This window comes from Rhodococcus antarcticus, assembly GCF_026153295.1.
GTDB classification, from domain to species: Bacteria; Actinomycetota; Actinomycetes; order Mycobacteriales; family Mycobacteriaceae; genus Rhodococcus_D; species Rhodococcus_D antarcticus.
On the sequence record NZ_CP110615.1, the window covers coordinates 1,655,443 to 1,711,775 of the forward strand.

The 56,333-nt window shown below is 74.5% G+C and carries 56 protein-coding genes (2 of these 56 only partly in view); 28 read left to right on the top strand and 28 right to left on the bottom strand.

What is annotated here, in order from left to right; all coding sequences use genetic code 11:
* The 5 genes from tatA to RHODO2019_RS07960 form a co-directional block, all read left to right on the top strand.
* Positions 1–260 carry the 3' portion of a Sec-independent protein translocase subunit TatA gene (gene tatA / locus RHODO2019_RS07940; RefSeq protein ID WP_265384426.1) on the top strand. Its footprint begins 61 nt before the window's first position, so 260 of the gene's 321 nt are visible here — the last part of the coding sequence; the start codon falls outside the window, past its left edge; its stop codon occupies positions 258–260.
* Between the two features lie 7 nt (positions 261–267).
* On the top strand, positions 268–1,239 hold the full coding sequence (tatC, locus tag RHODO2019_RS07945) for a twin-arginine translocase subunit TatC (RefSeq protein ID WP_265384427.1): 972 nt from the start codon (positions 268–270) through the stop codon (positions 1,237–1,239).
* Between the two features lie 63 nt (positions 1,240–1,302).
* Complete coding sequence (locus RHODO2019_RS07950) at positions 1,303–4,086, top strand: DEAD/DEAH box helicase (RefSeq protein WP_265384428.1); 2,784 nt, start codon at positions 1,303–1,305, stop codon at positions 4,084–4,086.
* 151 nt (positions 4,087–4,237) lie between these two features.
* Positions 4,238–4,894, top strand: a complete 657-nt coding sequence (locus tag RHODO2019_RS07955) for a DUF4333 domain-containing protein (protein ID WP_265384429.1) — start codon at positions 4,238–4,240, stop codon at positions 4,892–4,894.
* 46 nt (positions 4,895–4,940) lie between these two features.
* A complete protein-coding gene (locus RHODO2019_RS07960; protein ID WP_265384430.1) occupies positions 4,941–6,152 on the top strand; it encodes a GNAT family N-acetyltransferase in 1,212 nt (403 codons plus the stop codon).
* A 22-nt stretch (positions 6,153–6,174) separates the two neighbouring features.
* Here the strand turns inward: RHODO2019_RS07960 and RHODO2019_RS07965 are convergent, their stop codons facing one another.
* The 5 genes from RHODO2019_RS07965 to RHODO2019_RS07985 form a co-directional block, all read right to left on the bottom strand.
* Entirely contained in the window at positions 6,175–7,098 is a 924-nt protein-coding gene (locus RHODO2019_RS07965; RefSeq protein ID WP_265384681.1) for a 5'-3' exonuclease, read from the bottom strand.
* Between the two features lie 305 nt (positions 7,099–7,403).
* Positions 7,404–7,808, bottom strand: coding sequence for a pyridoxamine 5'-phosphate oxidase family protein (locus tag RHODO2019_RS07970; protein WP_265384431.1), 405 nt, complete (start codon positions 7,806–7,808; stop codon positions 7,404–7,406).
* Positions 7,809–7,871: 63 nt separating this feature from the next.
* Entirely contained in the window at positions 7,872–8,846 is a 975-nt protein-coding gene (pip, locus tag RHODO2019_RS07975) for a prolyl aminopeptidase (RefSeq protein WP_265384432.1), read from the bottom strand.
* Between the two features lie 74 nt (positions 8,847–8,920).
* Positions 8,921–10,270: a metallopeptidase TldD-related protein gene (locus RHODO2019_RS07980; RefSeq protein ID WP_265384433.1), complete on the bottom strand. Its 1,350-nt coding sequence runs from the start codon at positions 10,268–10,270 to the stop codon at positions 8,921–8,923.
* On the bottom strand, positions 10,267–11,793 hold the full coding sequence (locus tag RHODO2019_RS07985) for a TldD/PmbA family protein (protein ID WP_435532189.1): 1,527 nt from the start codon (positions 11,791–11,793) through the stop codon (positions 10,267–10,269). The genes RHODO2019_RS07980 and RHODO2019_RS07985 overlap by 4 nt, the downstream gene beginning before the upstream one ends.
* A 155-nt stretch (positions 11,794–11,948) precedes the next feature.
* Between RHODO2019_RS07985 and RHODO2019_RS07990 the strand changes: the two genes are divergently transcribed.
* From RHODO2019_RS07990 to RHODO2019_RS08015, 6 genes are all read left to right on the top strand, one after another.
* Complete coding sequence (locus tag RHODO2019_RS07990) at positions 11,949–12,905, top strand: ATP-binding cassette domain-containing protein (RefSeq protein WP_265384435.1); 957 nt, start codon at positions 11,949–11,951, stop codon at positions 12,903–12,905.
* Positions 12,902–13,645 (top strand): ABC transporter permease subunit, encoded by a 744-nt coding sequence (locus RHODO2019_RS07995; RefSeq protein WP_265384436.1) that lies wholly within the window; start codon positions 12,902–12,904, stop codon positions 13,643–13,645. The genes RHODO2019_RS07990 and RHODO2019_RS07995 overlap by 4 nt, the downstream gene beginning before the upstream one ends.
* Positions 13,646–13,716: 71 nt before the next feature.
* Positions 13,717–14,280, top strand: a complete 564-nt coding sequence (locus RHODO2019_RS08000; RefSeq protein WP_265384437.1) for an FxsA family protein — start codon at positions 13,717–13,719, stop codon at positions 14,278–14,280.
* 16 nt (positions 14,281–14,296) lie between these two features.
* Positions 14,297–15,904: an amidohydrolase gene (locus RHODO2019_RS08005; RefSeq protein ID WP_265384438.1), complete on the top strand. Its 1,608-nt coding sequence runs from the start codon at positions 14,297–14,299 to the stop codon at positions 15,902–15,904.
* A 247-nt stretch (positions 15,905–16,151) separates the two neighbouring features.
* Positions 16,152–17,696 carry an apolipoprotein N-acyltransferase gene (gene lnt / locus RHODO2019_RS08010; protein WP_265384439.1) on the top strand — a complete coding sequence of 515 codons (1,545 nt, stop codon included), beginning with the start codon at positions 16,152–16,154 and terminating at the stop codon, positions 17,694–17,696.
* Positions 17,671–18,441, top strand: a complete 771-nt coding sequence (locus RHODO2019_RS08015) for a polyprenol monophosphomannose synthase (protein WP_265384440.1) — start codon at positions 17,671–17,673, stop codon at positions 18,439–18,441. The genes lnt and RHODO2019_RS08015 overlap by 26 nt, the downstream gene beginning before the upstream one ends.
* Before the next feature lie 87 nt (positions 18,442–18,528).
* Here RHODO2019_RS08015 and RHODO2019_RS08020 read toward each other — a convergent pair whose 3' ends face one another.
* The 3 genes from RHODO2019_RS08020 to RHODO2019_RS08030 all read right to left on the bottom strand — a co-directional run bounded on the left by RHODO2019_RS08020 (position 18,529) and on the right by RHODO2019_RS08030 (position 20,664).
* Positions 18,529–18,870 carry an RNA polymerase-binding protein RbpA gene (locus tag RHODO2019_RS08020; RefSeq protein WP_265384441.1) on the bottom strand — a complete coding sequence of 114 codons (342 nt, stop codon included), beginning with the start codon at positions 18,868–18,870 and terminating at the stop codon, positions 18,529–18,531.
* Between the two features lie 139 nt (positions 18,871–19,009).
* Positions 19,010–19,726, bottom strand: coding sequence for a thymidine kinase (locus RHODO2019_RS08025; RefSeq protein WP_265384442.1), 717 nt, complete (start codon positions 19,724–19,726; stop codon positions 19,010–19,012).
* Positions 19,727–19,878: 152 nt separating this feature from the next.
* Complete coding sequence (locus RHODO2019_RS08030) at positions 19,879–20,664, bottom strand: glycerophosphodiester phosphodiesterase family protein (protein WP_265384443.1); 786 nt, start codon at positions 20,662–20,664, stop codon at positions 19,879–19,881.
* 109 nt (positions 20,665–20,773) lie between these two features.
* On the opposite strand from RHODO2019_RS08030, the gene RHODO2019_RS08035 reads away from it, so the two are divergent.
* Together RHODO2019_RS08035 and RHODO2019_RS19210 are read left to right on the top strand one after the other, a co-directional pair.
* A complete protein-coding gene (locus RHODO2019_RS08035) occupies positions 20,774–21,040 on the top strand; it encodes a hypothetical protein (RefSeq protein WP_265384682.1) in 267 nt (88 codons plus the stop codon).
* Positions 21,041–21,247: 207 nt separating this feature from the next.
* Complete coding sequence (locus RHODO2019_RS19210; RefSeq protein WP_290428897.1) at positions 21,248–21,952, top strand: transglycosylase family protein; 705 nt, start codon at positions 21,248–21,250, stop codon at positions 21,950–21,952.
* Here the strand turns inward: RHODO2019_RS19210 and RHODO2019_RS08050 are convergent.
* The gene (locus RHODO2019_RS08050; RefSeq protein WP_265384444.1) at positions 21,928–22,563 is read right to left on the bottom strand and encodes a DedA family protein; all 636 of its coding nucleotides are present in this window, start codon (positions 22,561–22,563) and stop codon (positions 21,928–21,930) included. The two genes, RHODO2019_RS19210 and RHODO2019_RS08050, sit on opposite strands and share 25 nt — an antisense overlap.
* The gene (locus RHODO2019_RS08055) at positions 22,560–23,351 is read right to left on the bottom strand and encodes an MBL fold metallo-hydrolase (protein ID WP_265384445.1); all 792 of its coding nucleotides are present in this window, start codon (positions 23,349–23,351) and stop codon (positions 22,560–22,562) included. Before RHODO2019_RS08055 ends, RHODO2019_RS08050 begins: the two co-directional genes overlap by 4 nt.
* 36 nt (positions 23,352–23,387) lie before the next feature.
* Between RHODO2019_RS08055 and RHODO2019_RS08060 the strand changes: the two genes are divergently transcribed.
* Both RHODO2019_RS08060 and RHODO2019_RS08065 read left to right on the top strand, forming a co-directional pair.
* Positions 23,388–25,460: a phage holin family protein gene (locus tag RHODO2019_RS08060; RefSeq protein ID WP_265384446.1), complete on the top strand. Its 2,073-nt coding sequence runs from the start codon at positions 23,388–23,390 to the stop codon at positions 25,458–25,460.
* A gap of 33 nt (positions 25,461–25,493) precedes the next feature.
* Complete coding sequence (locus tag RHODO2019_RS08065; RefSeq protein ID WP_265384447.1) at positions 25,494–26,345, top strand: alpha/beta fold hydrolase; 852 nt, start codon at positions 25,494–25,496, stop codon at positions 26,343–26,345.
* A 230-nt stretch (positions 26,346–26,575) separates the two neighbouring features.
* Here RHODO2019_RS08065 and RHODO2019_RS08070 read toward each other — a convergent pair whose 3' ends face one another.
* Positions 26,576–28,273 carry a chloride channel protein gene (locus RHODO2019_RS08070; protein WP_265384448.1) on the bottom strand — a complete coding sequence of 566 codons (1,698 nt, stop codon included), beginning with the start codon at positions 28,271–28,273 and terminating at the stop codon, positions 26,576–26,578.
* Positions 28,274–28,335: 62 nt separating this feature from the next.
* On the opposite strand from RHODO2019_RS08070, the gene RHODO2019_RS08075 reads away from it, so the two are divergent.
* The gene (locus RHODO2019_RS08075; protein ID WP_265384449.1) at positions 28,336–28,806 is read left to right on the top strand and encodes a MarR family winged helix-turn-helix transcriptional regulator; all 471 of its coding nucleotides are present in this window, start codon (positions 28,336–28,338) and stop codon (positions 28,804–28,806) included.
* Positions 28,807–29,150: 344 nt separating this feature from the next.
* On the opposite strand, the gene RHODO2019_RS08080 is transcribed toward RHODO2019_RS08075, so the two are convergent.
* The gene (locus RHODO2019_RS08080; RefSeq protein ID WP_265384450.1) at positions 29,151–29,570 is read right to left on the bottom strand and encodes a hypothetical protein; all 420 of its coding nucleotides are present in this window, start codon (positions 29,568–29,570) and stop codon (positions 29,151–29,153) included.
* A gap of 56 nt (positions 29,571–29,626) precedes the next feature.
* Complete coding sequence (locus tag RHODO2019_RS08085) at positions 29,627–30,109, bottom strand: glutathione peroxidase (protein WP_265384451.1); 483 nt, start codon at positions 30,107–30,109, stop codon at positions 29,627–29,629.
* A 78-nt stretch (positions 30,110–30,187) separates the two neighbouring features.
* Between RHODO2019_RS08085 and RHODO2019_RS08090 the strand changes: the two genes are divergently transcribed.
* Entirely contained in the window at positions 30,188–30,916 is a 729-nt protein-coding gene (locus RHODO2019_RS08090; RefSeq protein WP_265384452.1) for a TVP38/TMEM64 family protein, read from the top strand.
* Here the strand turns inward: RHODO2019_RS08090 and RHODO2019_RS08095 are convergent.
* Together RHODO2019_RS08095 and RHODO2019_RS08100 are read right to left on the bottom strand one after the other, a co-directional pair.
* A complete protein-coding gene (locus tag RHODO2019_RS08095) occupies positions 30,891–31,847 on the bottom strand; it encodes an SDR family NAD(P)-dependent oxidoreductase (protein ID WP_265384453.1) in 957 nt (318 codons plus the stop codon). The genes RHODO2019_RS08090 and RHODO2019_RS08095 overlap by 26 nt on opposite strands.
* 105 nt (positions 31,848–31,952) lie before the next feature.
* Complete coding sequence (locus RHODO2019_RS08100; protein WP_265384454.1) at positions 31,953–32,564, bottom strand: TetR family transcriptional regulator; 612 nt, start codon at positions 32,562–32,564, stop codon at positions 31,953–31,955.
* Between the two features lie 61 nt (positions 32,565–32,625).
* Between RHODO2019_RS08100 and RHODO2019_RS08105 the strand changes: the two genes are divergently transcribed.
* Positions 32,626–32,844 (top strand): hypervirulence associated TUDOR domain-containing protein, encoded by a 219-nt coding sequence (locus RHODO2019_RS08105; protein ID WP_265384455.1) that lies wholly within the window; start codon positions 32,626–32,628, stop codon positions 32,842–32,844.
* Here the strand turns inward: RHODO2019_RS08105 and RHODO2019_RS08110 are convergent, their stop codons facing one another.
* Genes RHODO2019_RS08110 through RHODO2019_RS08135 form a run of 6 tightly spaced genes read right to left on the bottom strand, consistent with a single transcriptional unit; the run spans position 32,845 to position 37,792 of the window.
* A complete protein-coding gene (locus tag RHODO2019_RS08110) occupies positions 32,845–34,425 on the bottom strand; it encodes a phytoene desaturase family protein (RefSeq protein WP_265384456.1) in 1,581 nt (526 codons plus the stop codon).
* A complete protein-coding gene (locus RHODO2019_RS08115) occupies positions 34,422–35,027 on the bottom strand; it encodes a class I SAM-dependent methyltransferase (protein ID WP_265384457.1) in 606 nt (201 codons plus the stop codon). The genes RHODO2019_RS08110 and RHODO2019_RS08115 overlap by 4 nt, the downstream gene beginning before the upstream one ends.
* Positions 35,024–35,755, bottom strand: coding sequence for a PIG-L deacetylase family protein (locus RHODO2019_RS08120; protein WP_265384458.1), 732 nt, complete (start codon positions 35,753–35,755; stop codon positions 35,024–35,026). Before RHODO2019_RS08120 ends, RHODO2019_RS08115 begins: the two co-directional genes overlap by 4 nt.
* Positions 35,746–36,696: an acyl-CoA dehydrogenase family protein gene (locus RHODO2019_RS08125; protein WP_435532190.1), complete on the bottom strand. Its 951-nt coding sequence runs from the start codon at positions 36,694–36,696 to the stop codon at positions 35,746–35,748. Before RHODO2019_RS08125 ends, RHODO2019_RS08120 begins: the two co-directional genes overlap by 10 nt.
* Entirely contained in the window at positions 36,693–37,358 is a 666-nt protein-coding gene (locus RHODO2019_RS08130) for a glycosyltransferase family 2 protein (RefSeq protein ID WP_265384459.1), read from the bottom strand. The genes RHODO2019_RS08125 and RHODO2019_RS08130 overlap by 4 nt, the downstream gene beginning before the upstream one ends.
* Positions 37,355–37,792 carry an SRPBCC family protein gene (locus RHODO2019_RS08135; protein ID WP_265384460.1) on the bottom strand — a complete coding sequence of 146 codons (438 nt, stop codon included), beginning with the start codon at positions 37,790–37,792 and terminating at the stop codon, positions 37,355–37,357. The genes RHODO2019_RS08130 and RHODO2019_RS08135 overlap by 4 nt, the downstream gene beginning before the upstream one ends.
* Before the next feature lie 198 nt (positions 37,793–37,990).
* On the opposite strand from RHODO2019_RS08135, the gene RHODO2019_RS08140 reads away from it, so the two are divergent.
* From RHODO2019_RS08140 to ligD (RHODO2019_RS08180), 9 genes are all read left to right on the top strand, one after another.
* Entirely contained in the window at positions 37,991–38,902 is a 912-nt protein-coding gene (locus RHODO2019_RS08140; RefSeq protein ID WP_265384461.1) for an SDR family NAD(P)-dependent oxidoreductase, read from the top strand.
* A 94-nt stretch (positions 38,903–38,996) separates the two neighbouring features.
* Positions 38,997–39,995 carry a glycosyltransferase gene (locus RHODO2019_RS08145; RefSeq protein WP_265384462.1) on the top strand — a complete coding sequence of 333 codons (999 nt, stop codon included), beginning with the start codon at positions 38,997–38,999 and terminating at the stop codon, positions 39,993–39,995.
* Entirely contained in the window at positions 39,992–41,017 is a 1,026-nt protein-coding gene (locus RHODO2019_RS08150; RefSeq protein WP_265384463.1) for a glycosyltransferase family protein, read from the top strand. Before RHODO2019_RS08145 ends, RHODO2019_RS08150 begins: the two co-directional genes overlap by 4 nt.
* Positions 41,014–42,279, top strand: a complete 1,266-nt coding sequence (locus RHODO2019_RS08155; protein WP_265384464.1) for a glycosyltransferase — start codon at positions 41,014–41,016, stop codon at positions 42,277–42,279. The genes RHODO2019_RS08150 and RHODO2019_RS08155 overlap by 4 nt, the downstream gene beginning before the upstream one ends.
* A 171-nt stretch (positions 42,280–42,450) precedes the next feature.
* Positions 42,451–43,530 (top strand): glycosyltransferase, encoded by a 1,080-nt coding sequence (locus RHODO2019_RS08160; RefSeq protein WP_265384465.1) that lies wholly within the window; start codon positions 42,451–42,453, stop codon positions 43,528–43,530.
* On the top strand, positions 43,527–44,498 hold the full coding sequence (locus RHODO2019_RS08165; RefSeq protein WP_265384466.1) for a glycosyltransferase family 28 protein: 972 nt from the start codon (positions 43,527–43,529) through the stop codon (positions 44,496–44,498). Before RHODO2019_RS08160 ends, RHODO2019_RS08165 begins: the two co-directional genes overlap by 4 nt.
* A complete protein-coding gene (locus RHODO2019_RS08170) occupies positions 44,483–45,322 on the top strand; it encodes a glycosyltransferase family 2 protein (RefSeq protein WP_265384467.1) in 840 nt (279 codons plus the stop codon). Before RHODO2019_RS08165 ends, RHODO2019_RS08170 begins: the two co-directional genes overlap by 16 nt.
* Before the next feature lie 13 nt (positions 45,323–45,335).
* On the top strand, positions 45,336–46,730 hold the full coding sequence (gene ligD, locus RHODO2019_RS08175; RefSeq protein ID WP_265384468.1) for a non-homologous end-joining DNA ligase: 1,395 nt from the start codon (positions 45,336–45,338) through the stop codon (positions 46,728–46,730).
* Positions 46,723–47,622, top strand: a complete 900-nt coding sequence (ligD, locus tag RHODO2019_RS08180; protein WP_265384469.1) for a non-homologous end-joining DNA ligase — start codon at positions 46,723–46,725, stop codon at positions 47,620–47,622. The genes ligD (RHODO2019_RS08175) and ligD (RHODO2019_RS08180) overlap by 8 nt, the downstream gene beginning before the upstream one ends.
* Before the next feature lie 38 nt (positions 47,623–47,660).
* On the opposite strand, the gene RHODO2019_RS08185 is transcribed toward ligD (RHODO2019_RS08180), so the two are convergent.
* Complete coding sequence (locus tag RHODO2019_RS08185; RefSeq protein WP_265384470.1) at positions 47,661–48,098, bottom strand: hypothetical protein; 438 nt, start codon at positions 48,096–48,098, stop codon at positions 47,661–47,663.
* 101 nt (positions 48,099–48,199) lie between these two features.
* Positions 48,200–49,027: a bacteriorhodopsin-like gene (locus RHODO2019_RS08190; protein ID WP_265384471.1), complete on the bottom strand. Its 828-nt coding sequence runs from the start codon at positions 49,025–49,027 to the stop codon at positions 48,200–48,202.
* Between the two features lie 235 nt (positions 49,028–49,262).
* Between RHODO2019_RS08190 and RHODO2019_RS08195 the strand changes: the two genes are divergently transcribed.
* A complete protein-coding gene (locus RHODO2019_RS08195; protein WP_265384472.1) occupies positions 49,263–50,252 on the top strand; it encodes a beta-carotene 15,15'-dioxygenase, Brp/Blh family in 990 nt (329 codons plus the stop codon).
* Between the two features lie 60 nt (positions 50,253–50,312).
* On the opposite strand, the gene RHODO2019_RS08200 is transcribed toward RHODO2019_RS08195, so the two are convergent.
* From RHODO2019_RS08200 to RHODO2019_RS08220, 5 genes are all read right to left on the bottom strand, one after another.
* Entirely contained in the window at positions 50,313–51,668 is a 1,356-nt protein-coding gene (locus RHODO2019_RS08200; RefSeq protein WP_265384473.1) for a C1 family peptidase, read from the bottom strand.
* A 182-nt stretch (positions 51,669–51,850) separates the two neighbouring features.
* Positions 51,851–52,240 (bottom strand): PaaI family thioesterase, encoded by a 390-nt coding sequence (locus tag RHODO2019_RS08205; RefSeq protein ID WP_265384685.1) that lies wholly within the window; start codon positions 52,238–52,240, stop codon positions 51,851–51,853.
* Between the two features lie 35 nt (positions 52,241–52,275).
* Positions 52,276–52,803 carry an OsmC family protein gene (locus RHODO2019_RS08210; protein WP_265384474.1) on the bottom strand — a complete coding sequence of 176 codons (528 nt, stop codon included), beginning with the start codon at positions 52,801–52,803 and terminating at the stop codon, positions 52,276–52,278.
* 65 nt (positions 52,804–52,868) lie between these two features.
* The gene (locus tag RHODO2019_RS08215) at positions 52,869–55,376 is read right to left on the bottom strand and encodes a bifunctional lysylphosphatidylglycerol flippase/synthetase MprF (RefSeq protein WP_265384475.1); all 2,508 of its coding nucleotides are present in this window, start codon (positions 55,374–55,376) and stop codon (positions 52,869–52,871) included.
* Positions 55,373–56,333 carry the 3' portion of an alpha/beta hydrolase gene (locus RHODO2019_RS08220; RefSeq protein ID WP_265384476.1) on the bottom strand. 338 nt of this gene lie beyond the right edge of the window, so 961 of the gene's 1,299 nt are visible here — the last part of the coding sequence; the start codon falls outside the window, past its right edge — the gene reads right to left on this strand; its stop codon occupies positions 55,373–55,375. The genes RHODO2019_RS08215 and RHODO2019_RS08220 overlap by 4 nt, the downstream gene beginning before the upstream one ends.

A 56,333-nucleotide genomic window follows, 5' to 3' on the forward strand; every position in this document is an offset into this window, starting at 1 on the left:
TCAAGCGCCTCCCCGACGCGTCCCGCTCGATCGGTCGGTCGCTGCGCATCTTCAAGGCGGAGACCAAGGGTCTGCGCGAGGACGACGTGAAGGCCCCCGCGGCCACCGCCGACTACACGCAGACCCCGGACAACGAGCCCTCCCCGCTGCCTGCCCAGACGAAGACCGTCGAGGAGCAGCGCCTGGAGGCGCAGCGGTTCCTCGACGCCACCGCGTCGCCCGCTCCCGCGCCGTCGGTGCCGCCCACCCAGCCGCGCTGAGCGAGGGGTGTTCAACCCGATCGCTGCGCTCAAGGGGCCACCCCTGGCGAGCGCGGACGGCTCCATGTCGCTCATGGAGCACCTGTTCGAGCTGCGTCGCCGCCTCACCATCGCCGCGCTCGCGCTCGTCGTCGGCGCATCGCTGGGGTTCGTGTGGTTCAACCACGACCCTTTCGGCCTGCCCAGCCTCGGCAAGATCCTCACCAACCCGTACTGCAGCCTGCCCGACAGCGCCCGGGCGAACCTGACCAACACCCCCGGCAGCTGCTCGCTGCTCGCCACCGGCGTGTTCGACGCGTTCCTGCTGCAGCTCAAGGTCGGTGTCAGCGCCGGGGTCATCCTGTCCAGCCCGGTGTGGCTCGCGCAGCTGTGGGGCTTCATCACCCCGGGGCTGTACGCCAAGGAGCGCAAGTTCGCGTACATCTTCGTCTCGGCCGCGGCCGTTCTCTTCACCGCCGGTGCGGTGCTCGCCTACTACGTCGTCGCCCAGGCCCTGCAGGTGCTTCTCGGGTTCTCCGCCGACGTCGTCACCGTCGCCCTGTCGCCCAACGACTACTTCGGCTTCATGCTGGCGCTGCTCGTCATCTTCGGCGTGAGCTTCGAGCTCCCGCTGCTGGTGGTGATGCTCAACCAGGTGGGGATCCTGCCCGCGGCCAACCTCAAGAAGTGGCGCCGCGGGATCATCATGGCGCTGTTCGTCTTCGCCGCCGTCGCCACGCCTGGCACCGACCCCATCTCCATGCTGGTCCTGGCCATCGCGCTGACGCTGCTGTTCGAGCTGGCCCGGGTCATCGCGACCTTCCACGACAAGCGCAAGGCGACCTCGACCGACGCGCAGGACTTCTCGGAGCTCGACGACGACGCGGTGTCCCCGCTGGACCCGGGGGGCGGCACCGCGGACGTGACGACCTCACCGACCCCGGTGGCCTCGACCGTGCGCGCGGTGCAGGACCCGGACCGCTACACCGACGCGACCTGACCGCGGCCGGACCCACGCCGCCGCAGCCGACGGCCCGCCGGGTGCTGTGGCAACCTGGCGGTCGTGGCTGACACATCCCCGGCCGAGGTCTCGCACGCGGAGGCGTTCGCCGCCGCCAGGCGCCGCACCGCGCACCCCGAGCTCACCGCGTTCACCGCCGGGCTCCCCTTCGCCCTCGACCCGTTCCAGCACGAGGCCTGCACGGCGCTGGAGGACGGCCACGGGGTGCTCGTCTGCGCACCCACCGGGGCCGGCAAGACCGTCGTCGGCGAGTTCGCGGTGCACCTGGCCCTCGCGGCCGGCAACAAGTGCTTCTACACCACGCCGATCAAGGCGCTGAGCAACCAGAAGCACGCCGACCTCGTCGCCCGGCACGGCCGGGAGAACGTCGGGCTGCTCACCGGGGACACCTCGATCAACGCCGACGCCCCGGTCGTCGTCATGACCACCGAGGTGCTGCGCAACATGCTCTACGCGGGCTCGCACGCCCTGCACGGGCTCAGCCACGTGGTGATGGACGAGGTGCACTACCTGGCCGACCGCTTCCGCGGGGCGGTGTGGGAAGAGGTGATCCTGCACCTGCCGCAGGACGTCCGGCTGGTCAGCCTCTCGGCGACGGTCAGCAACGCCGAGGAGTTCGGCGAGTGGATCTCCACCGTGCGCGGTGACACCACGGTGGTCGTCGACGAGCACCGCCCGATCCCGCTGTGGCAGCACATCCTGGTCGGCGGGCGGCTGTTCGACCTGTTCAGCGAGCGGGACAACTCCGCGGGGCGCCGCCTGGTCGTCGACCCCGAGCTCGTGCGCCACGTGCAGCAGCGCACCCGCCGCGAGGACAGCTGGCAGCCCCGGCACTCCCGGCGCGGACGGGGTGCACCGGCGGCCCTCTCGGGCCCGTCGCACTCCGGCTACCGGCCCCTGCCGCGCCCGGACGTCATCGAGCGCCTCGAGCGTGAGCAGCTGCTGCCCGCCATCACCTTCGTGTTCAGCCGCGCCGGCTGCGAGGCCGCCGTGACCCAGTGCGTCCGCGCGGGAACCCGGCTCACCACCGACGCCCAGCAGGCCGAGATCATGGAGGTCGTGGGCCGCCACACCGGGGACCTGCCCGAGGGCGACCTGGTGGTGCTCGGCTTCTGGGAGTGGCGCGAGGCGCTGCTGCGCGGGGTGGCCGCGCACCACGCCGGGATGCTGCCCGCGTTCAAGACGTGCGTGGAGGAGCTGTTCCTGCGGGGGCTCGTGCGCGCGGTCTTCGCCACCGAGACCCTGGCCCTGGGCATCAACATGCCGGCCCGCACCGTGGTGCTGGAGCGGCTGGTGAAGTACAACGGCGAGGCGCACGTGGACCTGACGCCGGGGGAGTACACCCAGCTCACCGGACGGGCGGGTCGCCGGGGCATCGACGTCGAGGGCCACGCCGTGGTGCTGTGGCAGCCGGGGGTCGAGCCGGAGGCCGTCGCCGGGCTCGCATCCACCCGCACCTACCCGCTGCGCAGCTCGTTCAAGCCCGCGTACAACATGACGGTGAACCTGGTCGACGCGCTGGGCCCGGACGCGGCGCGTGCGCTGCTGGAGCGCTCGTTCGCCCAGTTCCAGGCCGACCGCTCCGTGGTCGGGCACTCCCGCACGCTGGACCGGAACACCGAGGCGCTGGCCGGGTACGCCGAGTCCATGACCTGCCACCTGGGCGACTTCGCGGACTACGCCGCGCTGCGACGGCAGATCGGGGAGCGCGAGCGGGCGCTGAGCCGGCAGGGCAGCGCCACCCGTCGCGCCGAGGCGGGGGAGTCCCTGGCGGCCCTGAGGCGCGGGGACGTCATCGCCGTGCCGGGCGGCAAGCGGGCCGGTCTGGCCGTGGTGCTGGACACCGGGGGCGACGAGGACCAGCCCCGGCCGCTCGTGCTCACCGAGGACCACTGGGCGGGCCGGCTCTCGGTCAGCGACTTCCCGACCGCGGCCACCGTGCTCGGCCACCTCGCCCTGCCCAAGCGGGTGGACCACCGGGTGCCGCGGATCCGGCGCGAGGTGGCCTCCTCGCTGCGCGCCAGCGGGATCGTCGCCCCCGGGCGGCCCAGCCGGCAGCGTGCCTCCGCCGCGGACGACGCCGAGCTCGCCGCGCTGCGCCGGGCCCTGCGCACCCACCCCTGCCACGGCTGCGAGCACCGCGAGGACCACGCCCGCTGGGCCGAGCGTCACGACAGGCTGCAGCGCGAGACCGAGTCGCTGCGCCAGCGGGTCGCCTCCACCACGCACTCGCTGGCACGCTCCTTCGACCGCATCCGGGCGCTGCTCACCGAGCGCGGCTACCTCACGGGCACCGGGTCGGAGCAGCAGGTCAGCACGGACGGGCGCCGGCTCGAGCGCATCTACTCCGAGTCCGACCTGCTCGTCGCCGAGTGCCTGCGCCGTGGCACCTGGGAGGGGCTCACCGCGGCCGAGCTGGCGTCGGTCGTCTCGGCGGTGGTCTTCGAGAGCCGCCGCGAGGCCGAGACCCTGCCCCGGGTCCCCGCAGGGTCCGTGAGCACGGCCCTCGCGGACACGGTGCGGCTGTGGGCCGAGCTCACCGACGACGAGCGGCGCCACAAGATCGCCCCCACCCGCGAGCCGGACCTGGGTTTCGCCTGGCCGGTGCACCGCTGGGCGCGGGGCGAGTCGCTGGCCACCGTGCTCGCCGCGGCCGGTGAGAACGGGCAGCAGCTCTCGGCGGGGGACTTCGTTCGCTGGTGCCGGCAGGTGGTGGACCTGCTCGACCAGGTTCGGGTCGCCTCGGGGTCGGACCCCCTCGGCCGGGTGGCGGCGGATGCCGTCCGCGCGGTGCGGCGCGGCGTGGTCGCGCTCGGCACCGCCTAGGAAGCCGTGCGCGCGGGTTCCGCCGAGGGCGATCCGCCGGCGACGCGCTGTGGTTGGATCGCGCTGCGAGATCGCAGCGGCGGCTCGGGGGGCGGTACCACCAGGTCGGAGTCCCCGTTGCGCACCGGCCGGCCGACTTCCGGAGGAATCCATGAGCACCCCGTACAACCCGAACGAGCCGCAGCAGGGCGGGGGCTCACCGCAGCCGTACCAGGGTTCCTACGGTGCGCCGGAGCAGGGTTCGGACCCGCAGCAGCCCCAGCGGGGCGGCTACGGCCAGCAGGGTGACCAGCCCCAGCAGCCGTGGGGCCAGCAGCCCCAGCAGCCGTGGGGCCAGCAGCCCCAGCAGGGCGGCTACGGCCAGCAGCCCCAGCAGCCGTGGGGCCAGCAGGGCGGCTACGGCCAGCAGCCCCAGCAGCCGTGGGGCCAGCAGGGCGGCTACGGCCAGCAACAGCCCTACGGCCAGAGCCCGTTCGGTGGCGCGCCCGCGAAGAGCGGGAGCAAGCTGCCGCTGATCATCGGCGGGGTGGTGGCTCTGGTGGTCGTCATCGTGCTCGTTCTCGGGTTCACCGGTCCGGCGTTCTTCACGGGCGGCAAGACGTTCGACCAGACGGCGCTGCAGAGCGGGGTGCAGGGGATCCTCACCAGCAGCTACGGGCAGAAGGTCGACTCCGTCACCTGCCCGGCCGCCCAGAAGGTCGAGACGGGCAGCACGTTCACCTGCCGGGCCAGCATCGGCGGCAAGGACACGCCCGTGACCGTGACGGTGAAGGACAGCGGCGGCACCTACGAGGTGGCCCGCCCCTGACGGTGCGGGTGCCGGCGGGCCGGATCCGGATGGGATGATCGGGGTCGTGCCTGCCGTCCCCGTCGTCCTGTCCGCCGAGCGCCACCGGGAGGCCGCGGAGGTCTTCGGCGGCGCGTACCTCGTCGGTCCGGTCACCGACCGCATGTGGTCCCGCTCGGCAGCCACGTACAAGGGCAGCACGGTGCACGCCGTGCTCGAGGACGACGACAGCATCGGCGCCGTGGCCCGTGCGTTCGACGTGACGCTCGCCGTTCCCGGCGGTTGCGTCCCCGCCGCCGGGGTGAGCAGCGTCGGGGTCCGCGCTGATCGTCGTCGGCGCGGCCACCTGCGCTCGCTGATGACCGCACAGCTGGAGCACCTGCGCGCAGCAGGTGCGGTCGCCGCGACCCTGCGGGCCACCGAGGCCACGATCTACGAGCGCTTCGGCTACGGGGTGGCCAGCTCCTACGGCACGCTGACCGTCGACCGGGCCCGGGCTCGGCTGCGGGCGGGGGCGGCGCCGGAGCGCGCGCTGCGCCTGGTGAACCCCACCGCTGCGCTGCAGCTGCTGCCGCAGGTCCACGACCGGTTGGTGAGGTCCCGGCCGGGCGCCATCAGCCGTCCCACGTGGTGGTGGACCAACCAGGTGGCGCGGATGCTCGACAAGGACGAGCCGCTGTGGGTGCTGTGCACCGAGGACGGCGACGGCGAGGTGGACGGGTGGGTGGTCTACACCGCCACCCACACCGACACCGCGAGCGGGGAGCACCGCGCTCAGGTCAGCGTGATCGACCTGGTGGGCGCAACCCCCGAGGTGGAGCTCGCGCTCTGGCAGGCGGCCATGGCCATCGACCTCGCCGAGACGGTGGTCGCCCAGGGACGGCCCCTCGACGACGGCCTCCCGCTGGCGCTCGTCGACCCCCGCGCGGCACGCCTGTCGGCGGTGGAGGACGAGACGTGGCTGCGGCTGCTCGACGTGCCCACCGCACTGTCCGCGCGGACCTACGGGTCCGCGGACGCCGTGGTGCTCGGGGTCGACGACCAGCTGGTGCCGGGGAACTCCGGTCGCTACCGGGTGGGTCCGGACGGTGCCGAGCGGACCGAGGCGGCCGTGGAGGTCGAGATCGGGGTGTCCGAGCTGGCGTCGGTGTACCTGGGCGGCACCCGGTTCGCGGCGCTGGCCACGGCCGGACGGGTCCGTGGCGACGCCCCCGCGCTGCGCCGGGCCGACCTGCTGTTCGCCGCTGATCGGGCACCCTGGTCGGGCACCTACTTCTAGCGGCCCAGCGGGTCCCGGATTCTCAGCGACGCTCGGCCATGGCGTCCACGAGGCGCTTCAGCGAGCTCGACAGGCCCCACCGCTGCGCCAGGGCCACGAGCGCGGCAGGGTCGACGGGGGTGTCGGGGAGGACGTCGCTGCCGGAGAGCTGCACGGGCGCGTCGGTGACCACCCGCACCACGGGCAGCGCCGCGTCGAGGTAGTCCCGGGCGTCGGCCAGCCGGGCGCGCGGACCTCTGGCCAGCGACGAGCCGGGGTCGTCCACGGCGGTCCGGATCGCGGCCAGCGACCCGTGCTCCAGCAGCAGCCGCGAGGCCGTCTTCTCGCCGATTCCGGTCACCCCGGGCAGGCCGTCGGAGGGGTCACCGCGCAGCAGCGCGAGCTCCACGTACGCCGTCCCGGCCCGCCCTGCGGGCACCCCGTAGCGCTGCGCCACCTCGGCGGGGCCGAACATCTCGGCCTTGGCCAGACCGCGGCCCACGTAGAGCACCCGCACCGGCACCGGGTCGTCGGCGACCACCTGCAGCAGGTCCCGGTCCCCGCTCACCACCACGACCGGGTCGGTGCGCTCCCGCGCGGCCAGGGTGCCGAGCACGTCGTCGGCCTCCATGTCGGCCGCCCCGGCCGTGGCGATCCCGGCGGCCGCGAGCACCTCGAGGATCACCGGTACCTGGTGTGCGAGCTCGTCGGGGGCGTCCTCGGTGTGGTCGGTGCCCGCCACCGCGCGGTGAGCCTTGTAGGAGGGCACCAGGTCCACCCGCCACCGGGGCCGCCAGTCCAGGTCCAGGCAGACCACGAGCCGCCCCGGGTGCTCGCGGCGCACCAGCGAGGCGACCATGTCGGTGAACCCGCGGACGGCGTTGACCGGGCGCCCGTCGGGACCGGTGAGCGAGGTGGGGAGCCCGTGGAAGGCCCTGAACCACAGGCTGGCGCCGTCCAGCAGCATCAGGGGAGGTGTCACCCGGTCGATCCTGCTGGTCGGCGACGAGCGGGTCCAGCAGCCCGGCGATGCGGGTGCAGCCGGCGGTGGTGGGGTGGAGCGCCGCGGCGGTCCCGTTCGGCCCGACGAGCCGGTTCTGCCCCTCGCTGCTGGGGTCCGCGCCCCCGGTGGACGCCTCGTGCCCGGCCATCGAGGTGGAGAGGTTCTCGGCGCTCGTCCGCACCGCCGTCGAGAGCGCCGGGACGGCCGAGGTGCGCAGCCAGACCAGGGTCTGGTGGCCGGGCCGGCGGCACGGATCAAGGTGCAGGACCCTAGGGGGCGAGCAGGGAGGCTGAGCCGAGGACGCGGGTCACGGCCACCTCGACCACCACGCGGGCGGGGTTCACCCGCGGCTGGCGGTAGCGGGCGGCGTACCGGGCGACGGCGTCGGCAACTGCGGCGGGGTCGTCGGAGACCGAGCTGGTGCCCTCCAGGGTCAACCACCGTGCGCCGTCGACCTGGCAGATCGCGACCCGGCCACCGCGCGCCGCGAGCCGCGCCTTCACGCTGGTCCCGCTGGTGATGACGCGGGCGAGGCGGCGCTCGGGGTCCCAGGTGAAGCCGACCGGCACCACGTGCGGGCTGCCGTCGCTGCGCAGCGTCGTCAGGGTGGCGAGGTGGCGCACGGTGAGGAGCTCGAGCGCGTCGGCGTTCAGGTCGGCGGGGGAGTGGGTCACCGGCTCATCCTGCTCGTCCCCACCCGCGGTCGTGCGTGCTGGTGGGGTCCCCGTCCCCGGTCCTCACGCACGGGTCGCGAAGCGACTCATCGCCTCCTGCATGATCACCCGCTTCTCCGGGTGGCCCTTGTGTCCGGCTCCCTCGACCACGTGCAGCTCCGCGCCCGGCCACGCCCGGGCCAGCTCCCAGGCGGTGTCCGCGGGGCCGCTGAGGTCGAGGCGACCGTGCACCAGCACCCCGGGGATACCGGCGAGCCTGCCGGCGGCGCGGACCAGCGCGCCCTCCTCCAGCCAGGCCCCGTGCCCGTAGTAGTGCGCGCAGATCCGGGCGAGGGCGACCAGGGCGTCGTCGGGCCGGTCTCCGTACAGGTTCGGTGTGCCGGTGGTCTCGGTGGAGAGCACCGCGTCCTCCCAGGTGGCCCAGCGGACCGCGGCGCGCTGGCGCACCCGCGGGTCGGGATCGGCGAGCAGGCGTCCGTACGCCGCGAGCAGGTGCGGGGTGTCCCCGTCACGATCGGGCTCGTCCACCCCGTCGCGGAAGGCCTCCCACTGCTCGGGGAAGAAGCGGCCCGCCCCCCGGTAGAGCCAGTCCACCTCGCTGCGGCGGGTGGTGGTGATGGCCGACAGCACGATCTCGGTGACCCGCTCCGGGTGGCGCTGCGCGTAGGCCAGCGCCAGGGTCGAGCCCCAGGAGCCGCCGGTGAGCATCCACCGCTCGATGCCCAGGTGACCGCGGAGGCGCTCCAGGTCGGCCACCAGGTGCTCGGTGGTGTTCACCGACAGGTCGGTGGCCGGATCGCTGGCGTGCGGGGTGCTCAGCCCGCAGCCGCGCTGGTCGAGCAGCACCATCCGGTAGGCGGGGTGCAGGGCCCGTGCCATGGCGGTGGTGCACCCGGAGCCGGGCCCACCGTGCACCATGACCACGGGCTTGCCGTCCGGGTCACCGTGCTGGGAGTAGTGCACCCGGTTGCCATCGCCGACGTCGAGCATCCCCTCGTCGAAGGGGACCTCGTGGTTCTCCAGCTCGTCGCCGCTCACGCCCGTGACGCTATCGCCGCCCCGACTGTGAAGGATTTCTCGCGTCCTGGGTCCAGAAAGCACGCACGGGTCGGCTACCGAGCTCGCGAGGTGGACGACATGTGGAAGTCCGGGATCCGCATCGGCCCGACGGCGGTGCGGGTGAACCAGTCCTTCCACTCCCGCGCCAGGGTGCGCTCGGTGGCACCGACCTCGGTGACCCGCCGCAGCAGGTCCAGCGGGCTCTCGTTGAACCGGAAGTTGTTCACCTCGCCGATGACCTTGCCGTCCTCCACGAGGTACACCCCGTCCCGGGTGAGCCCGGTGACGAGCAGCGTGGCCGGGTCGACCTCGCGGATGTACCACAGGCACGTCAGCAGCAGCCCGCGCTCGGTGCTCGCGACCATGTCCCCGATGGTCGCACCGGACCCGCCGGTGAGCAGCAGGTTGTCCCCGGGGACGGCCACCGGCGCGCCGAACTCGGTGGCCGCGGCCCGCGGGTAGGTCAGGGCGTTGACCACCCCGTCGCGGACCAGCTCCACCCGCTCGGCCGCCAGTCCGTTGTCGAACACCGAGGTGGAGTCGTCGGAGTGGGTGGTGGCCACGAACGGCGCGTACTCCAGGCCCGGGGCGTGCGGGTCGAAGGCCAGGGTGAGCGGCAGATCGGTGAGCTTCTCCCCGATGCGGGTGCCGCCGGCCCGGGAGAGGGCGGTGTGGCCCTCCTGGGCACCACGGCCCTCCATGGACCACGCCAGGTAGATCATCAGGTCCGCGGCGGCCGACGGCGGCAGCAGCGTCTCGTAGCGCCCGGCGGGCAGCTCCACCTGCGTGCGACCCCAGCCGAGGCGGGTGGAGAGGTCGGCGAGGATGCTGGGCAGGTCCACGTCGGTGAAGTCCCTGGTGCTCACCCCGCCCCAGGCGCTGGAGCCGTCCCGCTTCGCGTTGACCTCCACCGAGCCCGTGGGCTGGGTGAAGCGGCGGCGCAGCCCGGTGGAGCTGCCCAGCCACGTGGTGTGCAGCTGGTGCTCGGCGAAGCCGTACAGCACGTCCTGGCCCCGGAACCCGGCGGCGAGCTCGGTGGCCAGGGTGTCGAAGACCGTGACGTCGGTCTGCGCGGCCGCACCGTCCCAGCCGGCCTCCTCCGCACCCCCGGTGACCAGGGGGGCGGCGTCACGTGCGGGTCCGGCCGCCCGGGCCGCCTCCTCGCTGGCGCGGACCACGGCGGTGACCTCGGCCGGGTCGACGCTGGTGGAGGTGACGACGCCGACGCTCGTGCCGAGCACGCTCACCACGGCCCAGGAGCGCGAGGTGCTCACGCCGTTCGTGGTCATGGTGGAGTTCGCCCACCGCAGCGAGGCCTCGGAGGCGTCGGTGACCAGCACCACGCACCCGTCGGCGGAGGACTGCGAGAGGGCGGACTCGACGAGGTCCTGTGCGGGGATCATGCGCCTGCCTCGTTCCGGGTGTTGAGGACGTTGATGCCGCGGAACAGGGCGGACGGGCAGCCGTGGCTGACCGCGGCGACCTGGCCGGGCTGGGCCTTGCCGCAGTTGAAGGCACCGCCCAGGCGCCACGTGGACGGCCCGCCCACCGCCTCCATCGAGCCCCAGAACTCGGTGGTCGTCGCCTGGTAGGCGACGTCGCGGAGCTGGCCGGAGAGCACGCCGTCGGTGATCTTGTAGAACCGCTGGCCGGTGAACTGGAAGTTGTAGCGCTGCATGTCGATCGACCACGACTTGTCGCCGACGACGTACACGCCGTCCTGCACGCGCGAGATCAGCTCCTCGGTGGTGGTGTCGGTGACGGGGTCCGGCTGCAGGCTCACGTTCGCCATCCGCTGGATGGGCACGTGGTGCGGGGAGTCGGCGTAGGAGCAGCCGTTGGAGCGCTCCAGCCCGAGTCGCGGGGCGAACACCCGGTCCAGCTGGTACCCCACCAGCACCCCGTCGCGGACGAGGTCCCAGTCCTGGCCGGACACCCCGTCGTCGTCCCAGCCGACGGAGGACAACCCGTGCGGCGTGGTGCGGTCGGCCGTGACGTGCATGACGTCGGTGCCGTAGCGCAGGGTCCCGAGCAGGTCGGGGGTGGCGAACGAGGTGCCCGCGTAGGCCGCCTCGTAGCCGATCGCCCGGTCGTACTCGGTGGCGTGGCCGATGGACTCGTGGATGGTCAGCCACAGGTTCGAGGGATCGATGACGAGGTCCGTCGGGCCCCCGACCACGCTGGGCGCCTTCACCTTCTCGGCCAGCAGCTCGGGGATCTGCGCGAGCTCGGCGTCCCAGTCCCAGGTGCCGCCGCCCAGGTACTCCCAGCCGCGCCCCACCGGCGGAGCGAGGGTGCGCATCGTCTCGAAGGCACCGGCCGACCTGTCGACGGTGGTGGCCTCCACCTCCGGGTGCAGCCGCACGCGCTGCTGCACGGTGCAGGTGCCCGCGAGGTCGGCGTAGAACGTCTGCTCCTTGACCTGCAGGCAGGACGCGCTGACGTGGTCCACGCCGTCCGAGGCGAGCAACCGCCCGCAGTACTCGCCCAGCAGCGCCACCTTGTCCGCGGTGGGCACGGTGAACGGGTCCACCTCGTACGGCGAGACGTAGGTGGACGGGGCGTCCAGCGAGCCGTGCACGACCTCCGCGGCGAGCACCACCGGGTCGGCGTTGAGCGCGCGGAGCGCCCGGGCCACCTGGACGGCGCGCTCCGCCGTGGCGACCGCGACAGCGGGGCTGAGCTCGGCGTGGCTGGCGAAGCCCCAGGTGCCGTCCACCACCACACGGACCGCGAACCCGACGCTGGACGAGTCGATCGCCGACTGGACGGCCCCGTCGCGCAGGCTGAGGTCCTGGGTCAGCAGCCGGTGCACGCGGACGTCGGCGTGGGTGGCGCCCAGCTCGCGGGCCCGGCCCAGCCCCGCGTCGGCCACCGCTCGCAGCGGCAGGGCCAGGAACTCGGGGTTGACCGCGCGGGGGCTCACCGTCGGCACGCTAGTGCTCGACCGCGGGACGACTGGGGACCGGGCCTCCACGGCCCCCCCACGGCTCCGCACGGCCCGGTGGCGCTCCACGGTTCCGGAGCCGAGAAACCCCGAGCTGCCGCGCGGGTGGTGCCGGGCACGGCAGGGTGGTGCCCATGATCACCGTCGAGCACCTGACCAAGTCGTACGGGGCGACTCGCGCCGTCGACGACCTCACGTTCACGATCAGACCTGGCGCGGTCACCGGGTTCCTCGGACCCAACGGCGCCGGCAAGTCCACCACCATGCGGATGATCCTGGGCCTCGACCGCCCCACCGCCGGCACCGCGCTCATCGGGGGCAAGCGCTACGCCGAGCTCAAGCAGCCGCTGCGCGAGGTGGGCGCCCTCCTCGACGCGAAGTGGGTGCACCCCAACCGCTCCGCACGCGCGCACCTGCGCTGGATGGCCGCCTCCAACCGCATCCCGCGCAGCCGGGTGGACGAGGTGCTCGCGCTCGTCGGGCTCAGCGACGTGGCCGGGAAGCGCGCGGGCGGGTTCTCCCTGGGCATGTCCCAGCGCCTGGGCATCGCCGGCGCCCTGCTCGGGGACCCGGGCGTGCTCCTGTTCGACGAGCCCGTCAACGGCCTCGACCCCGAGGGCATCGTCTGGATCCGCACGTTCATGCAGCGCCTGGCCGCCGAGGGCCGCACCGTGCTGGTCTCGAGCCACCTGCTCACGGAGATGGCACTGACGGCCGAGCACCTCGTGGTCATCGGCCGCGGGCGGCTCATCTCGGAGTCGACCACGCAGCACTTCGTGGAGAGCGCCAGCGAGAACACCGTCCGGGTGCGCAGCCCCCAGCTGGCGGCGCTGCGGGCCGGACTCGTCCAGCACGGGCTCACCGTGCGCGACGACGGACCGGACGCCGTGGTCGTCAGCAGCTCCAGCACCGAGCAGGTCGGCGACCTGGCGGCCGCCCAGGGCGCGGTGCTGCACGAGCTCAGCGCCCAGCGCGGCTCGCTGGAGGAGGCCTTCATGCAGCTGACCAGCGGTGACGTCCAGTACTCGACCACCCCTCCGCCCCCCGGGCCGCCCGTGGCGGCCCCCACCACCCAGGAGGTCACCCGATGAGCGTCCTCGCCGCCGAGCGGATCAAGCTCCTCACCACCCGCAGCCCCTGGTGGTGCACGGCCATCGCGCTCGTGCTGTCCGTCGGGCTCGCCTCGCTCATCGCCTACGGCTCCAACCAGACCGGACCCGAGGGGCAGACCTTCGAGCTCACCGTCTCCGGCACGCAGGCCGGCGGCGTCCTGCTGGGGCTGTCGGTCATCATGATCATGGCCACGCTGGCCGTGACCACCGAGTACCGCTTCGGGGTCATCCGCACCACGTTCCAGGCCACCCCGGGCCGCTCGACGGTCCTGCTGACCAAGGCGCTGCTGCTCGGCGTGGTCGCCGCGGTCATCGGCGAGGTCATCGCGTTCGGCTCGCTGCTGGTCGCCCGCCTGGTCCGTGGCGGTGGCCTCCCGCTCGCCACGAGCGCGGACTGGCGGGCCACGGCCGGGCTCGGGCTCGTCTACGGCCTCGCCGCCGTTCTCGCCGTGGCGGTCGGAGCCCTGCTGCGGCAGTCCGCGGGCGCCGTGGCCCTGCTGCTGCTGTTCCCCCTGGCCGTGGAGAACCTCGTCCAGCTCATCCCCAGGATCGGCGACGACCTCCACACCTGGATGCCCTTCGTCAACGCGAACCGCTTCCTGGACCAGGCGCCGGTCGGGGACACGCTCGGCCCGTGGGGCAGCCTCGGCTACTTCGCGGTGGTCGTGGCGGTCGTGCTGGGTCTCGCCCTCGTGGTGGTCAACCGGCGCGACGCATGACCCCGAGCACGGACCCGGCCGGGAGAGAACGGGCGGTCCCGTGCGTTGTCCGGGGGAGACCACTGGAGGAGATGAGCCGGATGCCCCTGATCGTGCTGCTGGTGCTGTTCGTCGTGGAGGTGGCCGCGCTCGTCGCGGTGGGCACCTGGATCGGCGTGGGCTGGACCGTCCTGCTGTTCGTCGGCACGTCGGTGCTCGGTGGGTTCCTGCTGCGCAACCAGGGGCGTCGGACGCTGGCCGAGCTGCGCGAGGCGCAGGCCGCGCACCGGACGGGTGGCAAGGAGCTGGCCGACGGGGCGCTGGGCGGGATCGGGGCGCTGCTGATGGTGCTTCCCGGGCTCCTCACCGACGTCGTGGGACTGCTGCTGGTGCTGCCACCCACCCGGACGCTGGTGCGTCCGCTGCTCGGCGCGGCGGTCGCTCGCACGGTGCTCGTCGTGCCGCAGCGGTTCTCCGCGGCCGGCGGCGGCCGGTTCGGAGCAGGTCGGGTGGTCGAGGGTGAGGTCGTCGAGGGTGAGGTCGTCGAGGGTGAGGTCGTCGAGGGTGAGGTCGTCGAGGGTGAGGTCGTCGACACCGACGACCCGGCGGGACGCGGGCGGGGTCGCACCCCTCTGCAGCGGCCGACCGAGCCCTGATCCACACTCAGCCCCCATGAGCACCCGACTGCTGGTGGGCGGAGCGGTCTACACCCCCGCCGCCCCCGACGCGACAGCCATGGCCGTGACGGACGGGGTGGTGTCCTGGGTGGGGGAGGACGCGGTCGGCCGCGCCCTGCACCCCGGGGCCGAGGTGGTGGACCTGGGCGGTCGGTTCGTGGCCCCGGCCTTCGTCGACACCCACGTGCACGCCACGTCCGCCGGTCTCGCCCTGCTGGGGCTCGACCTCTCGGGCGCGGGCAGCCTGCGGGAGTGCCTGGACCTGGTGCGCGCTCGCGCCGCGGAGGACCCCCGGGGGATTCTCTGGGGTCACGGCTGGGACGACTCCCGGTGGCCGGAGAACCGGCCACCCACCCGGGCCGAGATCGACGAGTGCGCCCCGGGCCGCGCGGTGTACCTCAGCCGGATCGACGTGCACTCCGCGCTGGTCTCCACCGCGCTGGTGCACCGCGCGGCCGGCGTGACCGACGCGCCCGGCTGGTCGAGCGAGGGCCCGTTGAGCCAACAGGCCCACCACGTGGCCCGCGAGGCCGCCCGGGCCGCCCTGGCCCCCGACCAGCGGGGTCTCGCCCAGCGCGCCCTGCTCGACCACGCCGCCGCCCACGGGGTGGCGTGCGTCCACGAGTGCGGTGGAGCGGAGATCGCCGGGGTCGAGGACTTCCGCGAGCTCCTGGCCGGCGCGCACGCGGTCCAGGTCCGTGGCTACTGGGGCGAGGCCGTGACGACGGCGGAACAGGCCCGCGCCGTCCTGGCGGAGACAGGAGCGCACGGCCTCGGCGGGGACCTGTTCGTGGACGGCTCCCTGGGCTCACGCACCGCGTGGCTGACCGAGCCCTTCGCCGATGACCCGCACAGCGACCACAACACCGGTGCCCGCTACCTCGAGGTCGACGCCATCGCCGCCCACCTGCGGGCCTGCACCCAGGCCGGGGTGCAGGGCGGGTTCCACGTCATCGGCGACGGCGGGGTGGCGGCGGTGGTCGAGGCGTTCGGCCGCGTGGTCGCCGAGCTCGGTGGCCCCGCCGTGGCCAGCCGCGGGCACCGCCTGGAGCACCTGGAGATGGTCGACGCCGCGCAGGCCGCGCTGCTCGGGGGATGGGGGGTGCTCGCGAGCCTGCAGCCGGTGTTCGACGAGCTGTGGGGGGGCACCGACGGGGTGTACGCGCAACGCCTCGGACCCGTGCGCGGACCGTTGCTCAACCCGCTGGCCACCCTCGCCGCCGCCGGGGTGGGCCTCGCCATCGGCTCCGACGTCCCGGTGACCCCGCTGGATCCCTGGGCCGCGGTGCGGGCCGCGACGGCGCACCGCACACCGGGGCAGAGCATCTCCCCGCGCGCTGCGTTCACCGCGGCCACCCGCGGGGCCTGGCGGGCCGGCGGCGAGCGGGACGGCGTGGCGGGCACCCTCGTCCCCGGCGCCCCGGCCACGTACGCCGTGTGGGAGGTCGAGCACCTCGTGGTGAGCGCGCCGAGCGACTCCGTGCAGCGGTGGTCCCTCGATCCTCGCTCGGGGGTGCCCGCGCTGCCGGACCTCGCCCCGGGGGCCGTCCTGCCGCGCTGCGTGGAGACCGTGCGCGACGGGGCGTCGATCTTCACGGCCTGAGCTGTCCGTCCCCCGTGGTGGTCGCCATGACCGACCTCCCCGGCCTGCGGCCGTGGCGGATCCCCCTGCGGGTGCGGGACTCCGGCAAGACGCACCGCACCATCCCGCCCCCGGGCTCGGGCGGCGGCGTGCTCACGACGACGACCGTAGGCTCGGGGACGTCCCACCGTCACGTCCCCGGGAAGAGGTCTGCGTGCTGCTCGTCCGCTCCTGGGGGCGTCCGTCCTGGTCGACCGTGCTCCGATGCGTGTCCGCGGTCGTCGGTGGGCTTTTGCTGTGGGCGAGCTTCCCGCCCCGCCCGCTGTGGTTCCTGGCCCCGATCGGGATCGCCGTCATCGTCCTGGCCCTGCGCGGGCGGGGCCTGCGGGCCGGGTTCGGCTACGGGTACCTGGCCGGTCTCGGCTTCCTGGTGCCGTTGCTGCCGTGGGTGGGGGTGTACGTCGGGGCCGTGCCCTGGCTGGCGCTGGCCGCGGCGGAGTCGGTGGCCGTCGGGCTGTTCGGGATGGCCGTCACGCAGCTGTGGCGGGTGCCCGGGGCGCCCCTGTGGATGGCGGGCGCGTGGGTGGCCACCGAGGGACTGCGCTCCCGGGTCCCGTTCCACGGCTTCCCCTGGGGCCGCCTCGCCTTCGGCCAGTCCGACGGCGCGCTGCTGCCGCTGGCGAGCGTGGCGGGCTCCCCGGGGCTCACCTTCGCGGTGGCGGTCACCGGCACCTGCCTGGCTGCGCTGGTGGTCCACGCCCGGGCCCGCCGCCGGGTGCTGGCCGGTGCCGCCGTCGTCGGGGTGGTGGCCCCCCTCCTGCTCGGCCTCGCACTCGCCCCCGGTGTGCGGGCGACCAGCTCCAGCGCCACCACGGCCACCGTCGCCCTCATCCAGGGCAACGTCCCCCGTCTGGGCCTGGACTTCGCGGCCCAGCGGGAGGCGGTGCTGACCAACCACGTCAACCGCACGCTGCAGCTGGCCGACGACGTGGCCGCCGGGCGCGAGGCGAAGCCGGACCTGGTGATCTGGCCGGAGAACGCCTCGGACGTCGACCCGCTGCGCACCCCGGACGCCGCGGCCGCCATCACCCGTGCGGCGCGGGCCGTCGGGGTGCCGATCCTGGTGGGCGCGGTGCTGCGCAACGACGACGGGACCACGAGCAACACCGTCATCGTCTGGGACCCGGTCACCGGACCCGGTCAGCAGGCCGTGAAGCGGGTGCTCGTGCCCTTCGGCGAGTACCTGCCCTACCGCGACTTCTTCCGGCACTTCTCCTCCTACGCCGACCTGGCGGGCAACTTCGTCCCCGGCGACGGCAACGGCGTCGTCACCCTCAACGGCGTGCCGGTCGCCGTGGCCACCTGCTACGAGGTGGCCTTCGACTCCCTCGTCAACGAATCGGTGCGCGACGGGGCGCAGCTCATCACCGTGCCGACGAACAACGCCACCTTCGGACGCACGGAGATGACCTACCAGCAGCTCGCGATGTCGCAGGTCAGGGCGGTGGAGCACGGTCGGGCCGTCGTCGTCGCCGCCACCAGCGGGGTCAGCGCGATCGTGGCGCCGGACGGCACCGTCGAGCAGCAGACGCAGATCTTCACCCCGGCCGCGCTCGTCGGTCGGGTTCCGCTGCGCACCTCCACTACGCTGGCGACCCGGCTCGGAGCGGGCCCCGAGATCGCGCTGAGCGGCCTCGCCGTGGCGGCGCTCGGGGCCGGTCTGCTGCGCACTCGCAGCAGTCGGGAGACGACGGAGTCGGCGGAGGCCGCTGACGAGGAGGAGATCCATGACGGAGCAGGCGTCCGGGGCTGACGGCTCGCAGGAGCAGCGCAGCGTGCTCGTCATCATCCCCACGTTCAACGAGCGCGAGAACCTGCCGCTCATCGTGGCCCGCCTCCGGGCGGCCGTTCCCGACGCGCACGCCCTGGTGGTCGACGACGGAAGCCCGGACGGCACGGGCGCGATCGCGGACTCGCTCGCCGAGGCCGACGAGCGGGTGCACGTGCTGCACCGCACGGAGAAGGCCGGCCTGGGCGCGGCCTACATCGCCGGGTTCCGCTGGGCCCTGGAGCGCGGGTACGGCGTGGTGGTCGAGATGGACGCCGACGGCAGCCACGCCCCGGAGCAGCTCCCGCGGCTGCTCGGCCGCATCGAGGCCGGCGCGGACCTGGTGCTCGGCTCGCGCTACGTGCCCGGTGGGAGCGTCGTGAACTGGCCCAAGCGCCGGGAGGTGCTCTCGCGCGGGGGCAACATCTACTCCCGCCTGGCCCTGGGCGTGAAGCTCAACGACATCACCGGCGGCTACCGGGCCTACCGCCGGGAGGTGCTCGAGGCGCTGCCCCTGGACGCCGTGGCGTCGCAGGGCTACTGCTTCCAGGTGGACCTGGCCTGGCGCTCCGTCCAGCAGGGTTTCACGGTGGTCGAGGTGCCGATCACCTTCACCGAGCGCGAGATCGGCGAGTCGAAGATGAGCGGCGGCATCGTCCGCGAGGCGCTGCTGCTGGTCACCAAGTGGGGCGTGCGCAACCGGGTCAACGCCCTCCGCGGCCGCCGTTGAGCCCTCTCGCACCGGTAGCGGGCCGCCTGCGCTCCGCGACGGGCGGGAGCAGCAGGCAGCCCGCTGTTCGCAGGGGTCGAGAGGGTTTCAGGAGGCCTTGCGGCGTGCCTTGAGCAGCTCGAGGCGCTCGTTGAGAAGCTCCTCCAGCTCGTCGGTGGAGCGACGCTCGAGAAGCATGTCCCAGTGCGTCCGCGCCGGCTTCACCTTCTTGGCCTCGGGTGCGACGCCGTCGAGCAGCGCGGACTCACGGCCGTGCAGGCGGCACTCCCAGGTGCCGGGGAACTCGGCGTCGTCGGCGAACGGCACCTCGAAGGTGTGACCCTTCGGGCACTCGTACCGCGCCGCCTGGCGCGGGGCCAGGTCGTGGTCGCGGTCGGTCTCGTAGCTCACCGCTCCGAGCCGGCTGCCCCGCAGGACTCGATCGGCCATGGTGGTGTCCTCTCCTGAAGTCGAGCTCGTGCACCCACGACGTGTGCGCGGGTGCGCATTCGTTCCTGTGCTGGTCAACGACGCGACCGGGCTGGACGTTCCCCCGTCACCCGGTGTTCGGCTGCGCGGGTGAGCAGGTTCACCCCAGGGGTAACTGGTCCTGCTCCTCGACGACGGGGCCCAGGTCGCCGAGACGGTGGTGACGGCGACAGAGCACCTGGTAGCGGACCTCGGGAGCTGATCCCGCCGCCTCCACGCGGGCCGTGTCCGCCACCACCACCGTGTCACCGCTGCGCGCAACCCGCCCGTCGACCACCCGGGCGTTGAACCTCCCCTCGAGGCCGCACCAGCAGAGCACCTGCACCTGGACGGGCACCACCTCGTCGGCCAGCTCCACCAGCCGCTGCGCCCCGGGGAAGAGCTGGCCGCGGAAGTCGGTGGCGATGCCGAAGCAGAACACGTCCACCTGGGAGTCGTCCGCGAGCTCGGCGAGCTGCTCCACCTGGGCGGGGGAGAGGAACTGGGCCTCGTCGACCACGAGGTAGTCCACCCGGCACCCGCTGGACCAGCGGTCCCGCACGAGGGTGCGCAGGTCCGCGGCGGCGTCGACCTCCACGGCGTCCCGGACGATGCCGATGCGGCTGGAGATCTGCGGGGCGCCGGAGCGGTCGTGCCGGGTCAGCAGCATCCCTCGGCGGCCCTGCCGGGTCTGGTTGTGGTCGATCTGCAGCGCGAGGGTGGACTTGCCGCAGTCCATCGGCCCGTGGAAGAAGCGCACGTGCCCGGCGACGGGGCGGGCCCGCCGGGAACCCGCGGCCGGCACCGAGGACAGCGCGTCGGTCGGGTCGGTGCTCACCCGCCCATCCTGGCGCAGGCGCCCGGAGCACCCAAACGACGCGACCTGGGGACGCCGGGCGCGCGAGGCCCCCAGGGTGGACGCGCCGCGACGTCGGGGTGCACGACCCGCGGGCAGCGGGCTCGACGCGGGGTGTTGGTCACGGAGCTTCGCTAGGCGCCGTGACGTCGCTCCCCGCGGACCTCGAGCACCTCCTGCAGCACGTCCGGGGCGTCGGTGATGATCCCGTCCACACCCAGGTCGAGCAGCCGGACCATGCTCGTGCGGTCGTCGACGGTCCACACGTGCACCTCCCGGCCGCCGCGGTGGGCCTCGTGCACCAGGCGCCGGTCGACCAGCCGCACCCCGGGGACGCCGACGGGTACCTGGACGACGTCGCCGCGCGGCAGGCCCGTGGCGGGCAGCGCCACCGGCAGCACCGATCGCGCCCGGAGCGCCGCCACCGAGCGCGGCCCCAGCGCGGTGAGCAGCCGTCGCCCGGCCAGCCGGCGCACCCGTTCCAGGCGGGACTCCGAGAACGAGGCCAGGCAGACGCGGTGCCAGGCGTCGGTGGCCTCCAGGACGGCCAGCACGGGCAGCACGGCGGCGTCGGTCTTGAGGTCGAGGTTCAGCCGCACCCCCGGCAGGGCGGTGAGCACCTCCCGCAGGGTGGGCACCGGCTCCCGCCCGCCGACGAGAACCTCACCGACCTCGCGCAGCGTCAACCGGCCCACCGCGCCCTCGGACGTGGTGGTGCGGCCGAGGGTGAGGTCGTGGTGCAGCACCACGTGGCCGTCGGCGGTGGCCTGCGCGTCGGTCTCCACGTAGGCGTAGCCCTCGGCCACGGCACGGGTGAACGCCACCAGGGTGTTCTCCAGCCCGGCCGTCCCGCCGGTGTGCCAGCCGCGGTGGGCCATGGCGCGCGGGTGCGGCCCGGCGAGGAAGGGGTGCTGGGCCACGAGCCGTAGTCTGCCGCCCGTGGCCGGGCAGGGTGGTTCAGGGGCAGCAGCGCGCACGAGGCGGCCGGTCGCGTGCGCCTGGTGCGGGCGCGAGGTGTTGGACACCCCGATGGGCCGTCGGCGCCGCTACTGCAAGCAGTCGTGCCGCCAGCGCGCCTACGAGCAGCGGCAGTCGCTCGTCGGGACGGCCGTGCCCACCGACGCCCTGGTGCTGACCCCGGAGGAGGCGAGCGCGCTGGCCGACCGTGCGTTCGCCCTGCGCTGCGCAGCGGAGGACGTGGCGACCGCCGTGGCGGACGGGGCGGACGCCGACGAGCTCGGTCCGCTGTGCGCGGAGCTGGTGGCACTGGCCCGGGCGGCCGAGCGCGTCCGCTGAGCCCGGGTCGGCCCCGCCTCACGCGGGCGCTCCAGGCACGTCTGCGGGCACCTTCCGCGGGCGGGCCGAGCGGCACGTTCCGCGGGCACGACGTCATCGGGCGAGGCGCATCGGCGTGTCGCGCTCTGGTGCACGTGTGACAGGCGCACACTGAAGGTTTGGCTGAGCCTCTTGTGGCAGGTGGGGCTCGTGTGCCACGGTGCCCGGGTGAACCGCACCCTCCCTCGCCGTGTCGCCGCTGGCCTGCTTACCCTCGGAACAGTCGTCGGGGTCTCGGTGGGGGTGGGGACGCCTGCCGCGTCTGCCGACCCGTCCTCCGCCCAGTGGGCGCAGGTGCGCCAGTGCGAGTCCAGCGGGATCTACTCCATCAACACCGGCAACGGGTACTACGGCGCCTACCAGTTCAACCAGGCCACCTGGAGCAGCGTCGGCGGCAGCGGCCGACCCGACCAGGCCTCCCCGGCCGAGCAGGACTACCGGGCCCTCTACCTGTACCGCATGCGCGGGTGGCAGCCGTGGACCTGCGCCCAGGGCCTCACCAGCGACGGCGACGCCCGCAGCGGCCGGGTGCCGACCTACGCCGAGGCGGCCTACATCGGGGGTGGCGGAGGCGTTCCGGCACCGACCCCGCCGCCGGCACCGACCCCGCCGCCGGCACCGACCCCGCCGCCGGCCTCGAGCATCCCGGCGTGGCCTGGGAGCACCTACACCTACGGTGACTGCGCGCCGGCCCTGCGCACCTGGCAGCTGCAGATGAACCGCTACGGCTACGGCTTCCAGGGCACCGGGTGCTACTACGACAAGACACGTGCGGCCGTGCTCGACCTTCAGCGCGCCAACGGCATCAGGGACTCGGGGATCCTCGGACCCAAGACGTGGGCAGCGGCCTACTCGGGTGTCGCGCCGCGCTGATCGGTCGGGCTGGCGGCAGGCCGGTCGGCGCGCCACCGGCTCCACAGCCCCGGCGCCACCGCGATGAGGACCACGACGACGACGCCCGCGACCACGCCCTGCCACACGTGCGGGAAGATCGCCCCACCCGCGATCCCGATCCCGCCGTAGAGCGCGGCCCACGCCGACGCGGCCACCACGTCGGCGGCGGCGAACACCGGCAGCGAGACGTGCAGGCCGATGCACGCCACCATGACCGGGATCCGTCCACCGGGGATGAGCCGCGACAGGGTCAGCACCGCCTTGCCGTGGTCCTCGATCTGGCTCTGTGCCCGGGCCAGGCGCTCCTCGCTGACGGGCAGGCGCAGCCGCTCCAGCAGCTGCTCGCCACCCCAGCTGGCGAGCTTGTACAGCGCGAGGTCACCCACCATCGCCGCGACCGCGGCGACCACGAGCACGGCGATGGTCGCGGGCACGCCCTCCCGCACGGCGAGCACCGCGGCCGCGCTCACGGCCGCCCCCGTGGGCAGGACGGGCAGCAGCGAGCCCAGGGCCACGATGCTGAACAGCCCGGGCAGCGTCGACGAGCTCGGCAGGCTCAGCGAGGACAGCTCGACGGCCAGCGGGCTCATCCCAGGACCTCGTCGAGGACCAGGGAGCCACCGGGGACGAGCTCCACCGCGCGCACCCCGCGCTCGGTCGCGCACCGGACGAACTCCGCCCCGGGCGGGGCGAACATCTCCGGGTGCAGCCGGTCGCAGCCCAGCGGCCACAGCGTGCCGAAGTGCACGGGCACGGCGAGGCGGGGCCGGAGCAGCTCCGCGGCCTCGGCGGCGCGGGCGGAGTCCATGTGTCCCGGTCCCAGGCTCGGGCCCCAGCCCCCCACCGGCAGCAGGGCCAGGTCGCAGTCCGGGGCCCAGCCGGCCATGTCGTCGGTCAGCGCGGTGTCGCCGGCGAAGTAGGTGCGGCGGCGCCCCTGGACGACGAACCCCAGGGCGGGGCAGTCCTGCCGTCCGCGGGGCAGCCTCCGTCCGTCGTGCACCGCAGGGACCACGTGCACGGTCAGCGCCCCCAGGGTCACCTCGTCACCGGGGGAGACCTCGATCAGGTGGTGGCCGGTGCGGGCGAGCCCGCGCACCCGCCGGGTCGCACCCCGCGGCAGGACCACCGGCACGTCGAACGGGATCCGCCGCAGCGAACCGACGTGCAGGTGGTCGGAGTGCAGGTGGGAGACGAGGACCCCGTCCACCCGCGCCGCCGACGCGGGCGGGGCGCTGCCGCGCCGCCGGTGCAGGTGCGCCACCCGGTCGGTGAGCACCGGATCGGTCAGCACGGTGGTGCCGGAGTCGGTGAGGGCGACGGTGCCGTGGCCCCACCACGTGACCCTGGCGGGCCCGGGGACAGCAGGGTTGTCGGACACGCCCCCTACTGTTCCAGGTGAGCGCGGGGAGGTGCGGTGCGGAGGTTCCGCGAGGGTGTGCGGGGGGTCGGGGAGTTCTGCGTGCTCTGGTTCAGCGCCGCACTCACCCTGGCCCTGCTGGCGGCCGCGCTACCGGGCTTCCAGCTGCAGAGCTCGGACGAGACGGGCATCTCCGAGCTTCTCGGCCGGGCCGTCCTGCTGGCCTGGGCGTTCGGGATCCTGAACGCGCTGCTGTGGCCGCTGCTGGTGCAGGCGCTGCTCCGGGTGTCGGCCCTGCTCGTGCTGGTGGCGCTGTTCGTGGTCAACGGTTCGCTGATGCTGCTGGCCCTGCGCGTCGTGCCCGAGGCCCGGGTGACCTACCTGCCGGACGCGCTGCTCATCTCGCTGGTCCTCTCCACGGTGACCTCGCTGGTGTCCGGGGCGATGGCCGCCCGCACCGACGACTCCTACCAGCTCATGCTCGTCCGCCGGTCCCGTCGGCGGATCCGCCGCAGCGGTGCGACCGTCGAGCACTCCACACCCGGACTGCTGTGCCTGCAGCTCGACGGGCTGGGTCACGAGGTGCTCCGGCGGGCCGTCGTCCGCGGCGACGTGCCGAACCTGGCCCGGCTGCTGCGCTGCGGCTCGCACCGCCTCCAGTGCTGGCACACCGACTGGAGCAGCCAGACCGGGGCGAGCCAGCTCGGCATCCTGCACGGTGACAACACCGAGGTACCGGCATTCCGGTGGTACGAGAAGGACACCGGCCGGGTGCTCGTCATGAGCAGCCCGTCGGACACCCACGAGGTGGAGGAGCGGATGGCGCAGCGGCACGGGCTGCTCGCCGACGACGGTGCGAGCCACGGCAACCTGTTCACCGGCGGCGCCGAGCACTCGACGCTGGTGGTGAGCACCTTCCGGCACTCGCGCGGGGTGCGGGGCAGAGCGGGGTACGGCTCGTACTTCGTGGATCCCTCCAACACGGTCCGCACGAGCCTGCGGCTGGTGGCCGAGGTGGTCCGCGAGGTGGTGCAGGGACTGCGCCAGCGCCGCCTGGACATCCGGCCCCGGGTGCGGCGCGGCGGGACGTACCCGTTCGTCCGTGCGTTCGCCACGGTGGTGGAGACCGACGTGGTGGTCGCGGCCGTGGCCGGTGCGCTGCTGGAGGGTCGCAGCATCATCTATGCCGACCTGGTCGGCTACGACGAGGTGGCGCACCACTCGGGGGTCGAGCGCCCGGAGACCATGGCCGTCCTGCGTCGCCTCGATGCCGAGATCGGCCTGCTGGTGAAGGTGGCCGCGCGCGCCGCACGGCGCTACGAGCTGGTGGTGCTCTCCGACCACGGGCAGAGCCAGGGCAAGCCGTTCCGTGCCCGCTACGGATCGTCGCTGGAGGACCTGGTGCGCCGGGGCTGCGCGCTGGACGGGTCCGGGCGCCCCACGCGCCGACCTCGCACCGAGGGCCGTGGCGCCGAGGCACGCGCTGCCTCCACGCGGGCGGTTCGGCCGCCGGCGCCACCCGTGGTGGCAGAGCACGAGCCCGTCGTGCTCTGCTCCGGCAACCTGGGCCTGGTCAGCTTCCCGGACCTCCCGGGCCGCGCGACGCTGGAGGCCATCGACGCGCTGCACCCCGGGCTCGTGGAGGACCTGCTGGCCCACGAGGGCATCGGGTTCGTCCTCGTCGCGCGCGAGCACGGTGGCAGCGTCGTCATCGGGCGCTCCGGCAGCGTGGTGCTGGCCACGGGCGCCGTGCACGGGACCGATCCGCTCGCCCCGTTCGGGCCCGGAGCGCTGGAGGTGGTGCGGCGGACCGACGCCTTCCCGCACGTCGCCGACCTCATGGTGAACAGCGCCTACTTCCCGGACACCGACGAGGTGAGCGCGTTCGAGGAGCAGGTGGGATCGCACGGCGGGCTCGGCGGACAGCAGAGCGTCGCGTTCCTGCTGCACCCCGCGCACCTGCCCCCGCCCGCGGCGCACCTGCAGGGCGCGGTGGCCGTGCACGACGTGCTGCGGGGGTGGCAGGACCACCTGCAGCACCCTGCTCCCGACAGCGTTCCCGCGCCGGAGAGCACAGCGGCCGCGGTGGCCCCCGCTGCGTCACGGCCCACCGCCGATCAGCCGGGCTGAGCTGCGCCGGACGCTGCTGCCAGACTCCCGGGCATGGCTTCCGTGCGATCCGGGTCCGTCGTCGTGGCGGGCCTGTGCTCGCCCCTGCTCAGCGCGGGCGACGACAGCGCCACCACCGCCGCGGTCATGGTGCACGGCAACCCCGGCTCGTCCCACGACTGGCGCGGGGTGCTGGCCGCGGTGGGGGAGCACACCCGGGCCCTCGCGATGGACATGCCGGGGTTCGGCCAGGCCGACAAGCCCCGCAGCTTCGACCACACCGTCGAGGGTTACGCCGCGCACCTCGAGGCGGCGCGGATCGAGCTCGGCGTGCAGCAGGTGCACCTGGTGCTGCACGACTTCGGCGGGCCCTGGGGCCTGGCCTGGGCCGCCGGGCACCCCGAGCTGGTGGCCAGCGTGACGCTGGTCAACACCGGCGTGCTGCAGGCCTACCGCTGGCACTGGCTCGCCCGGCTGTGGCAGACCCCGCGGCTCGGCGAGGCGTTCATGGCGCAGCAACCTCCTCGCTGGCTGTTCAGGGCCCTGCTCGACCACGGCTACGCCCGGAGGCCCCGGCCGCCCAGGCTGCCGCGGGCGTTCCTCGACCACATGGGCCACGACTTCGACGCCGACACCCGGCACGCCGTCCTGCGGCTGTACCGGGCCTCGGAGCACCTCACCGACCGCGCGCCGGAGCTGGTGGCCGCACTGAGCCGGATCGACTGCCCCGCCCTGGTCCTCTGGGGTGCCCGCGACCACTACATCGGAGCCGAGCAGGCGCTGCGCCAGCGCGCGGCGTTCCCCCGCGCGGAGGTCGTCGTGCTGCCGGGCTCCGGCCACTGGCCCATGGTCGACGACCCCGACGTGTGCGCCGGGCTCGTGAGCGACTTCGTCGCCGGTGCGTGAAGGTCGGGGACAGGTGCCCCCCTGCCACCGACGACCTCCACCGCCCCCGCGAGGGCCGGCGGGCGGCTGATCAGCCCGGTCGACGACGTGGCCGTGTGGACGATCCCCTGCGTGGTGGTCCGCGGCGGGTGCCGCAGGCAGCGCGTGGTGGCCCACCTGCTGGCGGGCGCCGTGGAGTGGGTCCGGTCCCGGCGGGTGCCGGCCGTCGAGGCGCACCCGTCGACACCGGCTCAGACGGGTGTCTCGGCGACCACGCCGAGCAGCTCCCGGTGCCGCACCCACCCGACCAGCACACCGGAGTCGTCGGCGATGCCGATGGCCACCTCACCGTCGTCGAGGCGACGCCACGCAGCGCCGACGTCGTCGGCGGGACCCATCGCCGACGACGCGAGGGTGATCGCCGCCAGGTCGACGGGTTCCTCGTCGGCCACGGCGTGCAGGAGGTCGTGGGCGGTCAGCATCCCGGCGTAGGCACCGTTCTCGTCGACCACCGGCAGGACTGCCTCACCGCTGGTGCGGAAGGCCCGCGCCACGTCGGAGACGGGCGAGGCGAGCGAGATCGCCGCCGGCGGCTCGGCCATCAGCTGCCCGACGGGACGGCGGCGCAGGGCAGCCACGGCCGGCTCGTCGATGTCGATCCCGCGCCGCAGCAGCTTGCGGGTGTAGACCGTGTCCGCCGACAGCAGGTGGCTGACCCCGGTGGCGAGGCTGATCGCGAGCATGAGCGGCAGGATGATCGCGTACTCCCCGGTCAGCTCGAACAGGATGATCACCGCCGTGATCGGCGCCCGGGCGGCCCCGGCGAACACCGCACCCATGCCGACCAGGGCGTAGGCGCCGACCGTCCCGATCGAACCGGGGGACACGCCCTGCACCGCCTCGCCGAACAGGGCACCGAGGGCGGCGCCGCAGAACAGGCTCGGCGCGAACACCCCGCCGGAACCGCCGATGCCGATGGTCAGGCTGCAGGCGACGATCTTGCCCACGAAGAGCACGGCGAGGAAGGCGATGGCGTAGCGCCCTCCCACGGCGTTGTCGAGCACGGGGTAGCCGACCCCGTACATCTCGGGCAGCGCGAGCAGCAGGCCACCGAGGAGCAGGCCACCGGCGGCCGGGCGCAGCCACTCCGGTCCGCGCCAGGCCCAGTCGCAGGCGTCCTCGATGGCGTAGAGCACGCGCGAGAACACGACGCCCGCCGCGCCGCCCAGGAGACCGAGGACGGCGAACAGGGGGTACTCGACGAAGTGCTCGACACGGAAGTCCGGGAGCACGAGGAACGCCGCGTCACCCAGGAGCGATCGGCTGATGACGCTGGCCACGACGGACGAGAGCACGACCATCCCGAACGCCTCGGCCGACCAGGCCCGCAGGATGAGCTCCATCGCGAAGAACACCCCGGCCAGGGGAGCGTTGAAGGTCGCCGCGATGCCGCCCGCCGCCCCGCACGCCACGAGCAGCCGCAGCCGTCGCTCGTCGAAGTGCAGCAGCTGCCCGACCGACGAGCCGAGCGCGGACCCGATCTGGACGATGGGCCCCTCCCGGCCGACCGAGCCGCCGCTGCCGATGCACAGCGCCGAGGCGAGGCTCTTGACCAGGGCGACCTGCGGCCTGATCCGGCCGTGGTTGCGGGCCACCGCCACCATCACCTCGGGAACACCGTGGCCCCGCGCCTCCGGGGCGAAGCGCTGCACCAGCGGCCCGTAGACGAGTCCGGCGACGACCGGCGTGAGCAGGACGAAGCCGGCGCCGAGCCAGGGCAGGTGCGGGTTGCCGACCCGCCCGAGACCGGCGTAGTCCGCGTGTCCGGAGAACAGGCGGGTGAGACCCACGATCAGCTCGCGGAAGACCACCGCGCCCAGTCCCGCCCCGGCTCCGATGAGCACCGCCACAGCGAGCAGCCCACCCTGCTGGCGGTGACCGGTGGTCATCTGGAAGCGGGGGGCACCTATCATTTGCACTGTGCAACCATAACCCTATGCACAATGAACCGGTGACACACCGACCTGCGGACGATCCCGGTGCCCTCGACGAGCTGGTCGACGCGGTGCTGGTGTCCTCCCGAGAGCTCGTCGCGGTGTCGGCCCGGTCGATCGCCGGCGTCCGGGGGGTGACGCTCCCGCAGTACCGCATGCTCGTCGTCCTGGACCGGGGCTCGTTGAACCTCAGCGGTCTCGCCAGCGAGCTCGACGTCGCCCCGTCCACGGCCATGCGCATGGTCGACCGCCTGGTCGTCCAGGGCCTGGTGGTCCGCGAGGTGCACCCGGAGGACAGGCGGCAGACCTGGTTGGTGCTGACCGCCGCCGGACGGAGCACGGTGAACAGCGTGATGGAGCGTCGTCGCCGCGACCTGCGCGCGGTGCTCGCCCGGGTGTCCGCCGACGAGCGGCAGTCGGTGCTCGACGGGATGACGGCGTTCGCGACGGCCGCCGACAGCCTCTGGTCGTCAGCGCCCGGCCCGTGAACGGCGGCCCCGCTGGGAACCGCCGTTTCGCCACAGTGACGAATAGTCACGGTGAGACTGCGACGACTGCCCAGCGTCGTGGGCGAGGTGGTCGTCGGGTTCACCCTTGACGGTCCAGCCGACTCGGCCCCGGCCGACAACGGGGCGACCGACGACGGGGTGACCGACGACAGACGGGACGAGCTGGTGGACCCGTACCGACTGGACCCGGGTGACGTTGGCAGAGCCCGACTGCGAGGTGCGGCGCGAGATCCCCACCACTCGCCAGGATCCCCTCTTCTCCTCGTGTGCCGATAAGCGACATTATGTCATTTCACGCTTCGACGGTGCGCTCGGGCCCCCGGTCAGCCCGAGGCGAGGTGCGCGAGCAGGTTCTTCGCGAACGCGACGCCCATGCCGTCCACCACCCGCTGCATCGAGGCCTCCACCGCCCGCCTCGACAGGCGCGGCAGCGGCAGCTCGACGCCGATCGTCAGGCTCGTGGCGAGGTGCACCCCGGACCGGCGCGGGGGCGGTTCGGTCAGGACGTACCAGCCCGTGACGGTCGCGCGCTCGGACCGCCCCGGTGGCGGAGCCGGAGTGATGTCGATGCGCTCCTGCGGCCGGAAGGCCATCGTCACCGTGAACGACGGGGACAGCGAGGCACCGAGCACGTCGATGCCCCCCAGCTGCCAGCGCCAGAGGTCTCCCCCGAGGTCGGTGATCGAGCGCACGAGCGGCGTGAGACCCGCGACCACGTCGGGATCGGTCAGGACGGTCCACACCTGCTCGCGCGTCGCGTCGACGACTGCGCTGGCCGTCGCCGTGCGGGTGAAGGTGCTCAGGACGCCAGCGCCGCGTCGATGTCCGCGGTGATCTTGTCGGGCTTGGTCGTCGGGGCGTAGCGGTCGATGACCTCGCCGTCACGGCCGAGGAGGTACTTGGTGAAGTTCCACTTGATCTTCGAGCCGACCAGGCCGCCCTTCTCCCCCTTGAGCCACTGGTAGAGGGGGTGCGTACCGCTGCCGTTGACCTCGATCTTGGAGAACAGCGGGAACGTCACGCCGAAGTTCTTCTCGCAGAACGCCCCGATGTCGGCGTCGCTGCCCGGCTCCTGGTGGCCGAACTGGTCGCACGGGAAGCCCAGGACCGTGAACCCCTTGTCCGCGTAGGTGTCCTGCAGCTCCTGCAGGCCCTTGTACTGGGGCGTGAAGCCGCACTGCGAGGCGGTGTTGACCACGAGCACCACCTTCCCGGCGTAGTCGGCGAGGGTGACGTCCTCGCCGGTGATCGAGGTCGCGGAGAAGTCCTTCAGGGTGGTCATGGCGTCATCGTGCCAGGATCGCCGCATGATCGAGCTGCGCACGCCGCCGGGGCGGGCCGCCGCCGTGACCGGCTGAGCGTGTCCGCTCCCCCGCCGCCGGCCGCCGCGCAGGGCCGCAGGCAGGCGATCGTGCGGCTCAGCGCCCTGGTGGCCACCCTCGTCGTCGTGGCCGTGCTGCTGCTGCTCGTCGTGCCGGTGAGCACCGGCGGCGTGACCAGCACCGTGGAGCGGTTCGGTCCGGTGGCCCCGGTCGTCTACGTGCTCATCTCGACCGTCCTCGCGCTCGGGTTCGTCCCCGGCCCGCTGCTGGCGGGGGTCAGCGGTGCGCTGTTCGGCACGGGGCTCGGGCTGGTGGTGTCCCTGGCCGGCTCCGTGCTCACGTCGGTGGTGGCGCTGCTGATCAGCCGCCGGGCGGGCGCGGGAGCGGTGCGGACGGTCTCCGGTCCCCGGGCCCTGGCCCTGGCAGAGCTCGCGCAGCGGCGCGGGCTGCTCGTGGTGGTGCTGCAGCGCTGGATCCCGGGCATCCCCGACGCACCCTTCTCCTACCTGTTCGGCAGCCTCGGGGTGTCCGTGCCCGCCATGGCCCTGGGCAGCCTCGTCGGCTCCGCCCCCCGGGCGTTCGCCTACACCGCTCTCGGTCGGGCCGCCGCCGACGGCGACGGCCGGCTCGCGGTGGTGGCCACGGTGGTCGGGGTCGGGGGTTCGCTGGTGGGGCTCGGGGTCGGCGCCGTCGTGCTGCAGCGGCACCGCAGGCGCACTCCCGGCCCGTCCGGACTGTCCGTCAGGCGAACGCATCCACCCCGGTGAGCTCGGCCGACAAGGCCCACAGCCGGGCCGCCTGCTGGGGATCGGTGGCCCACTCGCGCACCCCGTGGTCGGCCCCCTCGGTCCACGGCACCGCGATGTCCACGTCCTCGCAGAACACCCCGCCCATGCCGTCGAGCTGCGGAGAGGTCGCCGCCCACACCGCGGTGGCCGCACCTTGCTCCGGGGTCTTGAACCCCGGGTTCAGCGCGTTGCCGTCCTCGTCGATCCAGCCCAAGGCCACCTGCTCCGCCTTGGGCAGGTGCCGCTGCAGCGGGGTGAGGATGCCGCCGGGGTGCACGGAGAAGGCCCGCACCCCGGACGCCTGGCCGACGGCGTCGAGGTGCACCGCGAACAGGGCGTTGGCCGTCTTGGCCTGGCCGTAGGCGTTCCACTTGTCGTAGCCCCGGGTCATCTGGACGTCGTCCCAGCGGATCCCCGAGCGACGGTGACCGGAGGAGGACACCGAGACCACCCGCACTCCTCCCCCGGCGGTGATCGCGGGCCAGAGACGGTTCACCAGCGCGAAGTGGCCGAGGTGGTTGGTCGCGAACTGCGCCTCCCAGCCGGGGCCGACGCGGGTCTCCGGGCACGCCATGACCGCCGCGTTGTCGATCACGAGGTCCACGCTGCGACCCGAGGCGAGGAAGCGGTCGGCGAAGGACGCCACGCTGTCCAGGTCCGCGAGGTCCAGCTCGTCGACCTCCACCCGCTCCAGCCCGGCGAGCGCCTCGCGGGCGACGTCGGGGCGGCGCGCCGGGACGACGACCGTGGCTCCGGCGCCGACCAGGGCACGGGTGGTCTCCAGGCCCAGCCCGGAGTACCCGCCGGTGACGATCGCGAGCCGGCCGGCGAGGTCGATGCCCTCGAGCACCTCCGTCGCCGTCGTCCGGGCCCCGAACCCGCTGCCGATGTGCTGCTGTGCCGTCGTCATGGCACCGACGCTACGACCCGTACCACGCTGCAGGTCACGCGGGTCCCGGGGTTTCCTCCACCGCCGCGACGTGGTGTGCACCGCGCCACGGACGCGGTGACCGGGTCACGCCCCGGCGACGATCCCCCGCACCACCTGGCCGATCACCGCGGCCGAGTGCTGCGGCGTCCACCGCGGCTGCACCAGGTGGCTGAGCACCAGGCGCACGACGGTGTCCACGAGGTCGTGGCGCTGCCGCTGGTCCAGGCCGATGTCCGCCCACACCTCGTCGGCGAACCCCGAGAGCATCCGCACGGCACGCTCGAGGACGGGTTCGGGGCGGGTGGTGAGCAGGGGCAGCAGGCCTCCCCCGTCCGCGCTGTTCCCGGCGCCGACGATGGCCTGGATCAGCTCGTTGGTCTCGGCGTGCTCGAGCGCCACGACGGTGGCCGCGGTGATGCCGGCGACGACGTCCACCCCGTGCAGCAGCAGCTGCTCGGCCACCAGCGCGAGGAAGCGATCGGTCTCGCGGACCACCAGCGCCTCGGCGAGCCCGTCCTTGGTGCCGAGCTCGTTGTAGACGGTCTGCCGGCTCACCCCCACCACGGTGGCCACCCGGCCCATGGTGATGCTCGACCAGCCCTGCGTGGTGACCAGGTGGTAGGCCCCGTCGAGCAGTCGCTCCCGGGTGCTCGCGCCCTCCGCACCCCCCGCTCCCACCCCGGGATCCACCGTCATGTCGCCACCGTAACCGAGCACTCGCCCGGCGCCGCCCGCTCCGTCGACGCACCATGCAGGCATGACGCACATGTACCGCAGGGGCAGCACGGTCAGCTGGAGCTGGGGCAGCGGGACGGGCGAGGGCACCGTCCTCGAGGTGCACACCGAGAAGGTCACCCGCACCCTCAAGGGCTCCGAGATCACCCGCAACGGCAGCGACGACTGCCCCGCCTACCTGGTGGAGACCGAGGACGGCAGCCAGGTCCTCAAGCTGGAGAGCGAGCTCGAGAAGGCCTGATCAGTCCTTCACCAGCAGCTGTAGCAGGGCGCTGGTGACCTTGCGGCGCGGCCACCCGAGACGACCGTGCTCGCCGAGCGCCGCCCGTGCCGCGTTGAGCCCCGGAGCCCCGTGCACCCCTCCCCCGGGGTGCACGGCCGCACTGCCCAGGTAGAGCCCGCGCACCGGGGTCTCCGACCGGCCGAGACCCGGCACAGGGCGGAACACGAGCTGCTGCTGCAGCTGGGCCGTGCCACCGTTGACCGCGCCGCTGCCCAGGTTGGGATCAGATCCCTCCAGGTCGCCCGGCCGCTGCACCCGCCTGCCCACCACGTGGTCCATCGCGCCCGGGGCGTGCGCCTCTAGGACGGCGTCCATCCGCTCGGCGAGCTCGTCGGCCGACGCGTCGTCGGTGACCCCGCGCGGAAGGTGCGAGTACGACCAGGCGCTCTCGGTGCCCGCCGGTGAGCGGGTGGCGTCGGCGGTGGTCATCTGGCCGAACAGCAGGAAGGGGCTGGGGGGCAGTCGCCGGGTCTGCAGGTCGGCCATCCAGTGCACCAGCCCGTCGCTGTCCGCGCCGAGGTGCACGGTGCCCGCCCCCCGGGCGTGCGCCGCGGTCCACGGGATGGGGGCGTCGAGGGCGTAGTCGACCTTGACCACCGGGGTGTCCCACTCGAAGTGGGCGAGGTCGGCGTGCACGCGGGCGGGGACGGCGTTCGGGGGCAGCAGACGCTGGTAGAGGCTGAGGGCGGAGACGTCGGCGACCACGGCCCGCCGGACGGCGATCCGCTCCCCGCCCGCGGTGCGCACCGCGACGGCGCGTCCACCCCGGACCTCGATGCCCTCGACGGGCGTGCTCGTGCGGACCTGCGCCCCGGCGGCCTCCGCGCGCCGTCGCATCGCCTGCGTCAGCTCGCCCGCCCCACCCACGGGCACGGGGAAACCCACGTCCTGGGCGAGCATGGCCAGCAGGTAGCCGAAGGCACCGCTGACCGGTGCGTCCACCGGTGTGTCGCCGTGCATGGCGTTGCCCTCCAGCAGCACCCGGGCCCGCTCGGTGGTGAACAGCTCCTCGGCCATCCGGCGGGCGGGCAGCGCCGCGAACCGGGCGAAGCGCAGCGCCCCGGCGGCGCCGAGCACCCCGAGCAGCTCCCGCGGCCCGCGCAGCGGGGGGAACGGGTCGAACAGGGTGCGCAGCAGGGGCCCCTTGACGCGCTGGTACTCCTCGACCAGGTCCAGCCAGGCCTGGCCGTCCCGGTCGCCGAGCGCCGCCGCGGTGTCGCTCGCCTCGCGGTGCAGCACCGCCCCGGTCTCGTCCTCGGGCCCCAGGGGGTGGGCGAGAACGGTGGGGGCGTGCGCCCACCGCAGCCCGTGCGCGCCGAGGTCCATCCCCACGATGGCCGGGGAGGCCGCCGAGAGCGGGTAGAACGCGCTGTAGAGGTCGCTGGTGTACCCGTCGAACAGCTCGGCCGAGCGCACGGCCCCACCCACCGTGTCCTGCCCCTCGAGCACGAGCACGTCCCAGCCCGCGTCCGCCAGTGCCGCCGCGGCCACCAGCCCGTTGTGCCCTGCTCCGATGACCACGGCGTCCACGGTGCTCACGCCAGACCCTCCCTCGCTGCGACGGACCGCACGGGTGCCTGTTCGGCCACCATCACGTCCAGGACCACGTCCTCGTCGCACCAGCCTCCCAGGCGGCCGAGACCGGGGGTGGCGCGGACCGCCTCGTGCACCGCGTCGCCGGAGAGCGGGTAGTCATCCACCCGGTGGCGCCAATGCACGGCCAGCAGGGTGCCGCCGGGCTCCAGGGCACCCACGGCGTGCTCCAGCGCGACCCGGAGCGCGGGTCCGTCCAGGTAGTAGGCCACCTCGCTGAGGACCACGAGGTCGAAGGACTGCTCCGGCCACGGGTCGTCCAGCGACCACCGCCGCAGCTCCACGTTGCCGGGCACCCGGGCCGCGGCCTGCTCGAGGGCCGAGGCGGCCACGTCGGTGGCGAGCACCGTGTCGCAGCGCTGGGCGAGCAGGCTGCTGAGCACCCCCACCGAGCACCCCGGCTCCAGGGCCGACCGGTAGCGCTGCCGGGGAAGCGCGGCCATGGTCAGGGCCTGCTTGCGGCGCTCGTACCAGCGGTGGGTGAACCCCCAGGGGTCCTCCCCGCCCCGGGCGTAGAAGTCGTCGAAGTAGCGGGCGGGCAGGCTCACTCGAACACCGTCTCGGTCGGGCGGAGCAGGCGGGCCAGGACCGGGGGCGGCAGCACCGGTGCGTCGGCGGGGTGGTCGGAGAGCGGCCGCACCTGGGTGGCGAAGCAGTCCACGGCCCGCCGCTTGGCCGCCTGGACCTCCGGCGGCAGCAGCACCGAGGCCGCGCGCGACCACGGCACCCGGGCGTCGTCGGGACCCGCCCAGTGCCAGGTCCACACCGGGAACTCCACCAGCCGCGCACCGGTGCGGCCGCACGCTGCTGCGGTGGCCCGGCCGGTGGCCTCGTGGTCGGGGTGACCGTCCTGGCGCCAGGTGGTCAGCGCCCACGTGCCGGGCCCGCGCAGCACCGGCTCCAGCGCCGCGGCCAGGTCGCCCTCTCCCTGGGCGACCGCTCCGTCGGGCAGGCGCAGCCGCAGCGGCGCACGCACCACCCCGAGCTGCGCCAGGGCCGCCTCGGACTCACCGGGGCGCAGCGCGACGAGCTCGTCGGGGCTCAGCGTGGGCGAGCCGGGATGCGAGGCACCGCCGTCGGTCACGGCCACCACCTGCACCTGCACGCCGGCGGCCACGGCGAGCGCCATCGTGCCGCCCACCCCGAGGACCTCGTCGTCGGGGTGCGGCGCCACCACCACGAGCCGCCGGCACCCGGCCAACGAGAACGGCGGCCAGTCGCGCGACCACGCCTGCCACTGCGACTCCGGGGTGCCCTCGCCCTCGATCAGCTCCACAGCGGGACCCCCACCCGGCCCAGCTCGGCCAGGTCGCGCTCGGCGTGGCTCTGCCGCAGGTAGACGGTGAGGTCGGCGACGCGGGCGGCGTGCGCGGCGTCCGAGCACAGCGGGCCGGCGCCCAGGGCCCGGCCCACCCGGTCCAGCGTCAGGGTGGCCGCGGCCTCGACCACGGCACGCACGGCCATCGCGGTCGCCTGCACGTCGCGAGCCGGGTCGGCGTCGACCTCCGCGGCGGCCTGCTCGAGCGACCACCGGGCACCGGCCAGCGCGGCGCTCACCGCGCCCAGGTGCGCCAGCTGGTGCGCGTCGGCCCGTCCGGCGCGGGCGGCCAGGGCATCGGCCACCCCGCACGCTCCGCCGAACCACGCCGCGGCCACCCCGATGGCGCCGTGCCAGAAGCCGGGACGGTGCAGGTACCCGTCGTCCGGGCCCACCTGCACGGCCTCAACGGCGTCGAAGGCCACCGAGCCGGAGTCGCTGGCCGCCATGCCCACGGCGGGCCAGGTGTCCGGCACCGGCGAGACCCCAGGGTGGCCGAGGTCCACGGCGAACAACGGCCTCATCTCACCCACGCGGGCGGTGACCAGGGCGTGGGTGCTGCTCGAGGCACCGGAGCACCAGGGCTTGACCCCCTCCAGGATCCAGCCGCCGTCGCCGTCCCGGGTCGCGGTGAGCACCGGCTGCGGCGGCTCGGCGGCCCACACGCCCCACACCTGACCGGGCTCCGGCGGCGGACCGCCGAGCTCGGCGAGGATGGCCAGGGCGTCGGTGTGGGCCTCGGCCATGCGCCCCAGCACAGGGTCCACCCGGGCCACGGCCGCGAGCGCGCGCCAGCGCTGCGCGGTGCGCCCGGCGCCGGGCAGCGGCAGGTCGAGCTCCCCGTCGCGCACGGCCCGGGCGAGCTCCACGGCCACCGAGCTGGTGCCGACCGTGCTCACCGCGCCACCGCCAGGTCGGCCAGGTGCTGCGCGAACCCCCCGGGGGCGCGGCCGGCCGTGCGGGAGGACGTGTGCACCACGACGTCGCCGGTCCAGGCCACGGTGCAGCCGGACCGCAGGGCCCGGTCGACCAGGTCGACGTCCTCGTGCACGGCCAGCGGGGCGAACCCGCCGATCCGCTGGTAGGCGGACGCGGTCAGCCCGAGGTTGGCTCCGTGCACGTGGCGGTGCCCGTCCGCGTCGGTGTAGCCCGCCTCGTACCGCTGCCGCAGGCCCACGGGTTGCCCGGCCCAGTCGCTCACCCGCACCGTCCCCGCCACCACGTCGGCCCCGCGGGCGGCATGGGTCAGCTGGTCGAGCAGCCACGTGGGGGTCACGGTGGAGTCGGCGTCCGTGGTCGCGCACCAGGTGCGCTCCCCCAGGGCCACCGCGGCGAACCCCCCGGCCCGGGCCGCTCCGACGTTGCGCCGGTCCACGTGCACCGCGAGCACGTCGGGCCCGAGGACGTCGGCGCTGCCGTCGGTGCACGCGTCCAGCACGACCACGAGCTGCACCGGTACCGCGACCCGGCGGGCGGCCTCGCGGAGGGCGTCGGTGCACGCGGGCAGCAGGTCCCGCTCGTCGTGGGCGGGGACGACGACGACGATCCGGTCGGCGATCACCGCGAGCGCCCCTCGACGAGCAGCACCAGCCGACGCAGGCACTCGGCGTTGCGGGGTGCCACGGCGAGCGCCTGCAGCGGTCCCGGCACGAGCCGACCGGGTCCGTGGGTGACGACCTCGGTCATGTCCAGGCGGGTGCCACCGCCCTCGCGGCGCAGCCGGAGGGTCACCCGCGCCTCGCCGGCCGGCCACCCGCGGGCCTGCAGCACCAGCTCGCGCTCCGGCACCGCCGACACCACCGAGGTGCTGTCGTCGACCACGAGGGGCCAGGCGCCGACCGAGTGGTGCGCACGGGTGCCCGCAGCGGGCCAGCCGACGTCCACCTCTCGGATGCGGGAGGACCCGACGACCCAGCCCGCCAGGGACCACCCGTCGGCCAGGACGGCCCAGACGGCAGCAGGGGCGGCAGGGGTGGTGCGGTGGACGCTCGGCACGGGGCTCCTCGGTCGGCGGGTGCGGTCGACGGACGCAGCCGCGGACTGCTCGACGGAGGCATCGCGATCATGGCGGCACCGCAGAGGGTCCGCAGAACGACCTCGGCCCGGCCCGGCGGGCCGGACGCGGATCCTTCGTCGGGCGGGGACCCGCGGGCTGGACCACCCTCGGGGGACCGACGACGAGAGGAACCACCCGTGCGCACCCGCACCCGATCGCGCCGGCGGCCCACGCCGACGGCACCACCCACCCACCCCGTCGTCCTGGTCACCGGCGCCTCCAGCGGCATCGGCCGTGCCACGGCCGAGCTGTACGCCGGTCGCGGAGCCCGGCTGGTGCTGTGCTCGCGCTCGGCCGACGCCCTCGAGCGGGTGCGGGCGCGCTGCGCGGACCTGGGCGCCGAGGTGGAGGTGGTGGTGACCGACGTCGCCGACGCCGCGCAGGTGCAGTCCGCCGTGGACCGGGCGGTGGCCCGCTTCGGCCGCCTCGACGTGTGCGTCTCCGCGGCGGCGGTGATGTCCTACGGCCAGCACGCGGACACGCCGGCCGAGGTGTTCGACCGGGTGGTCACGGTGAACCTGCTGGGCGCGGCGAACGTGGCCCGCTCGGCGCTGGGGGTGTTCCGGGCCCAGGAGCAGGGGACGCTGGTGGTGGTGGGCTCGCTGCTCGGGCGCGCTGCCGTGCCGCTGGCCGGCTCCTACGTGGCGTCGAAGTTCGGCCTGCGCGGGCTCACCCGCACGCTCCGCCAGGAGAGCCGCGACCATCCCGGGGTGCACGTCACCTCGGTCGCCCCGGGTGCGGTGCGCACCCCCATCTACGCCCAGGCCGCCACCGTCATCGGCCGGACCGGCTCGCCGCCGCCGCCGGTGACCACGCCCGAGCGGGTGGCCGTCCAGGTGCTGCGCGCCGTCGAGCACGGCAGCCGTGAGCGGGACGCCGACGCCCTCGGCGGGCTGCTGAACAAGGGCATGAGCGTGGCGTTCACCGTGCTGCCGGGGCTCTACGACGTCCTGGTGGGACCGATGATGCGGACCCTGGGCGTGAGCCGGAAGCACCGCCCGAACACCGAGGGCAACGTCTTCGTGCCGGTGGCCGAGCTCGAGCGGTGACCGGCGACCACGTGGTCGGAGACAAGACTGCCGGAGACATGGTGGCCGGCGCGAGGGTGGTCGGAGACAGGGTGGCCGCCGCGAGGGTGGCGGCGTGAGGGTGGTCACGGTGCCCGGCACCCACGCCTACGTCGACGCGGTCCGGCCCGTGGACGTGGTCCGGGTGGACGCGCCCGTGGTGAGCCCGGACCCGTGGGCACCCAGCGAGCTGTGGGACCCCGCGGTGCTCACCGCCCTGGCCGACGGGATCGACGTCGTGCACGTGCACTTCGGCTTCGACCACCTGGAGCCGGCGCAGCTGCGCGCGTGGACTGTCCAGCTCGCCGCGCTGGGGGTGCCCCTGGTGCTCACCGTGCACGACCTGCGCAACCCCCACCACCTCGACCGGCACCGCCACGACGCCCACCTCGACGTGCTCGTGCCCGCGGCCACCGAGGTGCTCACCCTCACCCCGGGCGCCGCCGCCGAGATCGCCGAGCGCTGGGGGGTGCGGGCCACGGTGGTGCCGCACCCGGCGGTCACCACTGCCGTCGACGGCGTCCAGACGGTGCCGGGGCTCGTCGGGATCCACCTGAAGTCGCTGCGGCGCAACGTGGTCCAGCCCGCCAGGGTCGTCCGGGCGGTGCTCGACGGGGTGCGGTCCGGCGGCGGTTCCCTGCGGGTGGACGTGCACACCGACGTGGTGGAGCGCCCCGAGCTCGCCCTGGTCCGCGCCCTGGCCACGGCCGGGGAGCTCGAGCTGGAGGTGCACGGGCGCCTCGACGACCACGAGCTCGCCGCGTCGCTGCAGCGGCTGCACGTGTGCGTGCTCCCGCACCGCTTCGGCACCCACTCCGGCTGGCTCGAGGCGTGCCGCGACGTGGGCACGGCCGTGGTCGCACCGTCGTGCGGGTTCTACGCCGAGCAGTGGGTGGACGTCCGCACGGCCGTCCACGACGAGGTCCACGGGCTGCAGGAGGGCTCGCTGTCCCGTGCCGTGGCCGAGGCCCTCGCCAGCTCACCACCGCCGGCCGCCGACCCGGCGTGGCGCGCCGAGCAGCTGGACGCGGTGCGGCGCGCGCACGCCGAGGTCTACGCCCGGTGCGCCCCGTGACCGACGGTCCTGTGCGCGGCCGGCCCGTGGTCGGCCACCTGGTGCTCGGGCCCGCCCAGCACGGGGTGGTCCGCTTCGCGGAGGGCGTGCTGGCAGCGCTGGAGCACCCCGGCCCGGTGGTCCGCGCCACGTCGGTCGCCGAGCTGGGACCCGGCTGGACCGATCGGCTGGCCGGGTGCGACCTGGTGCACCTGCAGTACACCGACGCGCTCTACGCCCCGCGCTGCGAGGACGCTGCCGCCACGCTCGTGCGCCTGGTGGGCGAGCTGGGCCGACCGTGCTCGGTGACCCTGCACGACCTGCCGCAGCCCGGCGACGGTGCGGCGCTGCTCGTGCGCCGGGCCGCCTGCTACCGCGCCGTGGTGCGGGCCGCGGTCGGTGTGGTGGTCAGCAGCGAGCACGAGTCGACGCTGCTGGACGCCGTGCTGCGGGACGATCCGGGTCCCGTGCTGCGCCCCCGCGCCGTGGTCCCGCTGCCCGTCGAGCCGCACACCCCCACCCTGCCCGAACCGGGCGACGGGCAGGTGACGGTGCTGGGGTTCCTGCACCCCGGCAAGGGCCACGACGACGCCCTGGACGCCCTCGCCGCGCTGCCCGCGGGGGTCGGCCTGGTCGCGCTGGGCCGTCCTGCACCCGGTCACGAGGACCTGCCCGCGCGACTGCGGGAGCGGGCGGGTGGGCGAGCGGTGCGGGTCACCGGCTTCGTCGAGGACCTCGCGCCGCACCTGCGCAGCGCGGGCGTCCCGCTGGCCCCGCACCGGGCCGTCTCCGCGTCCGGCTCGGTGGGCACCTGGTTGTCGGCCGGGCGCCGACCGCTGGTCCCCGCGGGCCGCTACGCCGCCGAGCTGCTGGCCCGCTCCCCCGGTGCGCTGTGGACCTACGACACCGGTGGGCTGACCGCCGCCCTCGCGCTGGCCCTGGCCGAGCCCGAGCGCACCTGGCTCGCACCGGAGGTGGTGCTGGGACCGTCGGGGGTCGAGGTGGGCCAGGCCTACCGCCGGGCCTGGGCGGGCTTCGCGTGAGCGGGGCGCTGGCGCTGCCGGGCGGACGCTGGGTGCTGCCCGGCAACCGGGCCGACCTCCTCGACGACGTGCACCCGCAGGAGCCGCCGGAGGTCAGCGTGGTCGTGCCGCACTACCGGCAGCAGGCCCAGCTCGACCTCGTGCTCACCGGGCTCGCCCACCAGACCCACCCGCGCAGCCGGCTGCAGGTGCTGGTGGTCGACGACGGCTCCCCCGTCCGTCCCGCGGTGCACCCCGCGGCCGCCGGGCTCGACGTGCGGGTGCTCGCGCAGGACGACCGGGGCTTCCGGGCGGCCGCGGCGCGCAACCTGGGCGCGGCGGCGGCCGACGGCGAGGTGCTGTGCTTCCTCGACGCGGACACGGTGCCGGAGCCGGGCTACGTCGCCCGGGCGAGCCGGCTGCCCGCGCTGGCACCCGATGCGCTGGTCACCGGCCGCCGCCGGCACGCCGACCTCACCGGGTGGACACCGGCCGGGCTGCTGCGGTGGTTCGGCGACGGTCCGGGCCCCACCGAGCTCGAGGAGCCGAGCTGGCTCGCCGCGCTCTCCGCCGGGCTCGCCCACGCCGACGACGGCTCGTACCGGGCGGTGATCAGCGCGGTGATGACGTGCTCGCGCGAGCTGTTCACCGAGGTCGGCGGGTTCGACGAGACGTTCACCAGCTACGGCGGCGAGGACTGGGAGCTCGCGCACCGGATGTGGACCGCCGGAGCCGTGCTGGCCCACGAGCGCAGCGCCGTCGCCTGGCACGACGGACCGGACTGGGCGGGCCGCCCCGACGACCGCGCGACCGCGGTGGCGCAGAAGGCGGCGGAGACCCGGGCCGTGGCGCGCCGCGTGCCGGTCGCCCGCGCGGGGCCGGCCTGGTTCCCGTGGCCGGAGGTGGTGCTGCGTGCCCCCGGGTCCGACCCGGCTGCGGCGGTGCGGGTGGCCCTGGCCTCCGGGCTCGACGTCGGGGTGTGGACGGAGGTGGACCTGGGGTGGTCCGACGTGCGGGTGCACACCGGGGAGGTTCCGCAGGTGGTGCTCGAGCGCGCCCGGGTGGTGGTGGACGGGGTGCCGCCGACCCCCCTGCACGCCGCGGTCGAGCTGGTGCGGCCCGGGACGGTGGGCGCACTGAGGTGGCCGGGTGGCCAGGTGCGGGCCACGCGTGCGCTGCGACGGGCCCGGCGGCACGCCCCGGCGCTGGGGCTGGGCGAGGACGCGGCGCTCGGGGCCCTGTTCGGGGTGACCGACACCGCACCGTCGGGCGCCCGAGGCTGAGGATCGCTATCTTTCGACCACTCGTCCAGCTGCGTGGCGGGGTGTTCTCTCCCCCTCTGCCGTCGCCCTGGAGGTGTTGTGCTCGTCGACGAGACCTCGTTGCGCACCCCCGCGTCCCGACCCCCCGGGTCCCGAGCGCCCGCGTCCCTGCCGGTGCCCACCCGGCGGTCGATGCGCATCGGGATCGTCGCGCCGTCGCGCTACCCCGTCGCCGAGCCGTACGCGGGTGGGCTGGAGGCCCACACCGGGACCCTGGCCCGTGCGCTGGTCGACCGCGGCCACGAGGTGACCCTGTACGCGGCCCCCGGATCGGACCCCACCCTCGGCCTGCGCGAGCTCGACCTGGACCTCAGCGGGTTCACCGGGCCCTCCCGGCGCGACGTCTCCATGGATCCCGGCCTCGTCATGGCCGAGCACCACGCCTACCTGGGCGTGATGCTCGGCCTCGTCCACGACGATCCCCCGCTGGACCTGCTGCACAACAACTCCCTGCACCACCTGCCCGTGGCGATGGCCCCGGCCGTCGCCTGTCCCGTGGTGACCACGCTGCACACCCCGCCGTTCCCGCTGCTGGAGTCGGCCCTGCGCTCGGCCGCGGTGCTCGGCCGGGGCCGCCCCGTCACCGCGTGCGCCGTCAGCGCGCACACCGCGGCCACCTGGTCCCCCGTGCTGGGGCGGGTGCCCGTGGTGCGCAACGGCGTCGACACCTCGCGGTGGGTCCCCGGACGGGGTGGCTCGGGTGCGGTGTGGACCGGCCGCATCGTCCCGGAGAAGGGCCTGCACCACGCGGTGGCCGCGGCCCGGGCGGTCGGGCTGCCGCTGCGCATCGCCGGCCCAGTAATCGACACGGCCTACTTCGAGTCCACCGTCCGCCCCCTGCTCGGCGGGGACGTCGAGCACCTGGGCCACCTCACCCACCCGCAGCTGGTGCAGCTGGTGGGCGAGGCCGACGTCGCGCTGGTCACGCCGCTGTGGAACGAGCCCTACGGGCTGGTGGCGGCCGAGGCCCTCGCCTGCGGCACGCCCGTCGCCGCCTACCGCCGCGGTGGGGTGCCCGAGGCCCTCGGACCGGACTGCGGGCGCCTGGCCGCCCCCGGTGACACCGCCGCCCTGGCCGTGGCCGTCACGGCGGCGGTGTCGTTGTCGCGCACCGCCGCCCGCGAGCACGCGGTGGCGCACTGCTCGTTGACGGCCATGGTCGACGAGTACGAGACCCTGTACTCCGCGCTGCTGGTCGAGTCGGCGGCGTGATCGGGTGGTACGTCCACCACCACGGCCGCGGACACGCCCACCGCGCGGCCTCGGTGGCCGCGGCGCTGAGCGGCGTCGAGGTCACCGGGCTGTCGTCGGGCCCCGCCCCGGCGGGGTGGAGCGGGCCGTGGGTGGACCTGCCGACGGACACCGACCCCGGCCCGGACCCGACCGCAGGCGGGGTGCTGCACTGGGCGCCGCTGACCCCCGGCTACCGGGACCGGGCGGCCGTCCTCGCCGCGTGGGTGGCCTCCGCACGTCCCGAGATGGTCGTCGTCGACGCCTCCGTCGAGGTCACCCTGCTGCTGCGGCTGCTCGGGGTGCCCGTCGTGGTGGTGGCCGCCCCGGGCGACCGCCTCGACCGCCCGCACCGCGCCGCCCTCGACGCCGCCGGTGCCCTGCTGGCCCCGTGGCCGAGCTGGGTGCAGCCGGTGGGCTGGCCCGCGGCCTGGCGGGCGAAGACCGTGGCGGTCGGCGCGTTCTCCCGGTCCGACCACCGTGTGCGCCCCACCGTGGTGCCCCGCACGGTGACCGTCCTGCTCGGCGCCGGCGGGGACGACGTGACCCGCGAACGGCTCGACACCGCCCGCGGCGAGACCCCGGGCTGGACCTGGACGGTGCTGGGTGGGACGGGCTGGGTGGCCGACCCGTGGCCGGTGCTGGCCTCGGCGCAGGTGGTGGTGACCCACGCGGGGCAGAACGCGCTGGCCGAGGTCGCGGCCGCCCGACGCCCGGCCGTGGTGCTGCCCCAGGTGCGACCGCACGACGAGCAGGCCACCACCGGGCGCGTGCTGGCCGGCGCCGACCTCGCCGAGGTTCGGACGTCGTGGCCGAGCGACTGGCCCACCCTGCTGGAGCGCACGGCCACCCGCGACGGGGATCGGTGGGCCCGGTGGAACGACGGGCTGGGGGCGCGGCGGGCCGCGGCGCTGGTGCGGGAGGTGCTGGCCTCGTGCGCACCGCGGTGATCACCATCGTCGCCGGTCGCGAGATACACCTGGGCACGCAGCGCCGCGGGCTGGTGGGCAGCACGGTGGCACCGGACGTGCACGTGGTGGTGGTGATGGGCGGGCAGGAGGTGGTGCAGGTGCCCGGTCTGTGCACCGAGGTCGTGCACGTCGAGGTCCCCCCCTCCGGGCTCCCGCTGGCCGCTGCCCGCAACGCCGGCGCACGGCGGGCGGCGGAGCTCGGGGCGGAGCTGCTCGTGCTGCTCGACGTGGACTGCATCCCCGCGCCGGAGCTCGTGTCGCGCTACGTGGCAGCCGCGCGCACCCACCCGGGCGTGCTGCTGGCGGGTCCGGTCGCCTACCTGCCCGTGGCCCCGCCGGCGGGCTACGACCTGGCCGAGCTCGCGGCCACGGCTGCCCCGCACCCGGCGCGCCCGGTCCCCGCCGACGGCGAGGTGGTCCCGGAGCCGCGCACCGAGCTGTTCTGGTCGCTGTCCTTCGCCACCACTGCCTGCACCTGGGCCCGGGTGGGGGGCTTCCACCCCGGGTACACCGGCTACGGGGCCGAGGACACCGACTTCGCGATCGTCGCCGCGGCCGCGGGGGTGCCCCTGGCCTGGGTCGGTGGGGCGACCGCGTTCCACCAGCACCACGGACCGTCCGGGCCCACCGCGGCCAACGCGCCCTCCATCGTCCGCAACGCCCACCTGTTCCACGAGCGGCACGGCTGGTGGCCGATGAGCGGCTGGCTGACCCGGCTGCACGAGGACGGGCTCGTGCACTTCGATCCCGCGACCGGCAGGCTGGACCTCGTGCCCGCGACCGCGCCCCAGCAGCCGGCCTGATCCGGTGCCGTCCGTGCAGGAACGACTGTCCGACTACCGCGCCAGGCGGGACCCTGCGCTGACGCCCGAGCCCGCCTCGGACGACCCGCGCGGCACCGGGGTGGACGGGCGCGCCTTCGTCGTCCAGGAGCACCACGCCAGCTCCCTGCACTGGGACCTGCGCCTGGAGCACGAGGGGGTCCTCGTCTCCTGGGCCGTGCCCAAGGGCCTGCCCGCCGCGCCAGGGGTGGAGCGCCTGGCCGTGCACACCGAGGACCACCCGCTGGCCTACGCCCGCTTCGCCGGCACCATCCCCGAGGATGAGCACGGGGGCGGGTGGATGCGGATCACCGACGTCGGCCCGCTCGAGGTCGCCCGGTGGACCGCCGACGAGGTCGAGCTGACCCTGCACGGGGCGGTGCTGCAGGGCCGGCACCGGCTGCGGCGGCGCCCCGACGGGGGGCACGACCACTGGACGCTGACCCGCCTGGACCCGCCGACCGACCCCGACCACGAGGCGGTGCCCGACGCCGTGGCCCCGATGCTGGCCGAGCACGGCGACCCACCCACCGGCGACGGCTGGACCTACGAGGTGAAGTGGGACGGGCACCGGGCGCTGGCCCGCGTCGTCGGCGGGCGCCTCGCGCTGAGCAGCCGTGGCGGCCACGACGTCACCGCCTCGGTCCCCGGGATCGCCGGGCTGGGCGAGGCGCTGGCCGGGCGCGACGCCCTGCTCGACGGCGAGCTCGTGGTGCTGGGTCCGGACGGCCGGCCGGACTTCGGCCTGCTCCAGCAGCGGATGGGTGCCCCACGAGCACGCGGACCGCGGGTCACCTACCTGGTCTTCGACGTGCTGCACCTGGACGGGCGCTCCTGGCTGCACCGACCGCACGCCGAGCGCCGCGGGCAGCTGGACTCGCTCGCGCTGGCCGGGCCGGTGTGGGCCACCCCGCCGGCGCTGCCCGGCCGCGCGGAGGACGTCCTCGCCGCGGTGCGCGCCCAGGGGCTGGAGGGCGTGGTGGCCAAGCTGGGCTCGAGCGCCTACACGCCGGGCCGGCGCAGCGACGCGTGGCGCAAGCTGGTGAACCTGCACAAGGCGGACGTGGTCGTGGGGGGCTGGCAGCCCGGGGCCGGGCGTCGCGCGGGGATGGTCGGCTCGCTGCTGCTCGGGGTGCTCGAGCAGGGCGGGCTGCGGTACGTCGGCCACGTCGGCACCGGGTTCACCGATCGCGAGCTGGTCCGGCTCGGCACGCAGCTGAAGACGTTGTCGCGCACCAGCTCACCGTTCTCCGGGGCCGTGCCCGCCGCCCGCGCCCGCACCGCGCGCTGGGTGGAGCCGGAGCTGGCCGCCGAGGTGGCCATGGCGGGCTGGACGGGCGACGGGCTGCTCCGGCAGGCACGGTGGAGGGGGCTGGTGGACGGTGGCTGACCTGGTGCACGTCGACGGTCGCGAGCTCAGGGTCAGCAACCTGGCCAAGGAGCTCTACCCCGGGTTCACCAAGGCCCAGGTGATCTCCTACTACGTCGAGCTCGCCCCGGTGCTGCTGCCGCACGTGGCGGGACGGCCGGTGACCCTGCGCCGCTGGCCGGACGGGGTGGGGGCCGGCTCCTTCGTGCAGAAGCACGCCGCGCGCGACGTGCCGGACTGGCTGCGCACCGAGCTGGTGGCCGGCCGTGGGGACACCCCGGTGCGGCACGCCGTCCTCGACGAGCCCGCCGCCCTGGTGTGGGCGGCCAACCTCGCCGCCCTCGAGCTGCACGTCCCGCAGTGGCGCTTCGGTGCGCCGGGTTCGGACGAGCAGGGTTCTCCGCGGCCCCCGGACCTGCTGGTGCTCGACCTCGACCCCGGGGCACCGGCCGACGTCGTGGCGTGCTGCGCGGTGGCGCTGCGGCTGCGCGAGGTCCTCGCCGAGGACGGCCTCACGGCGCGGGCCAAGACCAGCGGCTCGGCCGGGCTGCACCTGCTGGTCCCGGTGCGGCCGGGGGAGCCGGGGGCGACGTCCACCTACGCCAAGGCCCTGGCCCGGCGCCTCGCCGCGGAGGAGCCCGAGCGGGTGGTGTGGCAGATGACGCGGGCGCTGCGGCCGGGCAGGGTGTTCGTGGACTGGAGCCAGAACAACCCGGCCAAGACCACCGTGGCGGCGTACTCCCTGCGCGGCCGGCACTCGCCCACCGTGTCGACCCCGGTGACCTGGGACGAGGTTGCGGCCTGCACCCGGGCCGACCAGCTGGTGTTCACCCCGGGCGACGTGCGCGCGCGGGTGGAGACACACGGCGACCTGCTCGCGGGGATGGACGGGGACGCGGCGGAGCTGCCGTGAGACCAGGAGGTGGTGCCGTCCTCCGGTGACGCGCCCGCTCAGCCCCGAGCGGTCGACGCGGACGTCACGCGTCGGAGCACCCGCAGGGCGACGGCGAGCGAGAGGACGGCCAGCGGCACCTCGACCAGGACCGCGAGCACCAGGGCGACCTCGCGCTGGCCGCTGCGGGAGGCCGTGACCACGTCGAACCAGGCGTCGGTGACCAGCAGTGCCGCAGTGCCGGCGGCGGGCAGCACCACCGAGGGGCTGTGCCGGACGACGAGGACGCCCGTGACGAGCAGCGACACGGCCAGGGCGGCGTCGAAACCGGCCCAGGCCAGGTCGTAGTGGGCCGAGAGCTGCCTCGAGGGAAGGACGACGGCGAGGTAGACCACCCACGGGACGAGCAGGGCCGCGGCGAGCAGGTAGAAGCGGCCGACCCGGTCGATCCTCCGCCTCCGCGCCGCGTCGAGGTCGTGCAGAGCGTCGCCGGTCACGGCTCCATGGTGCCACCGCCCCCGTGCCCCGTGCCCCCGAACGGACGCGGACGCACGGCGACCGGGGTGCGCGGAGCACCCCGGTCGCCGGAAGAACGACGTCAGCGTGCGGCGTGCACGACCTCCGTGTCCTCCTGCTCGGCGAAGGCGGGGTCCTCCACCTCGCTCTTCATCCGGGCGATCTTGAAGATGACCAGGCCGAAGGCCGCCTTGGCGAAGATGTCAGCCAGCGAGTAGCCGACCTGCCGGGCGACGAACGCGTTGGACCCGTCGAACCCGAACACCGGGAACAGGTACGCGATCGGGTACACGCCCCACAGCCCGACCAGCATGATGCGGAGCCTGCTGACCGTGCCCCGGACCTCGGGCGGCTGGCGGTCGAGGGACTTGCTCAGCTCGACGAACAGCACGTACAGCAGGTACAGGAACGGGATCGTGGAGAGGGTTCCCCATATGAGGCGGGTGGCGGTGTCGGTCGCCAGCTCGCCGGGGTAGCCGAGGGCGATCATCAGCGCGGAGGCGGGGACCAGCTTGAACAGCAGGCTCTTCTGCACCGCCTTGGCCAGGGCCAGCACGGCGATCGTCTCCACCAGGAGCAGCGGTACCGTGAGGAACCAGTCCACGTACCGGTAGGCCTCGTTGAACTCCACGTTGGTCAGCGTGAAGGTGCCCCGCCCGCCCTGGGCCGAGGTCTGGTAGCTGTCCTTGAAGTTGTTGAAGATCCGGAAGTAGTGGTAGGTCGCGATGAAGCAGACCGTGGCGCTCACGATGAGCGCGTTCCGGTACCGCTTCAGCACCCGACCCTGCGAGATCACCAGGAACAGGCCGGTGAAGCCCAGGCTGGCGATCGCGAGCGAGAACAGGTTGTAGATCGAGTCGTACTGGCCCGAGCTGAGCTCGTTGACCTGGATCCCTTGGGCGACGATCACGGTAGTTCCTCCCACTCGTGTTCCGGCGCACCAGACTTGGCCGCCGGCTAACGACGATCGTCAGCCCACAGTGGACGATCGCCGACCCACGCCGCAGGGCCCTCCTCGTGGTCCACCCGGCCGGGTGACCACACCATGGACTCACGTGGGGCACACCGCAACCTGAACAACAACTGAAGCGGTTCACGGGTGCGTTCGGGCTGCGGAGGACCGACGAGGAGCGCACGCTTCGGCGGTGACCGGACCCCGTGCGACCCCCCGCGCCCGCACCCGCGGTGGGCGCTGGGACCGCGGGCGGGCCACCGCCGTGGTCGGGACGGCCTCGGTCCTCGCGGTGGCCGCCGCCGCCGCCGTCGGGGTGGTCCTGCCCGCCTCGGGCGCGGCCGGACCCGCGCTGCTGGTCGTGGCGGGCGTGCTGGGGTTGCCGCACGGTGCCGTCGACCACCTGGCCATGGGGTGGTCGCGGCCCGTCGAACCGGGCGCTCCCGGGATCGACCCGGGGTGGATCGGGACAGCGGGAGCCCGGCCCGCCCTGCTCCTCGGCTACGCCCTCCTCGCCGCCGGCGTCGCCTGGGCCGCGCTCGTCCTGACGGTGCCGGCCGTCCTCGTCCTGCTGGTGCTCTCCTGCGCACACTTCGCCGAGGGCGAGCTGGCCTTCGCACGGCTGCGGGGGGAGCCCGGGTCGGGTGCTGCCGCAGCAGCACTGGGCACCGCCGTGATCGCCGGCCCCCTGCTCCTGCGTCCCGACGCCGTCCGTCCGGTGCTCGACGCCCTCGATCCCGGTCTGGCCCCGGTGCTCGAGGTCGTGCGCACACCCGTCCTGCTGGTCACCGGGCTGCTCGTGCTCGCGGGGGTCCTCTCGTCCGTGCGACGCAGGTGCCACCGCCAGCTCGTCGAGCTGGCGGTGGTGGTGGTCGCCGGGCTGGTCGCCCCGCCGCTGCTCGTCTTCGCGGCCTGGTTCGGCGCCTGGCACGCGCCCCGGCACCTGGTCCGGCTGCTCGACCTCGAGCCCGACGGCGGGACCTGGACCCGGGTCACGCGACTGGGCCGGGCGGCCGTGCTGCCGACCGGCGCCGCGCTCGCGGCGCTGGGGGCACTGGTGGTCGTCGGTGGCTCGGTGCCCGCGTCGGTGCTGGTGGTCCTGCTCGCGCTGACGGTCCCGCACGCCGCAGTGGTGGCCCGGCTGGGGCGGACGGGCCGGTCCCGCCCGGCCACCTCGTCGTAGCGCCGGTCCGCGCCCTATCCGCACCCGAGGGCTGACGCGCCCGCCCGACGGGCGCGTCGCTCAGCCGCGGGCGAGCGCGCCCATGGGGTCCCACGCCGGGAGCACGGTCGGCGGGGTGTCCAGCGCGGCGACGAGCTCGGCGGACAACCGCTGCTTGCTCACCACCACCTCGAACACGTACTCGTCGAACCAGGAGTCGTTCATCGTGTAGAAACCCTCCTGCCCACCCGTGGAGCCCCAGCTGTTCTCCACCCGCCAGCGGCGCGAGCGCCCGTCGAGGACGTCCACACCGGTGAGCAGCATCGCGTGGGTCATGAGCGAGTCGTGGTGGCGCACACGGGACTCCTTGTCCATCGCCAGCGCCGTCCCGTACACGCCCTCGTAGTCGAGCAGGGCCGCGTCCCACACCCCGTCGCCGCGCTGCATCTGCTGGCTGACGTCGCAGCCGAACCACACCGGCTCCCCCGCGACGATCGACTCCGTGGCCGCCTTCTTGGCGGTGGCGATGTCGACGTTCAGGTACAGCACCGGGTCTCCACCCACCACGTTGCCCAGGTGCTCGACGGTGAGCGTGGAGCCCTTGCGGTGCTCGGGGCGCGGATCGTCCACCAGGCAGACGTAGTCGGCCAGGTCCAGGGTCACGTAGCGGGCGAAGAACTCCTGCGGGGTGAGCGCACCCACGCGGTGGAACTCCTTGTCGTCGTCGGTCCACTGCCAGTCGATGCTGGTCGGCGGGGTGCCCAGGTGGATGGTGAGCACGCGGTGCACGTCGGCGACGACGGACGCCCGCGCGACCTGCAGCTCGGCGGCGTCGGCCCCCATCCCCGACAGCTCGCGCAGCCGGTGGGCGCCGCGGCGCAGGACGGTCTGCAGCACCGTGTTCATCCGGTGGGTGTCGGAGGAGGAGTGCGTCTCCGGCATGGCCTCCTTGGGGACGACTCCGTGCTTGGCGAACAGGCTCACCGCCATGTTCCACTGGCCGCCGTCACCGAGCACCGTCTCCAGCAGGAACGAGACCAGCCGGTCATCAGCCGGCGCGTCGGCCGTCTGCAGCACCGACTCGAGGAAGTAGTTGGCCCGCTCGAGCTTGTCCCAGTACATCGCGTGGTTCTGCGAGAACTCGAACTCCTTGACCCCCAGCTCCTTCTTGGTCCCGGTGCGCATCAGGTTCAGGGCGGCGAACAGCCAGCAGCGCCCGGACTTCTTCTGGTTGGTGACCTTCCAGTCGTCGATGCGGTGGGAGACCGACGTGGAGATGCCGGTGGCCACCGCGTGGTCCAGGGCCACCTCGTCCACCCCCACCCGCGTCACCGCGTTCTGGCTGCGCCGCAGCTCCGGCCGGGCGGCGAAGTCCTCGGCGAGCCGGGCCAGGTGGTCGGGGGTCAGCGCGGTCGGGCGCGCCTGCACGGACGTCATGGGTCCTGTCTACTCCAGCGGTGCGCCAGGTCCGACGCGGCGAGGGTCTGGTGGGGGATCCGTCCCGCTGGCCGGGTCCGCGGCCGTCACGCTGGCCGGAACAGGCACGATCGCGCCGCGACCGCGTACCCGACCCGCCGTGCGCGCACCTGCACCGCGGGGTCGACACCGGGACCCGGGCGCTAGCGGCCCAACCGGTCCGCGTCGAGGATGTTCTGCAGCCGTACCTGCCCCTTCGCGAGCAGGCGGTCGTCGGCGTCGGTCAGGCGCACCTCCCACAGCTGCTGCAACCGTCCCCGGTGCACCGGGGTGCCCACCGCGGTGATCGTGCCCTCGCGGGAGGCACGGAGGAAGTCCGTCGTGTTGGACACCCCCACCACCTGCCCGCGATCGCCGAGCCACACCGCGGCTGCGGTGCTGGCCACGGTCTCGACCACGGCGCAGTGCACGCCGCCGTGGGTGATCCCGTAGGGCTGCATCAGCTCGGGCCGCAGGGTCCACTCGGCCCGGACCTCGTCGGGCGAGACCGCGGTGAACACCAGCCCCAGGACCTTGACGAACCCGGCGTCCATGTGGCGGTTGAGCTCACCCACGTCGAGCGGGACGGTCATGCCGACACGGCCTCCGCGCCGGCGTGCACGGACACCGCCACCGGCGGCGCGACCCGGATCGTCTGCAGCACCACGCAGTAGCGCTCGGTGAGCTTGATCAGCGTGGCGACGGTGTCGGCATCGGCGTCGGTCTCCAGGTCGAAGCTCATCCGGATGTCCTGGAAGCCCACCGGGGCGGTCTTGTCCACGCCGAGCGTGCCGCGGAAGTCCAGGTCGCCCTCGGCCCGCACGGCTCCGGAGCGCACCGTCACCCCCATCGAGGTGGCCACCGCGCGCAGCGTGACGCCGGCGCAGGCCACCAGGGCCTGCAGCAGCATGTCCCCGGAGCACGCGAAGCTGCCGTCACCCCCGCTGGCCTCGTGCAGTCCGGCCTCGACCAGCGCACGGCCGGTCTGCACCGAGCAGGTCACCCCGTCCCCGTCGAGCGAACCCTCGGCGTGCATCGTGACCACTGCCGAGCCTGCGTCGTCGCGGTACTGCTGCTTGAGCGGGTCCTGGGCGGCCTTCAGCGTCGTCTTGTCCATGACCAGCAGCCTACGAGCCGCTCCACGCCGCCCACACCCGGGAGCAGCCACCCCGGGCGGCGCCGTCACGAGCGCGAGCGGACCAGCTTGCGCACCAGGGTCAGTCCCTGGCCGAACGACACCTCCGGCAGGTAGGCCCGGCCGATGGCGTTCCCGATGGTGGGCAGCGCGGCGACGTCCGGGTAGGTCATGTAGAGCGGGACGTGCTCGGGCTGGAACTTGGACTTGAAGGCGAGCAGGGAGCGGAAGCCGTACACCGGCTCGAGGCTGCGACCCAGCAGCTCCAGCAGCCGCTGCACCGTGCTCTCCGGCGCCGACTCGCCCCCGTCACCGCGGTCGATCTTCGCCAGCGGTGCCCCGGAGAGGCTGAGGAGCTCGGCGCCCTCCTCCTGCAGCAGCAGCGCCGCGGAGGCGATGAGGAACTCCATGGCCGGACGGAAGCCATCGGTGCGCCGCCGCATGAAGTCCAGGGTCCACCCGACCACCTCGCCCTCGCGGTGCACCGGCAGCCAGGAGGTGACGCCGTGGACGGTGCGGTCGGCGTCCACGGCCACCAGGCAGCGCACGGCGGGATCGTCCACCTCGGTGAGCCCGCCGAGGGTGAACCCCATCTCGGGCATGCCCTTGTCCGCCACCCACTCCTCGGAGATCGCGATGATCTGCTCGGTCAGGGCGAGCGGTGCGGTGGGGAAGCTCAGCCACTCGGCCGTGATGCCCTCCTTGGCGGCCTTGTTGAACGAGCTGCGCACGTCCTGGAACTTCTTGCCGGTGAACGCGAGACCGGTCAGCGGCAGCACCGTCTCCTCCGCCACCTGCAGCTCCCCCCACCCCAGGGCCGCCGTCGCCGCCCGCACGGGCTCCGTCACCGAGTAGAAGCACGGGGTCCAGCCGTTGGCGGTGCAGAAGTCGGCGAAACCCAGCACCACCGTGGCCGTCCGGTCGGTGGCGCAGACCGGGTCGCTCGTCGTCACCGCCACGCCCAGCAGCACCCGGTAGGCCACGAACCCGTCACCCTCCGGCGTGAACCACCGCTGGTTGCCCGTCCACGTCGTCATCCACGACAGGTGGCTGCCCCCGTGGGCGCGCAGCAGCTCCAGCCCCCGGCCCGCGGAGCTGTCGTCCGCCGTCACCGGGCGCAGGAACGAGCGCACCGCCAGCACGGCGAGCACCGCCCAGAACACCACTCCCGTCCACTCGAACAGTAGCGTCGCGGGGGTGCTCACCGGCAGGAAGTCCGGCTCCAGCGCACCCAGGTAGCCCGGTGGGACGAAGCGCTGCGGGACGTCCTTCACCAGGTTCAGCAGCCCCGGCCTGCGGTCGAACCCGGAGCCCAGCACGAGCCCGCCGACGACGTAGAGCACGGCCAGCGCAGCGACCAGCCCGGCGGCGGTGAGCGCGAGCCGACGGTAGGTCCTCCGCGGGGCCGCGACGTCGAACAGGCGCCGGCTGGCCACGAGCACGAGCAGCACCACCAGCGGCGCGACGAGCGGGATGGTCAGGGTCTGGACGAAGCGGACGTGCTGCAGCGCCTCGGTGAGCACCACCCGGCCCGACCGGCCGATGGTCGAGTGCAGCAGCAGGAACACGCTGAGGGCGACGAGCAGCACGTGCAGGGCCACCGCGGCGACCCAGGCGGCCCGTCGTCCGCGCCGCAGCCCGTCGGAGAGCACCACCAGCAGCAGCGAGGGCAGCACCGACAGGATCGACGGGCCCACCCCGGACAGCCGCAGCTGGGTCTGCAGGTCCCGGCAGGACTCCGCGGTGGTGGCCGGGTCCGCGCAGGTGTCCTGCACCGTGGCGGCGTCCGGCGGGGCGGAGGTGAACAGGAGCTGCAGCACCGACAACGGGCCCACGGCCGTCGGGGAGAACGCGGCGAGCACCGGCCCCAGCGCGCTCGCGGCCACCACGATGGCGACGAGCACCCGGCCCTCCCGGCGGGTGCCCGCGAGCCGTGCCCCGCGCCGCGGGCGGCCCAGCAGCACCGGTCCGAGGAGCAGCCCGATCACGGCGCAGGAGAAGCGCACCACGTCCTGGAGCAGACCGCCGTAGAGCATCACGGTGGCGAGCACCACCAGCAGGCCGACCCGCAGGCGGCGCCGCCACAGGGTGCCGAGCCCGGCGCTCAGGACCATCGCGACGCCGACGGCGTAGGTGGTGGGTCCGACCGCCGGGTTGCGCGAGAGCTCGCGCGCCCATTGCGCGTCGGCGAGGCCGACCAGCCGCACCACACCGAGCGCGAGCAGCACGCCGAACACCTGGGTGAGCACCGCCGCGAGGGCGAACCGGGACGAGCCCAGCCGTCGCTCGGAAGGGACGCAGAGCGCCAGGACCACGACGGTGCCCAGGATGTAGCCGGGTAGCCCGGGGGCAAAGGCGGCGGCGGTGAGCGGGGTCCACAGGTGGCCGTTCTCCAGGCTGCGGACACCTGCGGCCACCATCCGGGTCAGGTGCGCCGAGGGTCCGTGCACCAGGCTCCCGGTGACTACTGCCACCACCCACAGCGCCACCAGCAGGCCGAGCGTGACCGGCGCCGAACGGGCCAGGCCGAGCACGCGCACGCCGAGCGCCCTCACCGGGTGATCCCCAACCGGGTGCCGAGCAGGCCCAGGCTGCTCTCGAGCCCGGCGCGCCAGGCGCCCCAGTCGTGGCCACCGGGGACCTCGGTGTACGTGACGGTCATCCCCGCCGCCTGCGCGGCCGCGAGGACCTTCTTCTGCTCCGGGCGGTACACACCGTCGTTCGCCCCCACGGTGAACGTGCCGGCCAGCTGGGGGTACTGGTTCCTCCGCATGAGGTCGAGGGGGTTGACCGCGGCGAAGCGCGCCGCGTCCCCCCCGAACGTGGCGTCCAGGGTGCGCTGGGCGTCGCCGAGGGTCGGGGTGGACTGGCCGGAGATGTCGACGAAGGTGGGGTAGACGTCGGGGTGGTTGAGGGCCATCTGCAACGAGCAGGTGCCCCCGTAGGACGATCCGGCGATGGCCCAGCCCGCGGCGTCCTGGCGGACCTGCAGGGTGGCCTTCACCCAGGCCGGCACGTCGACGGCCAGGTAGGTCTGGACCTGGCCGAGCCTCGAGTCCAGGCACAGCGGGTTGGCCAGCTCGGTTCCGGTCGCGTCTGCCATGACCACCACGGGGGCCAGCCCGGCGTGCGTGGCCGCGTAACCGTCCATCAAGGGCTTGATCCCGCCGAAGGTGAGCCAGTCGTCCGGGGCTCCGGGCTGGCCGGCGAGCAGCACCAGCACCGGCAGCACCGGCCGCGGGGAGACGAGGTAGGCGGGCGGGAGGTAGATCCGGGCCGGCCGCGCCCTGAACCCCGATGCGGTGGCGGGGATGCTCGCCTGGGTGACAACACCCCCCGAGGGTATGTCCGCCGGGGCCTTCCACACCGCGCTCAGGGGCGTGCCGGTGACGGCGTCGGCCTGCGGTCCGGGGACGGAGTCCAGGGCCACCTCGCCGGTTCGTCCGTTGCCGAGCGCAGCGCTGACCGTGGGGTAGGCGCGGAAGAAGTGGTTGACCTGCGCGGTGGCGGCC

Coding starts and splice junctions, on each gene's coding strand:
- RHODO2019_RS07955 (WP_265384429.1), top strand. CDS start 4,238: ATGAGCACCCCGTACAACCCGAACGAGCCGCAGCAGGGCGGGGGCTCA.
- RHODO2019_RS07965 (WP_265384681.1), bottom strand. CDS start 7,098: ATGCTGCTGGACGGCGCCAGCCTGTGGTTCAGGGCCTTCCACGGGCTC.
- RHODO2019_RS07980 (WP_265384433.1), bottom strand. CDS start 10,270: ATGATCCCCGCACAGGACCTCGTCGAGTCCGCCCTCTCGCAGTCCTCC.
- RHODO2019_RS07990 (WP_265384435.1), top strand. CDS start 11,949: ATGATCACCGTCGAGCACCTGACCAAGTCGTACGGGGCGACTCGCGCC.
- RHODO2019_RS07995 (WP_265384436.1), top strand. CDS start 12,902: ATGAGCGTCCTCGCCGCCGAGCGGATCAAGCTCCTCACCACCCGCAGC.
- RHODO2019_RS08000 (WP_265384437.1), top strand. CDS start 13,717: ATGAGCCGGATGCCCCTGATCGTGCTGCTGGTGCTGTTCGTCGTGGAG.
- RHODO2019_RS08005 (WP_265384438.1), top strand. CDS start 14,297: ATGAGCACCCGACTGCTGGTGGGCGGAGCGGTCTACACCCCCGCCGCC.
- RHODO2019_RS08015 (WP_265384440.1), top strand. CDS start 17,671: ATGACGGAGCAGGCGTCCGGGGCTGACGGCTCGCAGGAGCAGCGCAGC.
- RHODO2019_RS08020 (WP_265384441.1), bottom strand. CDS start 18,870: ATGGCCGATCGAGTCCTGCGGGGCAGCCGGCTCGGAGCGGTGAGCTAC.
- RHODO2019_RS08035 (WP_265384682.1), top strand. CDS start 20,774: ATGGGCCGTCGGCGCCGCTACTGCAAGCAGTCGTGCCGCCAGCGCGCC.
- RHODO2019_RS08050 (WP_265384444.1), bottom strand. CDS start 22,563: ATGAGCCCGCTGGCCGTCGAGCTGTCCTCGCTGAGCCTGCCGAGCTCG.
- RHODO2019_RS08065 (WP_265384447.1), top strand. CDS start 25,494: ATGGCTTCCGTGCGATCCGGGTCCGTCGTCGTGGCGGGCCTGTGCTCG.
- RHODO2019_RS08070 (WP_265384448.1), bottom strand. CDS start 28,273: ATGACCACCGGTCACCGCCAGCAGGGTGGGCTGCTCGCTGTGGCGGTG.
- RHODO2019_RS08085 (WP_265384451.1), bottom strand. CDS start 30,109: ATGACCACCCTGAAGGACTTCTCCGCGACCTCGATCACCGGCGAGGAC.
- RHODO2019_RS08095 (WP_265384453.1), bottom strand. CDS start 31,847: ATGACGACGGCACAGCAGCACATCGGCAGCGGGTTCGGGGCCCGGACG.
- RHODO2019_RS08100 (WP_265384454.1), bottom strand. CDS start 32,564: ATGACGGTGGATCCCGGGGTGGGAGCGGGGGGTGCGGAGGGCGCGAGC.
- RHODO2019_RS08105 (WP_265384455.1), top strand. CDS start 32,626: ATGACGCACATGTACCGCAGGGGCAGCACGGTCAGCTGGAGCTGGGGC.
- RHODO2019_RS08160 (WP_265384465.1), top strand. CDS start 42,451: ATGCGCATCGGGATCGTCGCGCCGTCGCGCTACCCCGTCGCCGAGCCG.
- RHODO2019_RS08200 (WP_265384473.1), bottom strand. CDS start 51,668: ATGACGTCCGTGCAGGCGCGCCCGACCGCGCTGACCCCCGACCACCTG.
- RHODO2019_RS08205 (WP_265384685.1), bottom strand. CDS start 52,240: ATGGACGCCGGGTTCGTCAAGGTCCTGGGGCTGGTGTTCACCGCGGTC.
- RHODO2019_RS08210 (WP_265384474.1), bottom strand. CDS start 52,803: ATGGACAAGACGACGCTGAAGGCCGCCCAGGACCCGCTCAAGCAGCAG.